Here is a 57671-nt window from a genome sequence, read left to right as displayed (position 1 = left end):
ACGCTGGCCGGGTCCAGATCGAGCATCTTGCATGCCAGTATCAGCGGCTCCGGGTCCGGCTTGCTGTTCTTGACGTGATCCGGGCAGATCAGCAGCGCCGAACGCTCGGCCAGCCCCAGTTGCTGCATGATCGGTTCGGCAAAACGCAGGGGTTTGTTGGTGACGACGCCCCAGATCAGGTTGGCGCTCTCGATGTCGGCCAGCAATTCGCCCATGCCGTCGAAGAGTGCGCTGTGGACTGCGCAGTCTTTGAGGTAGCGCTCCAGAAACTCCTGGCGCAGCTCTTCAAAACCTGGCGATTCCGGGTCCATGGAAAAGGTCACCGCGACCATCGCCTTGGCGCCGCCGGAAATTTCGTCGCGGATGTGCTTGTCGTTCATCGGCGGCAGCCCGCGATCGGCGCGCATCGCCTGGCAGATGGCAATGAAGTCCGGCGCGGTGTCGAGCAGGGTGCCGTCCATGTCGAAAAGGACTGCTCTGATACGCATGTGCTTATTTCTCGCGCAGGGTCTGGATCATGTAGTTGACGTCAACGTCGTTGCCCAGCTTGTAGTGCTTGGTCAGCGGGTTGTACGTCAAGCCGATGATGTCCTTGACGGTCAGGCCGGCCATGCGGCTCCAGGCACCCAGTTCGGAGGGGCGGATGAACTTCTTGAAGTCGTGGGTGCCGCGCGGCAGCAACTTCATGATGTACTCGGCGCCGATAATGGCGAACAGGTAGGCCTTGGGGTTGCGGTTGATGGTGGAGAGAAACACCTGGCCGCCGGGTTTGACCATGCGGAAGCAGGCGCGGATGACCGAGGACGGGTCCGGCACGTGTTCGAGCATTTCCAGGCAGGTGACCACGTCGAACTGCTCTGGCAGCTCTTCAGCCAGAGCTTCGGAGGTAATCTGGCGGTATTCCACGTTGACGCCGGATTCCAGCTGATGCAATTGGGCAACCGCGAGCGGCGCTTCGCCCATGTCGATGCCCATTACCGTTGCGCCGCGCTGGGCCATGGCTTCGCTGAGAATGCCGCCGCCACAACCGACGTCGAGCACCTTCTTGCCGGCCAGGTTGACGCGCTCGTCAATCCAGTTGACCCGCAGCGGGTTGATGTCGTGCAGCGGTTTGAACTCGCTTTCGCGGTCCCACCAGCGGTGGGCCAGGGCTTCGAATTTGGCGATTTCAGCGTGGTCGACGTTGCTCATGGGTCTGTCCTCTAAACTTGAAAAATCCTGATGCCTTGAGGCTTGCCCCAAGGTTGTATCTGTTCGCGGCGGCCTTACTCGGCATGACCGCTGATGCGCTGGCCCCACGCCTTGGCGGTGGCGCTCAGCTGTTGTTCATCCAGGCGCGTCAGGCGCCGGTCGTCGAGCAAGTGTTTGCCCGCGACCCAAAGGTGTTTCACGCAGTCCCGGCCTGTGGCGTAGATAAGCTGCGACACCGGGTCGTAGATCGGTTGCTGGGCCAGGCCCGACAGGTCGAAAGCCACCAGGTCAGCAGCCTTGCCGATTTCCAGTGAGCCGGTTTGTGCTTCCAGCCCCAGCGCGCGGGCACCGTTGAGCGTGGCCATGCGCAGGGCGCGATGCGCATCCAGCGCGGTGGCCGAGCCCGCGACGGCTTTGGCCAGCAGGGCGGCAGTGCGGGTTTCGCCGAGCAGGTCCAGGTCATTGTTACTGGCCGCACCGTCGGTGCCCACTGCCACATTGACTCCGGCCTGCCACAGGCGCTCTACCGGGCAGAAACCGCTGGCCAGTTTCAGGTTCGACTCGGGGCAATGAATCACATGGGTGTTGCTTTCTACCAGCAACGCAAGGTCTTCATCGCTGATCTGGGTCATGTGAACGGCCTGGAAGCGCGGCCCGAGCAAGCCCAGGCGCCCCAGTCGGGCCAGCGGGCGTTCGCCGCGCTGTTCTACCGACTGCTGCACTTCGAAGGCGGTTTCGTGGACGTGCATGTGAATGGCCGCGTCCAGTTCTTCGGCGATGATCCGGATTTTCTCCAGGTTTTCGTCGCTGACGGTGTACGGTGCATGGGGGCCGAAGGTGATTTTGATCCGCGGGTGGTGCTTGAGGTCGCTGAACAGTTCCACGCCCTGACGAATGGCTTCATCTGCATCACTGGCGCCGGGAATCGGAAAATCGAGGATCGGGATGGCGATTTGGGCGCGAATGCCACTGTTGTGGACACGCTCGCTGGCCACTTTCGGAAAGAAGTACATGTCCGAAAAGCAGGTGATGCCCCCTTTGATTTGCTCGGCGATGGCCAGGTCGGTGCCGTCACGCACAAAGGCTTCATCGACCCACTTGGCCTCGGCGGGCCAGATATGCTGTTCCAGCCAGGTCATCAGCGGCAAGTCATCGGCCAGGCCACGGAACAGCGTCATCGCCGCATGCCCGTGGGCGTTGATCAAACCGGGGCTGAGCAGCATGTCCGGCAGTTCGCGGACCTCGGTGGCGTTGAGTTTCAGGGCCTCGCTACGCGGACCGATGAAGACGATGCGACCGTCGCGAATGCCCAGGCCATGCTCTTTAAGGACCACGCCAGCGGGTTCGACAGGTACTAACCAGGTCGGCAGCAGGAGTAGGTCGAGCGCAGCGGCAGGGTTCGGCATCGAGGGTTCGGTCCAGTGCTTTTATAAAGGATGGCGAAGTATACCCGAGCGTCTTCGCGGGGGGATCGCTATAATCGGCGGCTTTTGTTCATGAGTGCGGGGTGAAGGATGCGCGATCGACTGTTGGCAGCGGAGAAGGTCAAGGCCATCGATTGGCGAGATGGCGCCCTGTACTTGCTGGACCAGCGTATTTTGCCGTTCGAAGAAACCTGGATCGCGTACACCAGCGCCGCCGGTGTGGCTGAGGCCATTCGTTCGATGGTGGTGCGTGGCGCTCCGGCAATCGGCATCAGTGCGGCGTATGGCATGGTGCTTTCAGCTCGCGCCCGAATTGCCGAGGGCGGTGACTGGCAGGCCGCGTGGGAAGAGGATTACGCGTTGCTGGCCGATTCCCGTCCAACGGCGGTGAATCTGTTCTGGGCCTTGAGTCGCATGCGTGACCGCCTGGATCGCCTTAAGGAAGATGCAGACCCTCTGGTGGCGCTGGAGGCGGAGGCCATCGCCATTCACGAAAGCGATCGCGAAGCCAACCTGACCATGGCTCAGTTGGGTGTCGATCTGATTCGCAAGCATCAGGGCAATGCCCAGGCCATTCTTACGCATTGCAACACGGGTGCACTGGCCACGGGCGGCTTCGGCACTGCGCTGGGGGTGATTCGTGCGGCGTTCCTTGAGGGTATGGTCGAGCGGGTTTATGCCGACGAAACCCGTCCCTGGCTGCAAGGTTCACGGCTCACGGCCTGGGAACTGGCAAACGAGGGCATCCCGGTGACGCTGAACGCTGACTCCGCGGCCGCGCACATCATGAAGACCAAGGGCGTGACCTGGGTGATCGTCGGCGCCGACCGCATTACCGCCAACGGCGACGTGGCGAACAAGATCGGCACCTATCAACTGGCGGTCAACGCCATGCACCACGGGGTGCGCTTCATGGTGGTGGCGCCGAGTTCGACCATCGACATGAACCTGGCCAGTGGCGAAGACATCCCGATTGAAGAGCGTGATGGCAGTGAGTTGCTGGAGGTGGGCGGCAAGCGCGTGGGGGCTGATGTCGAGGCGTTCAACCCGGTGTTCGACGTGACCCCAGCCGACCTGATCGACGCCATCGTCACCGAAAAAGGCATCGTCGAGCGCCCGGACGCCGCGAAAATGGCACAGTTGATGTGCCGCAAGCGCCTGCATTGATGATCGCTGGCGTCTGATAAATCGCCTTCGCGAGCAAGCCCGCTCCCACATTGGATCAATGTCGTTCGCAAAATCTGTGACCGACTCGGTCAATTGTGGGAGCGAGCTTGCTCGCGATGGGGCCCTCAAGGTCAACAAATCAGCCTGAGTTGGACCTGTGATTTGCCTCAGAGCCTCTCTCGTCGCCTTTGCGCCTGTCACCGGTCAACTAACTATGCTCCATGCGCATCTGGGGGATAGGTGCGTGGCGGCTCTTGTGATAACATCCGGCGTTTTCCGAGGCAGTCCCGCGGGGTTGTCTTTACTGCGCAGATCCATGGCTTAACTCGTTGATTTGTCGTAAGTCGCTGCATGGCACTCAGCCGGTAGCGGCGAGCTTCGTTCGTCCCAAATGGATGTGACGAAGTTTCACCAGAAAAAGGAATCAGGCTTCTCATGGGCGAACTGGCCAAAGAAATCCTCCCGGTCAATATCGAAGACGAGCTGAAACAGTCCTACCTCGACTACGCGATGAGCGTAATTGTCGGTCGGGCACTGCCTGATGCGCGCGATGGCTTGAAGCCCGTGCATCGGCGTGTGCTGTTCGCGATGAGCGAGCTGGGTAACGACTTCAACAAGCCGTACAAGAAATCTGCCCGTGTTGTCGGTGACGTGATCGGTAAGTATCACCCGCACGGTGATACCGCGGTGTACGACACCATCGTTCGTATGGCGCAGCCATTCTCGCTGCGCTACCTGCTGGTCGACGGCCAGGGCAACTTCGGTTCGGTCGACGGCGACAACGCTGCGGCAATGCGATACACCGAAGTGCGCATGACCAAGCTGGCGCACGAGCTGCTGGCTGACCTGCACAAAGAAACCGTGGACTGGGTGCCGAACTACGACGGCACCGAAATGATCCCGGCGGTCATGCCGACCCGTATTCCCAACCTGCTGGTCAACGGCTCCAGCGGTATCGCCGTGGGCATGGCGACCAACATCCCGCCGCACAACCTCGGTGAAGTCATCGACGGTTGCCTGGCACTCATCGACAACCCCGAGCTGACCGTCGATGAGCTGATGCAGTACATCCCGGGTCCGGACTTCCCGACCGCCGCGATCATCAACGGTCGTGCTGGCATCATCGAAGCCTACCGCACCGGCCGCGGGCGCATTTACATGCGCGCCCGTTCGATGATCGAAGACATCGACAAGGTCGGTGGCCGTCAGCAGATCGTCATCACCGAGCTCCCTTACCAGTTGAACAAGGCGCGTCTGATCGAGAAGATCGCCGAGCTGGTCAAAGAGAAGAAGCTGGAAGGCATCACCGAGCTGCGCGACGAGTCCGACAAGGACGGTATGCGCGTCGTGATCGAGCTGCGTCGTGGCGAAGTGCCTGAGGTAATCCTCAATAACCTCTACGCCCAGACTCAGTTGCAAGCGGTGTTTGGTATCAACATCGTTGCGCTGATCGACGGCCGTCCGCGAATCCTGAACCTCAAGGACCTGCTGGAAGCCTTCGTGCGTCACCGCCGCGAAGTCGTTACCCGTCGTACCGTATTCGAGCTGCGTAAAGCCCGCGAGCGTGGCCACATCCTCGAAGGTCAGGCCGTTGCCCTGTCGAACATCGACCCGGTCATCGCGCTGATCAAGGCTTCGCCAACCCCGTCGGAAGCCAAGGAAGCGCTGATCAGCACTGCGTGGGAATCCTCCGCGGTGGTCGCGATGGTCGAACGTGCCGGTGCCGACTCTTGCCGTCCAGAGACCCTGGACCCGCAATACGGTCTGCGCGAAGGCAAGTACTTCCTGTCGCCAGAACAGGCGCAAGCCATTCTGGAGCTGCGTCTGCACCGTCTGACCGGCCCTGGAGCACGAAAAACTGCTGGCCGAGTATCAAGAGATCCTCAACCAGATCGGCGAGCTGATCCGCATCCTCAACAGCGCTGTGCGCCTGATGGAAGTGATCCGCGAAGAGCTGGAAGTGATCCGCGCCGAGTATGGCGATGTGCGCCGCACTGAGATTCTTGATGCGCGTCTGGACCTGACCCTGGGTGACATGATCCCGGAAGAAGAGCGCGTCGTGACCATTTCCCACGGTGGCTATGCCAAGACCCAGCCATTGGCTGCGTACCAGGCCCAGCGTCGTGGTGGTAAAGGTAAATCGGCTACCGGCGTCAAGGATGAGGACTACATCGCTCACCTGCTGGTTGCCAACAGCCACACCACGCTGTTGCTGTTCTCCAGCAAGGGCAAGGTCTACTGGCTGAAAACCTACGAAATCCCTGAAGCGTCCCGCGCTGCCCGTGGTCGTCCGCTGGTTAACCTGCTGCCGCTGGACGATGGTGAATACATCACCACCATGCTGCCGGTCGAGGAATACACCGAAGGTCACTTCATCTTCATGGCCACCGCCAACGGCACCGTGAAGAAGACCCCGCTGGAATCCTTCAGTCGTCAGCGCAGCGTCGGCTTGATCGCGCTGGAGCTGGACGAAGGCGACGTACTGATCTCGGCTGCCATTACCGATGGCGAGCGTGAAGTCATGCTGTTCTCCGATGGCGGCAAGGTGACGCGCTTCAAAGAGTCCGACGTACGTGCCATGGGCCGTACCGCTCGCGGTGTCCGCGGCATGCGTCTGCCGGAAGGCCAGAAGCTGATTTCCATGCTGATCCCGGAAGAAGGCAGCCAGATCCTCACCGCTTCGGCGCGTGGTTTCGGCAAACGTACGGCTATCACCGAGTTCCCTGAGTACAAGCGTGGCGGTCAGGGCGTTATCGCCATGGTCAGCAACGAGCGTAACGGCCGTCTGGTCGGCGCAGTCCAGGTGCTCGACGGTGAGGAAATCATGCTGATTTCCGACCAGGGCACCCTGGTGCGTACTCGTGTTGATGAAGTGTCCAGCCTGGGTCGTAACACCCAGGGCGTGACGCTGATCAAGCTGGCCAGTGATGAAACGCTGGTCGGTCTGGAGCGGGTTCAGGAGCCGTCGGAAGTCGAAGGCGAAGAGCTGGAAGGTGAAGAGGGTGTTGAGCTTGAAGGCGAAGTCGTGATCGACGACGCTGTCGAAGATCAGCAACTCGACGCAACTGCCGACGAAGAGCCGAAGGAATAAGCGGACAAATAAGGGGGCGGATGAAGATTCGCCCCCTTGTTGTTTGTCCGAACGAAAAATTCGATATCGGCGGAGATCTCTTGTGGGAGCGAGCCTGCTCGCGATGCAGGCGCTGCGGTACCTCTGAAAAATCGTGGTGACGCATTCGCGAGCAGGCTCGCTCCCACAGGTTTTCTGCTTCGGCAGGGGATCTGTGTCGACTGATATCGTGATTTATTACGTGATACCACCAAATCAGAGCGAGATTGGATGTGAGCAAGAGAGCCTATAACTTCTGTGCCGGTCCCGCGGCGCTTCCCGAAGCTGTTCTGCAGCGCGCCCAGGGTGAACTTCTCGACTGGCACGGCAAAGGCCTGTCCGTCATGGAAATGAGCCATCGCAGCGATGAGTTCGTGTCCATTGCCACCAAGGCCGAGCAGGATCTGCGCGATCTGCTCAATATCCCCTCGAACTACAAAGTGCTGTTTCTGCAAGGCGGCGCGAGCCAGCAGTTTGCTCAGATCCCGCTGAACCTGTTGCCGGAAAACGCAACAGCCGACTATATCGACACCGGTATCTGGTCGCAGAAAGCCATTGAAGAAGCTTCGCGCTACGGTCACATCAACGTTGCCGCTACTGCCAAGCCTTACGACTATTTCGCCATTCCCGGTCAGAACGAGTGGGAATTGTCGCGAGATGCGGCCTACGTGCACTACGCGCCGAACGAAACCATCGGTGGCCTGGAGTTCAGCTGGATTCCGGAAACCGGTGATGTACCGCTGGTCGCCGACATGTCTTCGGACATTCTTTCGCGTCCGATGGATGTCTCGCGTTTCGGCATGATCTACGCCGGCGCGCAGAAAAACATCGGCCCGAGCGGCATCGTCGTCAACATCATCCGTGAAGACTTGCTGGGGCGCGCCCGTTCGTTCTGCCCGACCATGCTCGATTACAAGGTCGCAGCCGACAACGGCTCGATGTACAACACCCCGCCGACGCTGGCCTGGTACTTGTCCGGTCTTGTGTTCGAATGGCTGAAAGAGCAGGGTGGTGTTGAAGCCATTGGCAAGCTCAATGAAGTCAAGCAGCGCACGTTGTACGACTTCATCGACGCCAGCGGCTTGTACAGCAACCCGATCAACAAGGCTGACCGCTCGTGGATGAACGTGCCGTTCCGTCTGGCTGACGACCGTCTCGACAAGCCGTTCCTGGCGGGTGCTGACGCACGCGGCCTGCTGAACCTCAAGGGTCACCGTTCGGTAGGCGGCATGCGTGCCTCTATCTACAACGCCGTCGACATCCACGCCGTCAATGCGTTGGTGGCGTACATGGCAGAGTTCGAGAAGGAACACGGTTAATGTCTGAGCAAGAACTCAAGGCACTGCGCCTGCGCATTGATAGCCTGGACGAAAAAGTCCTGGAGCTGATCAGTGAGCGTGCGCGCTGCGCCCAGGAAGTCGCGCGAGTAAAGATGGCCTCGCTGGCCGAAGGCGAAGTGCCGGTGTTCTATCGCCCTGAGCGTGAAGCTCAGGTGCTCAAGCGTGTGATGGAACGTAACCAGGGGCCGCTGGGCAACGAAGAGATGGCGCGGTTGTTCCGCGAAATCATGTCCTCGTGCCTGGCACTCGAGCAGCCGCTGAAAGTGGCTTATCTCGGCCCCGAGGGGACCTTCACCCAAGCGGCGGCGATGAAGCACTTCGGTCACGCGGTGATCAGCAAGCCGATGGCGGCGATCGACGAAGTGTTCCGTGAAGTGGCGGCGGGTGCGGTGAACTTTGGCGTGGTCCCGGTGGAAAATTCCACTGAAGGCGCGGTCAACCACACCCTCGACAGCTTCCTTGAGCATGACATGGTCATTTGTGGCGAAGTCGAGTTGCGGATTCACCACCACTTGCTGGTCGGTGAAAACACCAAGACCGACAGCATCAGCCGCATCTACTCCCACGCGCAGTCCCTGGCTCAGTGCCGCAAGTGGCTGGATGCTCATTACCCGAACGTCGAGCGCGTGGCGGTGTCGAGCAATGCCGAGGCCGCGAAGCGGGTCAAGGGTGAGTGGAATTCGGCGGCGATTGCCGGCGACATGGCGGCAAGTTTGTACGGGTTGACCCGTCTGGCCGAAAAAATCGAGGACCGTCCGGATAACTCCACGCGGTTCCTGATGATTGGCAGCCAGGAAGTGCCGCCGACCGGCGACGACAAGACCTCGATCATCGTTTCTATGAGCAACAAGCCTGGCGCGCTCCATGAATTGCTGGTGCCGTTCCATGACAACGGTATCGATCTGACGCGGATTGAAACCCGTCCGTCGCGCAGCGGTAAATGGACCTACGTGTTCTTCATCGATTTCGTCGGCCATCATCGCGATCCGCTGGTCAAGGGCGTGCTGGAAAAGATCAGTCAGGAAGCAGTGGCACTTAAAGTGTTGGGTTCCTACCCCAAAGCAGTTCTGTAAGGGCGTTAACAATGAGTGGCGACTTCCTCGCTCTGGCGCAGCCAGGCGTGCAACAACTTTCGCCTTACGTTCCGGGCAAGCCCGTGGACGAACTGGCTCGCGAGCTGGATCTTGATCCGGCAAAAATCGTCAAGTTGGCGAGCAACGAAAATCCGCTGGGCGCCAGTCCCAAGGCGCTGGCGGCGATTCGCGAAGAGTTGGCCGAGCTGACCCGTTATCCGGACGGCAACGGTTTTGCATTGAAAACCCTGCTGGCAGAACAATGCCGGGTCGAGCTCAATCAAGTGACGCTGGGCAATGGTTCCAACGACATTCTTGAGCTGGTGGCGCGGGCCTATCTGGCGCCGGGCCTGAATGCGGTGTTCAGCGAGCACGCTTTCGCGGTGTATCCGATTGTCACTCAGGCGGTCGGCGCCGAGGCGCGAGTGATTCCAGCCAAAAACTGGGGTCATGACCTGCCGGCCATGCTGGAGGCTATCGACGGCAACACCCGCGTGGTCTTCATCGCCAACCCGAACAACCCGACCGGGACCTGGTTCAGCGCCGAAGCGCTGGATGAATTCCTGCAGGACGTGCCTGAGCGCGTGCTGGTGGTACTGGACGAGGCTTACATCGAGTACGCCGAAGGCAGTGATCTTCCGGATGGTCTGGATTTCCTCGCGGCCTATCCGAACCTGCTGGTTTCCCGGACCTTCTCCAAGGCCTATGGCCTGGCGGCGCTACGCGTTGGTTACGGCTTGTCCACGGCGGTGGTGGCCGATGTGCTGAACCGCGTGCGCCAGCCATTCAACGTCAACAGCCTGGCCCTTGCGGCGGCTTGCGCGGCGCTGAAGGATGAAGAGTACCTGGCGCAAAGTCGTCGGCTGAACGAGTCGGGCATGCAGCAGTTGGAAGCGGGTTTGCGTGAGTTGGGGCTGAGCTGGATCGAGTCCAAAGGCAACTTCATTTGCGTGGACCTGGGGCAAGTGGCTGCGCCGGTTTTCCAGGGCTTGCTCCGTGAGGGCGTGATCGTGCGTCCGGTGGCCAACTACGGCATGCCGAATCATCTGCGCGTCACTGTGGGCCTGCCGGCTGAAAACAGCCGCTTCCTTGAGGCGCTGACCAAGGTTCTGGCTCGTGGTTGATGTCATTGCCGTGCAACCTGTCGTGCCTATGATTGATCGCCTGGTGGTGGTGGGTCTGGGGCTGATCGGCGGTTCGTTTGCCAAGGGGCTGCGCGAGAGCGGGCTGTGCCGTGAGGTGGTGGGTGTCGATCTCGATCCTCAATCGCGCAAGCTCGCGGTAGAGCTGGGCGTTGTGGATCGCTGTGAAGACGACCTCGCCCGCGCGTGCCTTGGTGCGGATGTCATTCAGTTGGCCGTACCGATCCTGGCCATGGAAAAACTCCTGGCGCTGTTGGCGGGCATGGAGCTGGGTTCTGCGATTCTGACCGATGTCGGCAGCGCGAAAGGCAATGTTGTGCGCGCCGCGACCGACGCCTTTGGTGGTATGCCGGCGCGCTTTGTGCCGGGGCACCCGATCGCGGGTTCCGAGCAGAGTGGGGTAGAGGCTTCCAATGCCCAACTGTTCCGTCGGCACAAGGTGATCCTGACGCCACTTGAGCAAACCGATCCTGCCGCGCTGGCGGTGGTCGACCGGCTCTGGCGCGAGCTGGGTGCCGATGTCGAGCATATGCAGGTCGAGCGTCATGATGAAGTGCTGGCGGCCACCAGCCACTTGCCGCACTTGCTGGCGTTCGGTTTGGTTGATTCGTTGGCCAAACGCAATGAAAACCTTGATATCTTCCGTTACGCTGCGGGCGGTTTCCGCGATTTCACAAGAATCGCCGGTAGCGACCCGGTCATGTGGCACGACATCTTTCTCGCCAACCGCGACGCTGTCCTGCGCACACTCGATACATTTCGCAGCGACCTCGACGCCTTGCGCGACGCGGTCGATGCAGGGGATGGGCACCAACTGTTGGGCGTGTTCACTCGCGCCCGGGTTGCCCGCGAGCATTTCAGTAAAATCCTGGCCCGTCGGGCCTATGTGGACGCTATGAACTCCAACGATCTGATTTTCCTGGCAAATCCTGGTGGCCGCCTGAGTGGGCGGATTCGTGTACCGGGTGACAAGTCGATTTCCCACCGTTCGATCATGCTCGGTTCTCTCGCTGAAGGCGTCACCGAAGTCGAAGGCTTCCTGGAGGGCGAAGACGCCCTGGCGACCTTGCAGGCATTCCGCGACATGGGCGTGGTGATCGAAGGTCCGCACCATGGTCGCGTGACCATCCACGGTGTTGGCCTGCATGGCCTTAAACCTGCGCCTGGCCCGATCTATCTGGGCAACTCGGGTACGTCGATGCGTCTGCTGTCTGGCCTTCTGGCTGCGCAGAGCTTCGACAGCACACTGACCGGCGATGCATCGTTGTCCAAGCGTCCGATGAATCGTGTGGCCAACCCGCTGCGCGAAATGGGGGCGGTGATCGAGACCGCTGCTGAAGGTCGTCCGCCGATGACCATTCGTGGTGGCAACACACTCAAGGGTTTGACTTACACCATGCCAATGGCCAGTGCTCAGGTTAAGTCCTGCCTGCTGCTGGCGGGGCTGTACGCTGATGGCAAAACCACCGTCACCGAGCCGGCGCCGACCCGTGACCATACCGAGCGCATGCTGCGCGGTTTCGGTTACCCGGTAACCGTTGATGGCGCAACAGCATCGGTCGAGTCTGGCCACAAGCTCAGCGCCACCCACATCGAAGTGCCGGGCGATATTTCTTCGTCGGCGTTCTTCCTGGTGGCGGCATCGATTGCCGAGGGTTCGGAGTTGGTGCTTGAACATGTCGGTATCAACCCGACCCGTACCGGTGTCATCGATATTCTGCGTCTGATGGGCGCTGACATCACCCTGGAAAACCAGCGTGAAGTCGGCGGCGAGCCGGTGGCTGATTTGCGCGTGCGAGCGGCTAAGCTTAAAGGTATCGAGATCCCGGAAGCGCTGGTTCCGCTGGCAATCGACGAATTCCCGGTACTGTTCGTGGCGGCTGCCTGCGCTGAAGGGCGGACCATTCTGCGTGGCGCCGAAGAGTTGCGGGTCAAGGAGTCGGATCGTATCCAGGTGATGGCCGATGGTTTGCTGGCGTTGGGCGTCAAGTGTGAGCCGACCCCGGATGGCATCATCATCGACGGCGGCCAGATCGGCGGCGGTGAAGTCCATGGTCACGGTGATCACCGTATCGCGATGGCGTTCAGCGTTGCGTCACTGCGCGCCAGTGCGCCGATTCGCATTCATGACTGCGCCAACGTTGCGACGTCTTTCCCGAACTTTCTCGCGTTGTGCGCGCAAGTCGGTATCCGAGTTGCTCAAGAGGCTCAGTCGTGAACAACATTGCACCTGTCATCACCATCGATGGGCCCTAGCGGTTCAGGTAAGGGCACCATCGCCGGGATGCTTGCCAAGCGTCTGAACTGGAACCTGCTGGACTCCGGTGCGCTGTACCGTTTGCTGGCGTTTGCGGCGCGCAATCATGGTGTTGATCTGACCAATGAAGAATTGCTGAAGAAACTTGCCGCTCATCTGGATGTGCAATTCATTGCGGCGACGGACGGCCAGTTACAGCGAATCATTCTGGAGGGGGACGAGGTCAGCGATGACATCCGCACCGAAAGTGCCGGGGCCGGAGCTTCCCAGGTTGCTGCGCTGCCCGCTGTCCGAGAGGCGCTGCTTCAGCGCCAGCGGGCTTTTCAGGAAGCGCCGGGGCTGGTGGCCGATGGTCGCGACATGGGTACAGTGGTGTTTCCCGATGCACCGTTGAAGATTTTTCTGACCGCCAGTGCCGAGGAGCGGGCGCGCCGTCGTTATTTGCAGTTGAAGGGCAAAGTCGAGGGTGTTAGTCTGTCGAGTCTGCTAGATGAGATCCGTGTACGCGATGAGCGTGACACCCAGCGAGCGGTAGCCCCGCTCAAGCCTGCGGTTGACGCCATACAGCTGGATTCCACGGAGTTGTCCATCGATCAGGTGCTGGAACGCATCATGAGCGAGATCGCCATTCGCGATATCGCCGGGTGACCAAGAAATACTGCAGGGGACCAGTCATAGTCCTGCGGTCGTTCTTTTATATAAACGTAACCCACACCGTCTGGGGTGTGGCAGATGGGCGTTTTCTTCGCCCTTATCAACAGGAATTAAAATGAGCGAAAGCTTTGCGGAACTCTTTGAAGAAAGCCTAAAAACCCTGAACCTTCAGGCAGGCTCCATCATCACCGGTGTTATCGTTGATATCGATTACCAAGCTCGCTGGGTAACCGTTCACGCTGGCCTGAAGTCTGAAGCACTCATCCCGCTTGAGCAGTTCTACAACGACGCTGGCGAACTGAACATCAATGTCGGTGACGAAGTTCACGTGGCGCTGGATTCGGTTGAAGACGGCTTTGGTGAAACCAAGCTGTCCCGTGAAAAAGCCAAGCGCGCTGAATGCTGGATCGTTCTGGAAGCAGCCTTCGCAGCCGAAGAAGTGGTCAAGGGCGTTATCAACGGTAAGGTTAAAGGCGGCTTCACTGTCGACGTTAACGGCATCCGTGCGTTCCTGCCTGGTTCTCTGGTTGACGTTCGTCCTGTGCGCGACACCACGCACCTGGAAGGCAAAGAGCTGGAATTCAAGGTCATCAAACTCGACCAGAAACGCAACAACGTTGTCGTTTCCCGTCGTAGCGTCCTCGAAGCCGAGAACTCCGCTGAGCGTGAAGCTCTGCTGGAATCCCTGCAGGAAGGTCAACAAGTCAAAGGTATCGTCAAAAACCTCACCGATTACGGCGCATTCGTCGATCTGGGTGGCGTCGATGGCCTGCTGCACATTACCGACATGGCTTGGAAGCGTATCAAGCATCCTTCCGAAATCGTCAACGTTGGCGACGAGATCGATGTCAAGGTTCTGAAGTACGATCGCGAGCGCAATCGTGTTTCCCTGGGCCTCAAGCAACTGGGCGAAGATCCATGGGTTGCTATCAAAGCCCGTTACCCAGAAAGCACTCGCGTTACCGCACGTGTAACCAACCTGACCGACTACGGCTGCTTCGCTGAGCTGGAAGAAGGCGTTGAAGGTCTGGTACACGTTTCTGAAATGGACTGGACCAACAAGAACATCCACCCTTCGAAAGTCGTACAAGTCGGCGACGAAGTGGAAGTTATGGTTCTGGACATCGACGAAGAGCGTCGTCGTATCTCCCTGGGTATCAAGCAGTGCAAATCTAACCCATGGGAAGATTTCTCTGGCCAGTTCAACAAGGGCGATAAAATCTCCGGCACCATCAAGTCGATCACCGATTTCGGTATCTTCATTGGTCTGGACGGCGGCATCGACGGTCTGGTTCACCTGTCCGACATCTCCTGGAACGAAGTGGGCGAAGAAGCCGTACGTCGCTTCAAGAAGGGCGACGAGCTGGACACCGTTATCCTGTCGGTTGACCCAGAGCGCGAGCGCATCTCCCTGGGTATCAAGCAGCTGGAAAGCGATCCGTTCTCCGAGTACGTTCAAGAGAACGACAAAGGCGCAATCGTTAAAGGCACTGTGAAAGAAGTTGACGCCAAAGGCGCCATCATCGTTCTGGCCGACGATATCGAAGCGACTCTGAAAGCCTCCGAAATCAGCCGTGACCGCGTTGAAGACGCGCGCAACGTTCTGAAAGAAGGCCAGGAAGTAGAAGCCAAGATCATCAGCGTTGATCGCAAGAGCCGCGTAATCCAACTCTCCATCAAGTCGAAAGATGATGCTGAAGAGAAAGAAGCCATCCAGAGCCTGAAATCGGCTCCAGAAGGCGAAGCGGCAGCTGACACCACCATGGCGGCACTGCTGCGCCAGGCAATGGCCAAACAGAACTAAGTTCTGTCTGATCATGAAAAAGGGCGACTTCGGTCGCCCTTTTTTGTGCCTGCGATTTGGTGATGTTACTGGCCGCAGGGGCTGGCGCAGTGAAACCAATAGTCCTGATAGAGTGTCTGTCCTAAGGGGGGATAAATGGTCAATTCACGGCTAGGCTACGGCTACAGTGAGTTATTGGAAAAACAGGCATAAGGATGGTGATGAGCAAGCTTATCGTGGCATTGGCAGTACTGGTGTTGGCTGGTTGTACGACCAACAGCAAAACCCATGTGGTGCGCGGAGTGAGCGGCGTAGAGATTGACTGTTCGGGGCTTGGTTCAGGTTGGGAGAAATGCTATGAGCGTGCTGCACGTGAATGCAAGCCGCTAGGTTACAAGGTGGTGGTGAAATCCAGCGATGTAAAAGACGATGAGGGTGAGTATCCGTTTGGCTGGAATCCTGCTGGTTACCTGACACGAACCATGCTGGTCGTGTGTCGGTAGCGTTTTGGGTGCGCCGTTTTGGGGCGTCTTCCTGCGCAGCGTATAGCCTCTTTTATGACGCTAATGTGTCTGCAACAGTAAGTCATTGTGTGGGCTGTTCAAATTTCGTCAGGCATGCTAAAACCTTTGAAGCGCTTATCTAGCTGCTTGAAAAAGAAGGGAAAAATATGACGAAGTCGGAGTTGATCGAACGAATTGTCACCCATCAAGGGCTGCTCTCATCCAAGGATGTGGAGTTGGCCATCAAGACCATGCTTGAACAAATGTCCCAATGCCTGGCCACGGGGGATCGTATAGAGATCCGTGGTTTCGGCAGCTTCTCACTGCATTACCGTGCACCGCGCGTCGGCCGGAATCCAAAAACCGGCCAATCTGTCAGTCTCGATGGTAAATTTGTACCTCACTTCAAACCTGGTAAAGAGTTGAGGGATCGGGTGAATGAAGATGAGGAAGATGATGTTTGACTTGTGGAGTTGCGGGAGGTGCTGTGCATAGGTTTAAGCGGGTGCTGCTTGTATTGATAGCTTTATTAGTTGTCGGCGGAGTTGTGATTTTCATGCTTGAAAATCAGCAGCTTGTAGCTTTATCATTTTTAGGCTGGTCTACGCCGAGTATCTCCGTGTCTTTGTGTGTTGTTCTTGCATTTTTATTGGGTTTGATTGTTGCTCCACTAATTTTGAGTATTGTATTTCGTAGAGGTGTATCTAAAGTCAATCTGTTTTCTAGGCTTTAATATGTCTATTTTTAATGACTGTTGAGAGGCACTTTGATAGCACTACCCTTAACTGTTGCGTAGGGTGTTTGTTTTAGTGCTCCTGTCTTGGTTTTTTGCCCGTACACCTTTAAAGTGTGTTTTGTGTGTGGTAGTAGGGGCGTTTGGCGATTCAAGAACTGAAGGATTGTTACTGTATGCAGAATCAGCATGTGGCGGCTAAAGATTCAGATGATTTTGATTTACTCGAGATTTTTCGTGGCGTATGGCTGCATAAATGGTTGTTCCTGATAGCAACGGGAGCGGTCACCTTGCTCTCGGTGGCCTATGCATATTTGGCTGTCCCTCTCTATGAGGCGCGAGCCTACATCGTACCGCCCACTCAGAACGATATTACAAATTTTAACTATGGACGTACTAAAGAGTCCGAGCTCGCACCGTATTTGGTTAAAGACGTCTATGCAGTATTTGTACGGAACTTGCAGTCTGAGTCTTTGAGGCGAAGCTTCTTTAGAGATGTGTATTTGCCATCATTGGGTGAGTTGGAGAGCAAGAGTTCGCAAGATGTTCTCTACCGGAATTTTTCGGCTGCTCTTGTGGTGGGGATGCCGGGAAAAGATGTTCCTGATAGGTATTCGATTGTCGTGCAGGGTGTGAATCCTGTCTTGGCGGCGGATTGGGTGCGTTTGTATGTGGCTCGGGCTGGTGATTCTGCCAAGCAGGAGTTGATTAAAGATACTTCTTCAGAAGCCGAGGTTCATGCTCGAAGCGTTGAGCAGCAGATTTCTTCTCTTCGTGAGCGTGCGTTAAAAAATCGTGAGGATGCAATTTTTCAGCTTCAGGAAGCCTTGAATGTTGCTGGCCAAATTGGCCTGGAAAAACAACTGATTGTGTCTGGAGGCGTTCCGGCAGATGTGTCGGGTGCAGTGGATGGTCGTTTAATCTACTTGCGTGGCACGAAGGCTTTGGAGGCCGAAGTAGAAAGCCTGAAGGCTCGTGATTCAGATGATCCCTTTATCAGTGGGTTGCGTCTGTTGCAGAGTAAATACAGTTTCTATAACAGTCTGAAAGTAAAACCGGAGGGGGTTTCTGTCTACCGGTTGGATGGTGCGATAGAAACGCCGGACAGTCCGATAAAACCAAGAAAGGCTCTGATTATTTTTGGAGGGCTGATTTTTGGTATGGGCTTGGGGGTTCTACTTGCCCTTGGGCGCTATTTTTATCTTGCGAAGAGAAGCCAGGCTTCTATTAATTGATGGTTTGATGTGTGATTTTTAGCGGATGGCTCGGTGCCACCCTTGGTAAGAGGGTGGATAGAAAATTTTCATTCTTAAGCTAACGCTTCGGGCTTTGATTGAATGACCGGCAACATCGCGGGGCTTCGGAGCGGCTCCGCATTCTCTCTCTATGAGATCATGGAACGCTGCGTCGCCTCTCAGATGTGGCTGAAGTGGCCAAGTGTAAATCTAAGGCACCCTTGTGACGGGGTTCTACATGTAATCAGGGCTCCTTCTAATCAACGCCGCCCATTGAGGTGTTCATCTGGCCCCTGCGCAAACCAGTACCTCTTTAGTTCTGCCTCTCCTGACAGTTCTGCACTGTCGCTCTTCGAGTTCTGGGTTTCTGTCCGTTCTGCATCTCTTTTTGTCAAGAGTAGGTCTTATGGCGTGTGCTTATAATAAAGAGGCCACAGTTATAGTTGTGCCCTCAAATTGAGTCGGGCCTCAGATCGTGGTTAACTCTGTTCGCCGCATATCTTGACAGCTCTCCCGGATTTGTCTCCTCTGTGGGTGGGAATGCTCTGAGCGTTACGGGAGCGGTGCTTGTGGTTTCCGTATTATGTTGTATTCGCCGTATAATCAGCGATCTGATAGTTTGTGTTGTGCAAGCCACATCAGCATGCGGCAAGGATGTGATGTGTTCTTCCGACATGCGGCAGTGAGCGCGGCGTGCCCAGAGAGCACCAGGGTGTAGATTTACAGGCTGTCTGGTCCGCCAAAGGGGAGGCACTACGTGCAGGTAAATGCTGGTAAATCCCAGGTTGTGAGCGAACGGTCATGCACTGCTACGGCTGTGGAACCCTCATTGAAGTGGGTGATAGTGTTTGTGACGAGCTGTTTGGGGGTTGAGGCGATTTTTGTCCAGTCTGGTGAGGATGTGTCGTGTTGCTAGTGAATCTGCCCCATTGTATGCAGAAAGCCACACTGCCCCTACCTGTATTGGTTCGATTACAGGTCGTGCCAGGGAGGAGTGGGGATTTCTTGCTCCCTGCCTTCAGGGCGCTGATCATTGAGCGTGAGGTAGTATCGCTTTGAGTGAAGCCTTAAGCATGCATTTGCGTATCAATATCAGTAAGGCATTTATTCAGTGAGACTGGTTGAGCAGAGTAAGCGATCGATCTGGCATGCAGGTTTTTCGCGGTCGGGTTGCGAGCCTTGCCAACCCTCCCCGAGGGAGCGCTACTCCGAAGCGATTTAAATTATGGACGACCTTGTAGAAGGTTCATAGTTTGGGTTTTTTAAATGGCCCAATGAAATTATTCGATATTATTAGCATGTTTGGAAGAATGAAATGCCAATAGAGTTCCTGGATTTGAACGATAAAAAAATAGCCGTTATTGGCCTTGGTTATGTCGGGTTGCCTCTGGCTGTTGAGTTCGGTAGAAAACGTGCGGTTGTTGGATTTGATATTAATGCCAAACGAATTGTTGAACTTCAAGGTGGTCATGATGCGACGCTTGAAGTTGATGCAGATGAGTTGGCTGCAGCAGGAAACTTGACGTTCAGCAATCAAGTTGAAGATATCGCAGAGTGTGAAATTTATATTGTTACAGTTCCTACTCCAGTAGATGCTGCGAATCATCCGGATTTTACACCGCTAGTGATGGCGAGTCGAACGGTAAGTAAAATTCTTAAGTCTGGGGACGTCGTAATATACGAATCTACTGTCTACCCGGGTGCAACTGAAGAGATTTGTGTTCCGGTACTTGAACAAGGCTCAGGCCTGAAATTCAATGTTGATTTCTTTTGTGGTTATAGCCCGGAGCGAATCAATCCGGGTGATAAAGAGCACCGCCTTCCGAGTATTAAGAAGGTAACCAGCGGAAGTACGCCGAGCGTTGCGATAGCAGTTGATCAATTATATGCTCAGATAATAACCGCTGGCACCCATATGGCCAGTAGTATCAAGGTTGCAGAAGCGGCCAAGGTCATAGAAAACACGCAAAGAGACGTTAACATTGCTTTGATGAATGAACTTAGTCTGATCTTTAACAAGCTTGGTATTGATACGCTTGAAGTGCTTCAGGCGGCCGGGACTAAGTGGAATTTTCTTCCTTTCCGTCCAGGGTTAGTAGGTGGGCATTGCATTGGGGTCGATCCGTACTATTTGACGCATAAAGCGCAGCAGGTAGGTTACTACCCGGAAGTTATATTGGCAGGGCGTCGTATTAATGACAGCATGCCTGCTTATGTAGCGGATCAGCTTGTGAAGTTGATGCTGAGGAAAAATATATCCGTTCTGGGCAGTAATGTATTGGTCCTCGGTCTGACATTTAAAGAAAATTGCCCTGATATTCGTAATACCAAGGTCGTCGATATCATTATGGAGCTTCAGAGTTACAATACGAATGTTGATATTTATGATCCTTGGATAAATGTGGCTGAGGCCAAGTCCGAGTATGGTTTGGAGTGCTTGGATAGTCTTCCGGCTAAAGGGCACTATGACGCTATCGTGCTTGCGGTAGGGCATGCGCAGTTTGTAGCGCTCGGTGAAGAAGGGCTAAAGTCTTTCGGGCGATCTGGGGCGGTTGTTTATGATGTCAAAGGTATTTTGCCTCTTGGTGCAGCCGACGGCCGGCTATGAATGGAGTAGTTATGACTGCTTATCAAAAGCTGCAAAATGATCTGCTACAAAATTCGCGTACTTGGTTAGTAACCGGTGTCGCGGGTTTTATTGGAAGCAATCTGTTAGAAACACTGCTGAAGTTAAATCAGAAAGTGGTAGGGCTGGATAATTTTTCAACAGGCTTTCAGAGTAACCTGGATGAAGTCCGTGGCTTGGTTACCGCCGAGCAGTGGGGCTGCTTTGAATTTGTCGAGGGTGACATTCGGGTGCTTGCAGATTGCGAGCGCGCCTGTAAGGGCGTTGATTACGTATTGCATCAAGCCGCTCTAGGCAGTGTTCCGCGTAGCTTGCAGGACCCGATCACTACCAATGCCTCGAACATTGATGGTTTTCTTAACATGCTAGTTGCTGCTCGTGACGCGAATGTCAAAAGTTTTACGTATGCAGCAAGTAGCAGCACTTATGGAGATCATCCGGCGCTGCCAAAAGTTGAACATACGATTGGTAAGCCCTTAAGTCCGTATGCCGTTACGAAGTATGTCAACGAACTCTATGCCGATGTTTTTTCGCGCTGTTATGATTTCAACTCTATCGGATTGCGTTACTTCAACGTTTTTGGCCCGCGTCAAAATCCAGGAGGTGCCTATGCTGCGGTTATTCCAAAATGGGTATTGTCGTTGCTTGAGGGGGAGCCGGTTTATATAAATGGTGATGGTGAAACCAGCCGTGACTTCTGCTTTATAAAGAATACAGTGCAAGCCAATCTTCTAGCCGCGACCACTCAAAATACGACTGCTAAAAACCAGATTTATAATGTGGCTGTAAGCGGTAGAACGACACTGAATGCTCTGTTTGCATTGCTTCGTAAAAACTTGATCCAGTTTGGTGTGTTGGAAAGTTCGGAGCCCGTCTACAGGGAATTTCGTGCGGGTGATGTGCGTCATAGTCAAGCTGATATTAGTAAGGCGCAGAGTCTCTTGGGCTATGAGCCGACTCATGATTTGGCCAAGGGCGTGGAAGAAACGGTGCAATGGTATGCAGACTTGAAGCGGGTATGACCCTCTTTTCATGTGTTGGGTAATTACCCAATTCGGAGTCGCGTTTTGTGTGGCGCGCGACTCTGCTAGCCGTTGCTGATAGAGGTTTAATTTGTTTAATAACGTAAAGAAACTATTACTCGGCAACGGTTTGGCGCAGGCTATTCAGTTTGGGTCGATTGTATTTTTATCTCGAATCTACTACCCGGCTGACTTTGCATTACTGACGCAAGCTCAGTCAATCGCAACAATATTAGCGGTCATTGCTACTCTACAGATGCATTTGTCTATTCCGCTGACGAAGGGAGTGGATGAAGCGCGCAATACTGCTCGAATAGTTGAGTCGTTAAGTTTTTTTCTTTTCTTGGTGACGTTTCCCATCGCTATTTATTTTGGGAAGATATACATCTTTGCGTTTGTTCTGACGCTCGCGGTAGCAGTATCCAATACATGCAATAGCTACCTTGTGTTTAGCGGAGATTTCGGGCGTTTGTCTGGCTTCTACATCAAGAGAGCCCTATTGATTGTTGGGGTTCAATTCGGATGTGCTGCTCTATCGGTCCAGGATGGACTGCTATGGGGGGCGGTTATTGGTGAAGCGGCAACGGCACTTTATCTACGTAAGGCAACATTTGGATTTTCGAAAATTCATTTGGGCCTACGAGCCATTTGGGAAACTACGCTGCGGCTACGATCGTTTTCTTTTTATGGAACGACACAGGAGTTGACGTCTGTCGCTGCTTTTTATGCGCCCTTGATTTTATTTACGTCAACATTGGGTGCTGACATCGGTGGGCAGTACGCGATGGTGAATCGATTGGTTTGGGGGCCTACGATCCTTCTCACAAGCAGTATTGCCCAGGTTCTCTATCACCAGTTTGGTAAGGTTCCTCCACGTCGCGGCGATAGTCATTCCCTGAGTTATCTATTTTTAGATAGAAAGATATTTCTGGCTGCAATTCTGGGGTGCTTGATTGCCTTTCAGCTTGAGGATCTTTACTTGTTTGTTTTGGGCGGGCAGTGGGGCTTGGCCAGTAAAATGTTACCGTGGGGGATGACGTGGGGAGCTGTATTTCTGATGTCTATTCCTTTTCGAGTAGCGTGTCGAGTGCTTCACTTGCAAAAATACCAGTTGTTCGTAGATGGGGTGACGCTTTCATCTATATGGTTGATGTTCACATTTTCTGGTTTTACCCCTATTGGGATGATGCAAGGACTGGTTGGAATTGCATTTATGCAAAATGCCCTGTTGGCGCTTGCTGTGTGGCTGAGCATAAGATACAAGGCGCCAGACATGGCAGGGGCGTAGTCTGATATACGCATTGGAGTTGCTTTAGGGCTTGGCCTGGGTGCCAAGCCTTTGAACTCATTAGGTAGTGTTTCAATTTGGCGATGTCGGTTTATTTTATAGGTCTTTATATTTATGAAGCTTATGGTTAAGCGATCAAGGCTAGTTGGTATAATTGGATTTCCACTATTTTTAGCATTGTGCGTGGGGTATTTTTTAGTATTTTCGCAAAATTTGGAATCTTATGATGGTGTAACGAGCTTCTTTCAGTTGGCCTTGAATGCCCATGACCATTTTATTTATATTGATGCGTTGAGGTCTATTCACGATTCTGGCTTTCAGTTCGGTTTGAATAATGATTTCGGTATTGCAGCTATTTACACGGTCTTAGGCGATTTAATGCCATTTTTAGTGGCGCCTGACTATGTGTTGATATCTTTTATTTTTAATTGTCTTGTGCTGTTCTGGTGTTACTTGTTTTACGCATCTGTGTCTGATCGTTATGGTTTGGGGGTGCTGGGTAAGTTGTCTTTTTTTGCCAATACGTATTTTTTGTATTTTGCACAGCTTATAAACAAAGATATGTTGACGGTCTGTGTTTTGCTGCTTGCAGTCTACAGCGCTCTAAACAAGAGGCTTTTATTGCTCGTGCTGCTATTACCATTAATGGGGTTGATACGATTACAGTTGTTGGTATTTATCCCGATTTTTGTGTTTCTAATGCTTGTCAGGCGACCTTTTGCCTGGATGATATTGGCATATCTAGGGACTTCTTTACTCGCTGGTATACTGACGGTTATTGCACCTGTTATCGGGGAAGAGAGCCTTGGAGAGGGGTTCAGTGCATTTGTTGTGAACTTTAATCAGAACTACTATGTTGGCTATGTGCTGTTCAATCCGATTCGTTTGGTGCAGTTTGTCATGGATGCCTATAGTTCGTTTTCTTTTGTGACGGACTCTGGTGATATTGATGTTGCTAAGATTTTAAGGGTTCCGCAGTTGTTGGTGCTCTTGCTGTTGATTAAGCCTTTATTGTCGATGGGGTTTAATTATAGTTATTGGTTGCGCTCGCCAGCCAAGCCACTGGTCATTGCAGTGTTTGCATTTTTGTTGGCGTGGCTGATGAACCCAACGGTGAATGTACGGTATGTAATGCTGATTACTCCAGTGCTCGTATTGTTTGCATTGTACGCACGGAAAAATAATCCACGGATAACGCAATGAAAAAAGTTTTATATACCGGTGCTTTTCGGTTTCCCGAAGGTGATGCGGCGGCCTTTCGAGTGCAGTCAATCGCAGGGCTATTCGATAGTTTAGGGTATTCTGTTTCCTTTGCCGGTTGGGAAAGTTCTGCGGCGGGTGCAGAGTATAACTATCGTGGTTACAGATGCTATCCGCAGTCCGAGTTTCGAGAAAGAAAACTGGGCGCAGTCAACCGTCTGCTTGGTTTTCTCTTTCGAGGAGCCAACACGTTGCGATGGTTAAAATCCAATAGAGGGTTTGATGTTGTAGTTGCATACAATCCTCCAGCCCTCTTTGCGTTAATGCTTCAGTTTTTGGCGTGGAAGAGAAAGTTCACGCTTATATTGGACAGTACTGAATGGTACGAGAGTGCTCACTTGCCGGGAGGGCGCTACGGTATTGCGGCGGTGGAAAATTGGGTGCGTATGCGCCTTGTTTATCCTCGTTTCAAAAATATAATTTGTATTAGTGCTTTTCTAGAGAATTATTTTTCTACAAACAATGTTGTTCGAGTTCCGCCTTTGGTGTCCTGGCCTATCGAAGCGGTTTCAAGAGATCCTTTGAGGTCGTGCATTAAGTGCATTTATGCCGGTGAGGCGGGCAAAAAGGATCAGGTTCTGGACTTTGTACGCGCGCTGCCCAACATTTCTAAGAAGTTGAACTGCAGAGTTATATTCACGTTGCTGGGGCAGGATTGGGAGTCTCTGAGATCGCTTATTGAGGAGCAAGGCCTGGTGGCGCAGGAGTACGCACCATTTGTGCGCTGTTTGGGGCGTGTCAGTCGTGAAAGGGTAGCTGCCGAATACAAGGCCAGCCATTTTTCGATTTTGCTACGCGAGGACAGTCGATACGCCCATGCAGGCTTTCCGACCAAGGCGATGGAAAGTTGGTCGCACGGTTGCCCTATCATCTGCAACAACGTAGGCGATCTGGGTAGACTGGCCGTCGAGTTTGAGAATGCGATAGTCGTCGACAAAAAAACGATCGAGAGCCAACTCATCAAAGCGTTCCAGCATATAATTGGCGCGGATCTTTGGCCTGGCATGTCCGATCATAGTATCGGCAAGGCGCGGCAGTGCTTTGAGTCTTCAGTCTACCAGCCGTCGTTCGGAGCGTTTCTTGAGCGCGCTGATGACAAATTTCGTTAAAGTAACGGTAATTTTATGAATGTTGGCGTTTCAAGCGTGATCGTAAACACTTCAAGCACAGAGGTGCGTCGACCAGTCGTCGCCATTGACGCATCGCGCAATCGCTCAGGAGGAGCCAAGGCTCATCTCTTGGGTATTCTTGCAGCGGTGGATCCTCGAGATCATGGCATCGACTCAATTCACGTTTGGTCCTATAAGTCGCTTTTGGATGCGCTTCCTGACTATCCGTGGCTCGTCAAGCACAATCCCCCCGAGCTTGAGCAGTCGTTGCTACGCCAGCTGTGGTGGCAGTTTTTTCGTCTCCCAGAGGAAATCAAGGCCAGCGGTTGCGATGTGCTTCTGACCACGGATGCAGGTTCGATTTGCCCTTTTTCTCCTGCGATCTCAATGAGTCGTGACATGCTTTCATTTGAGCGCGGCGAGATGGAGAGGTATGGCTTTTCGCTGGCACGGTTGCGCTTGCTGCTTTTACGGTATGTGCAAGTTAGTTCCTTGCGGAGGGCTAGCGGTGCGTTGTTTTTGACCAAATACGCTTCCGACGTCATTCAGAGTTTTACCGGTGCACTTTCGAACGTTCGGATCATCCCCCATGGTCTGAGTGAAAAATTCAGGCATGCTCCCTTGACATCGGATGGTGTTGAAGACCGTGAGATTCGTTGCGTTTATATTTCCAATGCCGATTTGTATAAGCATCAATGGCACGTAGTCAAGGCCATCAAACAGTTGCGTGATGCGGGTCAATCACTCTCATTGCATTTGGTTGGCGGTGGTGCAGGGCGTGCGAAAGCACTGCTTGATAGTGCGATAGAAGAGACGGATCCGACGGGGCAGTTCGTCGAGGTGGTTGATGCTGTTGCGCATAGTGAAATTCCTGCCTACCTCGCCAAAGCCGATATTTTTATTTTTGCATCAAGTTGCGAAAATATGCCGAATACTCTAGTCGAAGCAATGGCTAGCGGATTACCAATTGCGTGCTCGAACAGAGGGCCGATGCCTGAAATTCTTCAAGACGCGGGTGTCTACTTTGATCCCGAAGACTCTGAATCAGTAGCCCGAGCGGTGCTTCAGTTGTTGCAGAGCGAAACATATCGTAAGCAATTGGCGAATAAGGCTTATACGCTTGCGGGCCAATATTCATGGACCCGTTGCGCTGAGGAGACTTGGTTGTATCTGACAGATACCTGGTCTAATCAGTTAGCAAGAAATACTAATTAATAATGAATTCAAGCTTTTTGATTTTCTATTGAGTCGATAAAGAATGAGCTATCAGATCTGTAAGAACTGCATCATGGATACAAGTGATAAGAATATCACTTTCGATGATCGAGGTTGGTGCGAGTACTGTAATAACTTTCATGATGTTATTGCACCAAGTTGGCATACTGATGGTGTGGGCGAAGCCGAACTCATGCGCTTGGCTAGCAAGATCAAGAAGGAAGGTCGTGGTAAGGATTTCGATTGCGTTATCGGCTTGAGTGGCGGGCTGGATAGCTCTTATCTCGCCTATGTTGCTAAAGAAAAGATGGGACTGCGTCCTCTGCTTTTTCATGTGGATGCAGGCTGGAACACCGACCAGGCCGTGGGCAACATCGAGAAATTGGTCGATGGCTTAGGGTTGGATCTTTATACTGAGGTTATCAACTGGGAGGAGATGAAAAACCTTCAGGTTGCTTTCCTCAAGGCTCAAGTTCCTGATCAGGATATACCTCAGGACACGGCGTTCTTTTCTGGTCTGTATACGTTCGCTAAAGCACATAAGATTAAATATGTTCTGACAGGGGCGAACTACTCTACGGAATGCTGTAAGGAACCGGAGCAGTGGGGTGCTTACCCTGGTATTGATAAAACCCTTATTGGGGATATCTATAAGAAATTTGGTTCTCGGCCATTAAAAAGTTTTCCGATTGTCGATATATTGTCGTATAAAATTTACTATCGATATGTTTTGGGTATGAAGGTTATTCGCCCGCTGAATCTGATTCCTTATATAAAGCACGAGGCTGAAGATACGCTGGCAAAACTGTTTGGTTGGAAAAAATTCCAGCATAAGCATCATGAATCCAGGTTTACTCGCTTTTATGAAGATTACTGGATGCCACGCAAATTCGGCTATGAGAAGCGTAGAGCACACTTTTCAAGCATGATCATGACAGGGCAGATGACGCGAGAGGCGGCCTTGGAACGTATCGCTAATCCAGAATTGGATGAGCAATTTCTGAAGTCCGAGTTTGAGTACGTTGCTCATAAGCTTGATTTGAGCGTTCCGGAACTTCAAACCATTTTTGAAGGCGAGAACCGAACCTGTCAAGACTATAAAAACAAACGATTTTTGATCGGTATAGGCTCTCGCGTTCTCAGCGCTCTCGGTATCGAGAAAAGGCTCTTTAAATGATCAAGATTGTTGATTATGGTCTTGGAAATATCCAGGCATTTGTCAATGTTTACAGACGCCTTCATATTCCGGTTGAAGTAGCCAAGTGCGCAGAAGATCTTGTGGGCGCCAGTAAAATTATCTTGCCGGGCGTCGGTGCATTTGACCATGCGATGGAGCGTCTGGAGGCGTCGGGCATGCGCCCTATGCTGGATGATCTTGTGCGCAGGCAAAAGGTCCCGGTGTTGGGTATTTGTGTTGGCATGCAGATTCTTGCTGATTCCAGCGAGGAGGGCGTTTTGCCCGGTCTGGGCTGGGTTTCGGGTACCGTCCGGTCGTTTGAGTCAGTTCCGGGGCTCGAAAATCTCGCATTGCCACATATGGGTTGGAATGATGTGCAGGCGACTACTGACTCGGCGTTGTTTGCAGGGCTCGAGGAGGAGTCGCGCTTCTATTTTCTGCATTCGTTTTTCTTTGAGTGCCTGGCAGCCAGCGATGCGGCAGCCACTTCCGTGTATGGTTTGAACTTTAGTTGCGCAGTCAGGAACGATAATGTTTTTGGTGTGCAATTTCACCCCGAAAAAAGTCATCATTTCGGCGTCAGACTTCTGAAAAATTTTGCGGAACTGTGAAATGCTGAGACCTAGAGTTATTCCGTGTTTATTGATTCAGGATGGTGGGCTTGTTAAAACCGTCAAGTTCAAAGAACCGAAATACGTCGGTGATCCCATCAATGCCGTCAAGATTTTCAACGAAAAGGAGGCTGATGAACTCATCGTTGTAGATATTGACGCCACTGTGCATGGTGTTGAACCGAATTATAAGCAAATCGCCAAGCTCGCAGCAGAGTGTCGAATGCCATTGTGTTATGGCGGCGGGGTTCGTACCGCAGAACAGGCGAAGCGAATAATTGCGCTGGGTGTAGAAAAGGTTGCTATCAGTTCAGCGGCTATCGCCAACCCGGGTTTGATTGCGGAAATTGCCGAGGAAATTGGTCGGCAGAGCGTGGTGGTCGTCCTGGACTACAAGCGCAGAATGCTGAGCAAGGTCTGCGACGTATGGACTCATAACGGTACTCGCAATACCAAACGTAATGTGCTTGAAGTCGCGCAGGAGCTCGAAAAACTGGGCGCCGGAGAAATCGTTCTTAACTCTATTGAGAATGACGGTCGTATGAAGGGATATGACGTGGCCCTCGCGATCGAACTGCGTAAGGCCGTACGCCTTCCCATCACGATTCTCGGCGGTGGTGGTTCGCTCGACGATATGCGAAGTGTCGTCGAAGCGTGCGGTGTTGTGGGGGTTGCGGCAGGAAGCTTTTTTGTATTCAAAGGTTCTTATAGAGCGGTGCTTATCAGTTACCCAACTGCTCAGCAGAAAGAAGAAATTATTTATTCAGCCTTACGATCCGACCACTAATGTGGCGTCACCATTAATTTAGGAATTATCTATGTTTGTTGGCAAAAAACTTCTTATCTCTGGTGGTACGGGATCGTTCGGAAACGCTGTTTTGAAACGGTTCCTGGATTCCGAGATCGCTGAAATCCGCATTTTCAGTCGAGATGAAAAAAAGCAAGACGACATGCGTAAGCGTTACGCCAGTGATAAGTTGAAGTTTTACATTGGCGATGTGCGAGATTATCAGAGCGTTTTAAATGCAACGCGTGGCGTGGATTATATTTTTCATGCGGCAGCACTCAAACAAGTGCCTTCCTGTGAATTTCACCCCATGGAAGCGGTAAAGACCAATGTCATTGGTACGGATAACATGCTGGAGGCGGCCATCCAGAATGAGGTCAAGCGTGTTGTTTGTTTGAGCACGGACAAGGCGGTTTACCCAATTAACGCAATGGGTATTTCCAAGGCCATGATGGAAAAGGTCATGGTTGCCAAGTCGCGGAATGTCGATGAAACCAAAACAGTTATTTGCGGAACGCGTTACGGCAACGTAATGGCTTCTCGTGGCTCGGTCATTCCCCTCTTTATTGAACAGATCAGAGCTGGAAAAGCACTGTCTATCACCGATCCCAATATGACGCGTTTCATGATGACGTTGTCGGATGCTGTAGACCTGGTGTTGTACGCTTTTGAACACGGTAACAATGGTGACCTGTTTGTCCAGAAAGCGCCGGCCGCCACAGTCGAAACGCTGGCGCGGGCACTCACTATGATGGTCGGTAAGCCTGAGCACCCTATTCAGGTTATCGGTACTCGTCATGGCGAGAAACTGTATGAGGCGCTGTTGAGTCGTGAAGAGATGGCTTGTGCCGAAGACATGGGAGAGTACTTCCGTGTTCCGCCTGATCTGCGTGATTTGAACTACAGTAAGTTTGTAGAGCAAGGGGAAGAGAGAATCTCCACAATGGAGGACTACAACTCTCACAATACTGAACGTTTGGACGTCGAAGGCATGCAGACGTTGCTGTTGAAACTGGATTTCATGCGCGCGATTCAGCGTGGCGAACATGCCACTCCTGAGGAGTAATGTATGAAGATTTTGATCACTGGCGCTAATGGATTCGTAGCGAAAAACCTTATTGCGCACTTACGTGAGCGTCAGGATATTGAGGTTTTACAGTTCTCTCGCAAAGATGAACTCGCGGATTTGAAGTCGTTGCTGGCCCAGGCTGATTTTGTTTTTCACCTGGCAGGTGTCAACCGTCCTCAAAACCCGGACGAATTCAAAGAAGGGAACGCTGATCTGACGCGGTTACTCTGCGAGGGCGTTGCTGCCAGTGGTCGAAAAACCCCGGTACTGTATACCTCTTCCATACAAGCCGAACTGACAAATGCCTATGGCACGAGTAAGCGTGAAGCTGAGGAGGCATTGTTGGAGTTGGCCTCTCGGCACGGTGTGCCTGTGCACCTGTTCCGGTTGCCGAACGTATTCGGCAAGTGGGCGCGACCAAACTATAATTCTGCCGTAGCGACGTTTTGCCATAACATTGCCCGTCAACAGCCTATTCAAATTAATGATCCTGCTGCGCCAATCTCATTGGTTTATATCGATGATGTTGTTGCTCACTTTATTTCTGTGATGGATGGAAAACTCTCGGGATCTCCTTTTGTAGAGGTTGAGCCCTGCTATGCGACTACGGTGGGTGAGCTATCTGATCAGTTGCACGCCTTTCGGGACAGCCGTAATAGTTTGATCACCGAGCCGGTGGGTACAGGGTTGACGCGAGCGCTCTATTCCACCTATCTCAGTTACGTCCCGCCTGAGCGTTTTACTTATGAAGTGCCTAAATACGGGGATCCTCGGGGCGTATTCGTTGAGATGCTCAAGACTAAGGATTCAGGTCAGTTTTCATATTTTACTGCTCATCCTGGCATTACTCGGGGTGGCCATTATCATCACTCGAAGACCGAAAAATTTCTGGTTATCAAGGGAACGGCATGCTTCCGTTTTCGACACATTGTTTCCGGCGAGTTTTATGAGCTGGTCACCCAGGGCGATAAACCCGAGATTGTAGAGACCGTGCCTGGTTGGACTCATGATATTACCAATGTGGGCGAAGACGAAATGATTGTAATGCTCTGGGCCAATGAGATCTTTGATCGTGAGCATCCGGATACTTATGCACTGCCTGTCGGCACTGAAGCGTAATTGCATTTTTAATTAGAGATTTTGAATGAAAAAGTTAAAAATTGTCACGGTAGTTGGTACTCGTCCAGAAATTATTCGTTTGTCCAGAGTGATCAGTGCGCTCGACGAATATTGTGACCATACGTTGGTTCACACGGGGCAGAACTATGACTACGAACTTAACGAGATTTTCTTTCAAGATCTGGGTATTCGTAAGCCGGATCACTTCCTCAATGCAGCCGGAGCAAGCGGTGCCGAGACGATTGGTAATGTAATCATCTCTGTTGATCGGGTTCTCTCCGAGGTTCAGCCCGAAGCCCTGTTAGTACTGGGTGATACGAATAGTTGTATGGCGGTCATTCCAGCCAAGCGGCGGAAAATCCCAACATTTCATATGGAAGCGGGTAACCGCTGTTTTGATATGCGGGTGCCAGAGGAAATTAATCGACGTATTGTCGACCACACGGCGGATATCAATCTTACTTATAGCACTATCGCTCGAGATTACCTGCTGCGCGAAGGTTTGCCTGCAGACATGGTCATCAAGACGGGCAGTCCGATGTTTGAGGTGTTGACTCACTATCGCGAAGGTATTGAGTCGTCAGATGTTCTTGAACGTCTTTCTCTTGAAACCGGCAAGTTTTTTGTCGTCAGCGCACACCGTGAAGAGAATATTGATTCGGACAAGAACTTCCTGAAGCTGGTAGAGACGCTCAATACGGTTGCCGAGCATTACGATTATCCAGTGATCGTATCTACCCACCCCCGTACCCAGAAGCGTGTTGATGCGATGGGCGTTACGTTTCACAAGAACGTTCAATTGCTCAAACCTTTGGGTTTCAAGGACTACAATAAACTCCAGTTGAGTGCTAAGGCGGTACTGTCGGACAGTGGCACAATCAATGAAGAGTCCTCGATTCTTAACTTCCCGGCACTGAATATTCGTGAAGCTCACGAGCGCCCTGAGGGCATGGAAGAGGCCGCGGTCATGATGGTGGGGCTTGAAGTCGAGCGTGTGATGCAGGGCCTGCTGGTTCTGGAGAACCAGAGTCGCGGAGAGTCTCGCTCTTTACGGTTAGTGGCTGATTACAGCATGCCTAACGTATCGGAGAAGATTGTTCGGATTGTTCACAGCTACACTGACTATGTAAATCGTATTGTTTGGAAGCGGTACTAATCAGAGTCAATTCGATGCCGGAGAATAAATTGAAAGTCTTGGTCGTCACGCAATATTTTTGGCCTGAAAATATGCGTATTAATGACTTGGTCAGCTATTTGACCGAAAAGGGACATGATGTCACCGTACTGACCGGATTGCCAAATTATCCCGAAGGCAGTGTCTATGATGCCTACCGTGCGGACCCCGTGCGGTTTTCGGAGTATGCCGGTGCAAAGCTGATCAGGGTTCCACTGATCCCTCGAGGTAAGCGCAGTATCACTCTGGCGTTGAATTACTTCTCTTTCTTTACCAGCGCATCGACCCTCGGAGCATGGAAGCTTCGTGGTAAAGAGTTCGATGCAGTGTTTGTCTATGGGGTTTCGCCGATCATGTCGGCGATTCCGGCCTTGATCATCGGTCGATTGAAGAAAGCCCCCGTTTCGATCTGGATTCTTGACTTGTGGCCGGAGTCGCTCAGAGCTGTAGGAGTTATCAGTAATCCGACGTTGCTGGGGATGGTTGGTCGAGTCGTGTCCTGGATTTACAACCGTGCGGATTATCTGCTTTTGCAATCTCACGGCTTCTTCGAGAACGTCCGCAAGTACTGCACCAAGGCGATTGATCCACAACGATTGGTCTACTTCCCTAGTTGGGCTGAAGACGATTTTTCCAGTTCGACACCGGTAATGTCGAAACTTCTCGAGCGTGATGATAGCCAATTCACAGTAGTGTTTGCAGGCAATCTGGGCGATGCACAAGGATTTCCCGCCATTCTCGACGCAGCTGAATTGTTGGTGGGTCAGGTGCCTATACGTTGGGTCATCGTTGGCGATGGGCGTATGAGTGAGTGGATTGGCGAGCAGGTGAAATCCAGAGCCCTGGATAACGTGATTTTGTTGGGGCGTCATCCGCTTGACGAGATGCCTGGTTTGTTCGCCTGTGCGGACGCCTTGCTTGTATCGCTGAAGGCTAATGACGTTTTCGATAAAACCATTCCAGGCAAAGTACAGGCTTACCTGGCGTCTGGAAAACCGGTTTTGGGCATGATCAATGGTGAGGCTGCGCGAGTAATCGATGAGTCAGGGGCGGGTTTCGCCTGTCCGTCAGGTAACGCGAGCGAACTTGCCCGGATTACCTTGAGGTTGGCAACTACTGAAGCGAGTCAACGTGAGGCAATGGGCTTGGCGGGGCGCGAGTATTACTTGAATAACTACTCTAAACCAACGCTTCTTTCGCGGTTGGAACAACTCTTGCGTGACGGAACCTTGAGAAGAACGGCCCCCAAGTAATACCGCGTTCGGTCCTTGGATTTGTAAGTGAAAGTGGCAGGTGTACGCTAGGGCCGGTTACACGTTTTCTGCCGCTACGGCTAAGCTGCGCAGCAGGAAGTAGCGTCGATTTCAGGCGGCTGCGCACTTTATTTGGATGTTGAGCTCCAAGGGTATTGGTCGCATCGATTGCCGTTGTCCAGGCCTCGACAGTTGCGGTGTTGAATTATAGGGAACATGAAAGACAATGATTTATTGGTGGTTGATACCTGGCGTTGCTGCTCTTTCATTGCTGCTGACTGCGGCCTTACGGCGTTACGCGCTGGCGCGCAGTATTATTGATATCCCAAATGCTCGCAGTTCCCATTCGGTTCCGACCCCGCGGGGTGGTGGTGTTGCGATTGTTTTGGCGTTCCTGCTTGCTTTGCCTTTTCTGGCGCTGACTGAGCTTGTTCCTGTACCGGTGCTCTTGGCGTTGGGGGGGGCGGGAGTACTGGTGGCTATCGTCGGTTTTATGGATGACCACGGTCACATTGCAGCCCGGTGGCGTTTGCTTGGACATTTTACGGCCGCCGGTTGGGCATTGTTCTGGTTGGGTGGTTTGCCGGCGTTCAATGTGTTCGGTATGACCGTTGATTTAAGTTGGGCAGGGCATGTACTCGCCGCTGTGTATCTCGTGTGGATGCTCAACCTTTACAACTTCATGGATGGTATTGATGGCATTGCCAGCATTGAGGCCATGTGTGCCTGCCTTGGGGCGTGCCTGCTTTACTGGCTGGCTGGCTATGAAGGGATGGTCTGGCTTCCGTTGCTTCTTGCCATGGCGGTTGCGGGTTTTCTGTTCTGGAACTTTCCACCTGCTCGGATCTTTATGGGCGATGCCGGAAGCGGTTTCCTCGGGGTGGTGTTGGGTGTGCTGTCGCTTCAGGCCGCGTGGGCGTCTTCTCAATTGCTATGGGCCCTGGCTGATCCTGCTGGGTGTATTTATCGTCGATGCAACGTTCACGTTGATTCGCCGTCTTGTGCGGGGCGACAAGGTATATGAGGCTCACCGCAGTCACGCTTATCAGTTTGCATCCCGTCAATTCGGCAGGCATTTGCCGGTGACGCTTGCTGTCGGTGTTATCAACCTGATTTGGCTATTGCCTGTTGCGCTGTGCGTCGTGTGTCTGGGATTAGATGGAGCCGTAGGTCTGATCGTCGCGTACCTGCCCTTGATAGCCTTGGCAGTAAAGTTTCATGCAGGCCAACTCGAAGTCACGAGTGCGTCCAACAGCACAGGTGCATGAAGATTTAAACGCCTAGGGTGTAACAAGCGACGTAGAATGCCTACGCGAGAACCAATACGGGAGCAGGTTAAGTGTTCGAAGGGGTGATGAATAAGTTACGGGAATTCCTGCTGGGGTTACCACGTCGGCGCAAACGACTGATACAGGTTTCTACTGATGTCGTCGTAGTCTGGGCTGCATTGTGGCTGGCTTTCGTCGTTCGTCTGGGTATCGACGAAATGACCAACCCGTTTATCGCTCACATGTGGTTGTTTATTGCTGCGCCTCTCGTCGCTATCCCTCTGTTCATACGCTTTGGCATGTACCGTGCTGTCATGCGTTACTTTGGCAATGATGCCCTGATAGCGATCGTCAAGGCCGTGAGCCTCTCATCGTTGATTCTAGGCGTTGTGGTCTATTGGTACAGCAATCATCAGAATGTTGTGCCGCGCTCGATCATTTTCAACTATTGGTGGTTGAGTTTGATCATGGTCGGCGGCCTGCGGCTGGCGATGCGCCAGTATTTTTTAGGCGACTGGTTCACGGCGGCTCAGCATGTTCCATTCACCAATCGTGATGACGGGCTGCCCAAAGTTGCCGTGTACGGTGCCGGGGCCGCAGGCAATCAGCTCGTGGCGGCTTTGCGTATGGGACGCGTCATGCGCCCTGTCGCTTTTATCGATGATGACAGCGGTATTTCCGACCGTGTCATTTCCGGACTGCAGGTTTATAAGCCCAAAAATATTCTGCGAATGATCGAGAACACGGGGGCACAGGAGATTCTCCTCGCCATACCGTCTTCCAATCGCGGCCGACGTCGTGAAATTTTAAGCTTCCTGGAAGGGTTTCCGTTACACGTTCGAAGTATCCCGGGGTTCATGGATCTGGCCAGTGGTCGAGTCAAGGTCGATGATATTCAGGAAGTCGACATTGCCGACCTTCTAGGGCGGGATTCGGTGCCTGCGCAAGGTGAACTGCTTGAGCACTGCATTCGAGAACAAAATGTACTGGTGACCGGTGCGGGGGGGTCTATCGGTTCAGAGCTGTGCCGGCAAATCCTGGCCTTGCGCCCCACGACTCTGCTGCTGTTCGAGCACAGCGAATTCAATCTTTACAGCATTCTGTCTGAACTTGAACAGCGTATTGCTCGCGAATCACTTTCAGTTCGCCTTTTGCCGATATTGGGTTCGGTGCGTCACCAGAGCAAACTGCTGGATGTGATGAAAACCTGGCAAGTGAATACCGTCTATCATGCCGCCGCTTACAAGCATGTGCCGATGGTGGAGCACAATATTGCCGAGGGCGTGCTGAACAATGTCATGGGAACGCTGAACACCGCGCAGGCAGCACTGCAGGCCGGTGTTGCGAACTTTGTTTTGATTTCAACAGACAAAGCCGTTCGACCAACCAATGTAATGGGCAGTACCAAGCGGCTTGCCGAGTTGACGCTGCAAGCGCTTAGCCGTGAAGTTGCACCGGTACTATTTGGTGATAGAGCGAATGTGTCCAGGGTTAATAAAACCCGGTTCACGATGGTGCGATTTGGCAATGTCCTGGGGTCATCGGGGTCGGTGATTCCGCTGTTTCACAAGCAGATCAAGTCCGGAGGGCCGCTGACGGTCACTCATCCGAAGATCACGCGTTACTTCATGACTATTCCTGAAGCGGCTCAACTGGTTATCCAGGCCGGTTCGATGGGGCAGGGGGGCGATGTGTTTGTGCTGGATATGGGAGAGCCAGTCAAAATTGTCGAGTTGGCCGAGAAGATGATCCACCTTTCCGGTTTGAGCGTGCGATCCGAAAAAAACCCTCATGGCGATATCGCTATCGAGTTCACAGGCCTTCGCCCAGGCGAGAAGCTCTATGAAGAGTTGCTGATCGGTGACAATGTTGCAGCGACTCAGCACCCTATGATCATGAGTGCCAATGAAGATCATCTGCCGTGGGAAACGCTTAAGACGAAACTGAATGAGCTGCTCAGTGCCGTGGAGCAAGACGATTACTCCCGAGTCCGACAATTGCTTCGCGATACGGTCAGTGGTTATACCCCGGACGGTGAAATCGTCGACTGGATCTATCAGCAGCGTCGTCTCGATCCCTGATTGTTACACATCCTGTAATGCAGCCATTTTTGACATGTCTGCACCATGACCTAGGTTTGAGAGGCAGCTTCGCAAAAGCTGCTTCTTCCTTATCGATGTCATGGAGCGTCACTTATGCGTACAGGCTATTTCTACTCTCTGGTTTTCGCCCTGTTGACCAGCGCCTCTATCGCGGTTGTCGCGGCGCCTGGGGCTAAGCCCGTAGACGTAACAGCACCCTTGGTGGTGCAAGCCGCACCCTCCGAAGAGTCCGCAAAAATCAATCTGAACGCAGCTGACGCACCCACTCTGCAGCGGGAGCTCTCTGGGGTGGGTGAAGCAAAAGCCAAGGCGATTGTTGCATACAGAGAAGGTAATGGACCGTTCGCTTCGGTAGATGAACTGTTGGAAGTGAAGGGGATCGGCAAGGCGATTCTGGAGAGGAATCGTGACAAGCTTGAAGTGAACTGATTCGAATAGGTAGTTGCCAGAGGCCGGTCATTGACCGGCCTTCCTGTTTTCAAGCGCCCATGCGGGGCTGCCTTGCATTCAACGCTGATCCCGAATACCGAGTGCAATGCTACGGGTGGGAAGCCTTCAGATAGTCACGGGCGACATCCAGGATTCTTTGAGCCAACTCAGTGTTTTCGACGCTGCGGGACAACAACAGCGCGCCGACCAGCGTTGACATGATGACGATGCTTTCGTCGTCGGCACGTTCGCCGCCCAAGGCTTCTTGCACTTGTTCGAGTCGCGAATTGAGCACTATGTCCGTGGTTGGGCTGGGTTGGCCGCGCAAGCCCAGTTCAGAGGACATTGTAGGTAGCGGACACCCTTGGTGTGGAGACGTCTGGTGCCACTCGGACAAGTAGCTGTCGATGAACGCCTCCAGCGGTTTTTCCTGGGCGAACAACATGGCGCAATGCTCGTCGAGTTCATCACTGGCGGCTTGCAGGGCTTTTTCCACCAGTTCGTCTTTGGAGCTGAAGTGCGAATAAAAGCCGCCATGGGTCAGGCCCAGCGCTTTCATCAAGGGTTGCAGACCCGTAGCGCCAATACCATCCCGGCGGAAACGCGCCGACGCTTCTTTGATGATGCGTTGATGAGTCTGGGCTTTATGGTCTTGCGAATAACGCATCAGGGGAATCTCCACAACAATGCGCCATCTTAACCAAGGTTAATTGGATGGTGATTGTACTTTTACTTCTATAAAGCAACCAGATCCTTCCTTGTTCGCTGCATGGAAGGGCTTTTTCCAGGAACTAGAGGCGTTGCTATGAGCTGTGACTGCCCGAGGCGATGAACCACTGCTTGAGGATTCGTACCCTGTTCAAAGGTTCTATCAAGTCAGCAAAGCCCCGTCATTCAATGTAAATGACGGGGCTTTTCAGTCAGCGATCCTGTGCATCCTTGGCGTCCATTTCCGCGTTGCGCTCAGCGACTCGCTTGCGTTGTTCGTCGGTCAGCTCGACCTTGTTGGCGGTGTCACGCAGCATCATCAAGCCGCCGACGATCGAGCCGATGGCAACCACCAGAATCAACCAGGCATACCAGGGCATAGGGCTCTCCTTAGGGCAGGCTCGCCGCGAAGGGGTTCGCGTGTGGCCGTGCACTTACCACTTTGAGTCAAAGGGTTTCTCAGGGGTTCCATTCTAGGCCTGTTCTGTGTGGATAGCCTCTTCGGGCTGATGACAGACCGTTGTGCATCGTGTCTGCGGGGGCCTGTAACCCCGGCGTAAAGCCACTCTTTACGCTTTCTTTATGCTGCGTCGCATCCCTCGCTCTCGTTCCTTTACAGCCTCCCTGCGGACAATGGCTCCACAAGCGGCAATACGCCGTAACACGGAGAAATTCCATGAGCGTTCTGGACGGGGTGTCCCTGCTGTTGGCGGTAGGGCTGTTCATTTATCTACTGGCTGCGCTGTTGCGCGCGGATCGGAACTAGGAGCGGCTATGCACAGTTATGACTATTGGCTGATCCTCGCCTTCTTCGCCGTGGTGCTGATTCCTGCGCCATTTCTGGGGCGGTTCTATTACAAGGTAATGGAAGGTCAGCGCACCTGGCTCACGCCAGTGTTGGGCCCGGTTGAGCGCGGCTGCTATCGCGTGGCCGGGGTCGACCCGCAGAGCGAACAGAGCTGGCAGAAATACACCCTGGCGTTGCTCGCGTTCAACCTCGCGGGCTTTTTGCTGTTGTTCACGATTCTGTTGTTCCAGGACTACTTGCCCCTCAATCCGCAGAACCTGCCGGGCCAGGAGTGGACGCAAGCGTTCAACACTGCCGTCAGCTTCATGACCAACACCAACTGGCAGTCCTACAGTGGTGAAGCGACCCTCAGCTACCTCAGCCAGATGGTCGGCCTCACCGTGCAGAACTTCGTCAGCGCCGCCACCGGCCTGGCCGTACTGGTCGCACTGTGCCGCGGCATCAGCCGTAAATCGGCGCAGACCCTGGGCAACTTCTGGGTCGACATGACCCGCGCCACCCTCTACGGCCTGTTGCCGTTGTGCCTGCTGCTGGCGCTGTTTCTGGTTTGGCAGGGCGTGCCGCAAACCTTCGCTCACTATGTGAATGCGCTGACGATGCAGGGCGTTGACCAGGTGATTCCGCTGGGCCCGGCCGCCAGCCAGATTGCGATCAAGCAACTGGGCACCAACGGTGGCGGCTTCTTCGGCGTCAACTCGGCGCACCCGTTCGAGAACCCGACCGCATGGTCGAACCTGTTCGAAGTGACCTCGATCATTCTGATCCCGGTGGCCCTGGTGTTTACCTTCGGCCACTACGTCAAGGACCTGCGTCAGAGCCGGGCGATCATCACCTGCATGCTGGCGTTGTTCCTGATCGGCGGTGCGGTGTCGCTGTGGGCTGAATACCAGCCGAACCCGACCCTGAACAACGTTGCGGTAGAACAGACCGCGCCGCTGGAAGGCAAGGAAGCGCGCTTCGGCACCACCGCTACGGTGTTGTGGTCGGTAACCACCACCTCTGCGTCCAACGGCTCGGTCAACGGCATGCACGACAGCCTTAACCCGCTGAGCGGCATGGTCGCACTGGTCAACATGATGGTCGGCGAAGTGATTTTCGGCGGCGTCGGTGCCGGTCTCTACGGCATGCTGCTGAACGTTCTGATTGCGGTGTTCCTTGCCGGTTTGATGATCGGTCGTACCCCGGAATACCTCGGCAAGAAACTGCAAGCCAAGGAAGTCCAGTTGCTGGTCGTGACCCTGTTGGTGATGCCGGTCGGCGTGCTGGTACTGGGTGCCATCGCGGCCAGCCTGCCTGGCCCCGCGTCGGCCATCAGCAACCCCGGCCCGCATGGTTTCAGTCAGTTGCTGTATGCCTACACCTCGGCCAGTGCCAACAACGGTTCGGCCTTCGCCGGCCTGGGCGCCAACACTGCGTTCCACAACCTGATGCTGGGCCTGGGCATGTTGATCGGGCGCTTCGGCTACATCCTTCCGGTACTGGCCCTGGCCGGCAGCCTGGCGATGAAGAAAACCGCGCCGATCGGTCAGAACAGCTTCCCGACCCATGGCCCGCTGTTTGTCACCTTGCTGACCGTGACCATTTTGCTGGTGGGTGGCCTGACGTTCCTGCCGACCCTGGCACTGGGCCCTATTGCCGACCACCTGAGCCTTGGCTTCTGAGGACTTGATGATGAATATGCCCGTACCTGCCTCAAAAAAAGCCGCTGTGAAAGTGGCAGGCGCTTCACGCGTCGAACCCAAACACTCGGCGGTGGAACAACCGAAAACCGCGATCTCGGCCCTGTGGCGGCCGGCGTTGGTGCAAGCCTTTGTCAAACTCGATCCGCGCCAGTTGAAACGCTCGCCGGTGATGTTGGTGGTCGAGCTGACAGCGATCTTCACCACCGTGTTGTGCTTCATTCCTGACGCGGCGGTGTCGACCCTCGTCGCCGCGCAAATTGCGCTGTGGCTGTGGTTCACCGTGCTGTTTGCGAACTTCGCCGAAGCGTTGGCGGAAGGTCGCGGCAAGGCCCGTGCCGACAGCCTCAAGGCCGGCAGCGAAGGCTTGAGCGCACGCCGCAAGAAAGCCGACGGGACCTTCCAGGTCGTACCGGCTACCAGCCTGCGCAAAGGCGATATGGTGCGCGTTGAAGCGGGAGAGATGATCCCCGGCGACGGTGAGGTGATCGAAGGTATTGCCGCGGTTAACGAAGCGGCGATTACCGGTGAGTCCGCGCCGGTGATTCGTGAATCCGGTGGCGACCGCTCGGCGGTCACCGGCAACACGCGGCTGGTGTCCGACTGGTTGTTGGTGCGTATCACCGCCAACCCCGGCGAGTCGACCCTGGACCGCATGATTGCCCTGGTCGAAGGTGCCAAACGCCAGAAGACCCCCAACGAAGTGGCGCTGGACATCCTGCTGATCGGCCTGACCCTGATCTTTCTGTTGGTGGTCGTGACCCTGCAACCATTCGCCCACTTCGCCAACGGCAACCTGCCGCTGGTGTTCCTGGTGGCGCTGTTGGTCACGCTGATTCCGACCACGATTGGCGGTTTGCTCTCGGCCATCGGCATTGCCGGCATGGACCGTCTGGTGCGCCTGAACGTAATCGCCAAGTCCGGCCGTGCAGTCGAAGCGGCGGGTGACGTGCATGTGCTGTTGCTGGACAAGACCGGCACCATCACGTTCGGTAATCGTCGTTGCACCGCGATCTACGCCGCTCCGGGTGTGAGCGCCAAGGAACTGGCCGAGGGCGCGTTGTTTGCGTCGCTGGGTGATGAAACCGCCGAAGGCAAGTCGATTGTCGAGTACCTGCGCGGGCTGTACCCACAGCCTGAGCCGTCCGTCGAGGTGATGACTGTCGTACCGTTCAGTGCCGAAACACGCCTGTCCGGCGTGGACTACCAAGGACGCGTCTACCGCAAAGGCGCGGTGGATTCGGTGTTGGCTTTCGTGGGGCAGAAACGCGCCGACATGCTGCCGCCGATGTCGCGGGAAATCGACAAGATCGCCCAAAGCGGCGGCACGCCGTTGCTGGTGTGTGCCGAGGGCAAGCTGCTCGGTGCGATTCACCTCAAGGACGTGGTCAAGCCGGGCATCCGCGAGCGTTTCGCCGAGCTGCGCAAACTGGGGATTCGCACGGTCATGGTGACTGGCGACAACCCGCTGACTGCTGCTGCGATTGCCGCTGAAGCCGGCGTCGATGACGTGCTGGCCGAAGCCACTCCGGAGAAAAAACTGGCGCGTATCCGTCACGAGCAGAACGACGGTCGTCTGGTGGCCATGTGTGGCGACGGCGCGAACGACGCACCGGCGCTGGCCCAGGCCGACGTTGGCATGGCGATGAACGACGGGACTCAGGCCGCTCGCGAGGCAGCCAACATGGTCGACCTCGACAGCGACCCGACCAAGCTGCTGGACGTGGTGCAAATCGGCAAGGAACTGCTGGTGACGCGCGGTGCGTTGACTACGTTTTCCATCGCCAACGATGTGGCCAAGTACTTCGCGATCCTGCCGGCGCTGTTCGCCTCGATTTATCCACAGTTGGGCGTGCTGAACATCATGCACTTGAGCAGCCCGCAGAGCGCGATTCTCTCGGCGATTGTCTTCAACGCCTTGATCATCGTGGTGCTGATTCCGTTGGCCCTGCGCGGTGTACGCGTCCAGGCCGCGAGCGCGGCGCACCTGTTGCGGCGCAACCTGCTGATCTATGGCGTGGGCGGCATCGTGGTGCCATTCGTGGGCATCAAGTTGATCGACATGCTGCTGACGGCATTGCATCTGGTTTGACGGTTGTCGTTGGGTTCAGGGGCTTTTCTGTGGCGAGGGAGCTTGCTCCCTCTGGGCTGCGAAGGAGCCCCAATCCCAGGCAACGCAATTTGTTCAGGTACACCACATTCGCCGAAGTGACGACTGCTTCGCGGCCGAGCGGGAGCAAGCTCCCTCGTCACAGGCAATGTGTGTCTGCGTAATGATGAATGTTTTCCGAATCGAGGTGTTTGAAATGTCCACTATGCTACGTCCGGCCCTGAGCCTGATTGTTCTGATGACCCTGATTACCGGCGTCGCCTACCCGCTGGTGGTGACCGGTGTTGCCCAGGTTGCTTTCCCGGATCAGGCCAATGGCAGCCTGGTGCGCGATGCCGATGGCAAGGTCCGTGGTTCGGCGCTGATCGCCCAGGATTTCGTCGGTGATGCCTGGTTTCATCCACGGCCGTCGGCTGGCGCGTTCGCGACGATTTCAAGCAGCGCGAGCAACCTGGCGCCGAGCAATCCGGCCCTTGCCACCCGCGTGATCGACGATGCCAACAAGTTGCTGGTACCCGGCCAGGGGCCGGTTCCATTGGCCCTGTTGACCACCTCCGGCAGCGGTCTCGATCCACACTTGCCTCCAGCGGCAATTGCCTATCAACTGGCGCGGGTTGCAGCTGCACGCAACCTGCCGATGTCGACGGTCGAGCAGTTGATGGAAGCGCACATCGAGCAGCCCCTGGTAGGGCCGCCGGTGGTTAACGTGCTGGCGCTGAACATCGCGTTGGAAAAACTGTAAATCGGTGGCGCCGCCATTCGCGAGCAGGCTCGCTCCCACAGGAAAATGCAGGCCAATGTGGGAGCGAGCCTGCTCGCGAAGGCGGCCGCACAATTACCACATCACTACCTGAAAGAAGAGAACTTCAAGCATGAGTGACTCCGGCCGTGCCGACGCGTTGTTAGCCGATTTACCCCGCGACGGTCGTGGCCGGCTCAAGGTCTTTCTCGGTGCCGCCCCCGGTGTCGGCAAGACCTACGCCATGCTGCAAGCCGCTCACACCCAACTGCGCCAAGGCGTGAAAGTCATCGCCGGCGTGGTAGAGACCCACGGCCGGGCGGAGACCGAAGCGTTGCTCGGCGGCTTGCCGCAGCAACCGCTGCTGCGCTCCGAATACCGGGGCGTGATGCTCGAGGAAATGGACCTCGACGGCTTGCTCAAGGCCAAACCGAAACTGGTGCTGGTCGATGAACTGGCCCACAGCAATGCCCCCGGCAGCCGTCATGCCAAGCGCTGGCAGGACATTCAGGAACTGCTGGCTGCCGGCATCGACGTGTTCACCACCGTCAACGTCCAGCACCTGGAAAGCCTCAACGATCAGGTGCGCGGCATCACCGGCGTGCAAGTGCGCGAAACCCTGCCTGACTGGGTGCTGCAAGAAGCCTACGAATTGCTGCTGATCGACCTGCCACCCCGCGAATTGCTTGAGCGACTGCGGGACGGCAAGGTCTATGTGCCGGAGCAGGCGCGGGCGGCGATTGACGCGTTCTTTACCCAAACCAACCTCACGGCATTGCGCGAACTGGCGATGCAAACCGCCGCGGCCCAGGTCGACGATGACCTGAGTCGCGGCTATCGCCAGTTGGGCCAGGCGGCGCCGGCCGTACGCGGTCGCTTGCTGGTGGGCGTCGACGGCGATACCCAGGCCGAGCGTCTGGTGCGCCACGCCAGTCGGGTCGCGCAGCGGCGACATTTGCCCTGGAGCCTTGTGCATGTGGACAACGGCAGCGTGCGCGACGAGCAGTCGCGTTTACGCCTGCAAAGTGCCCAGCAACTGGCCGAGCGGTTGGGCGGCGAAGTGGTGCTGTTGCGTGCGGGCGAGGTGGCGAAAACCCTGATTCAGCATGCCGCTGAGCGACGCGCCAGCCTGGTGCTGGTCGGCCAGTCCCGCCCGAGGTTGCGGCGCAGGCTGTTCGGCGGCGGGCTGGCCTCGCGGTTGCTGCGCGATGCCCATGGTCTGGAAATCAACGTTCTGGACAGCGACGAAAAACAACCTCAACCGCGTCAGCGTTCGAGCCATTCACTGGTCTGGTTCGACTACGCCCTGGCGCTGCTGGCGACCGTGTTGGCCAGTGCGCTGGCGTGGGCGGTGTCCAGCGTTTTGCCGTTACCGAACATCTCACTGGTGTTCCTCGCCGCGGTGTTGCTGGTGGCGGTGCGCAGCAGCCTCGGCCCGGCGCTGGCCTGCGCGGCGTTGTCCTTTCTGACCTATGACTTTCTGTTCATTCCACCGAACTTCTCCTTTGCCATTCAGCGTGAAGAAGACGTTCTGACGTTGCTGTTCTTCCTGCTGATGGCCGCCCTGACCGGCAACCTTGCCGCCCGCCAGCGTCGGCAGTTGCAGGCCCTGCGTGACACGCAGGAAGAAACCAGCGAACTGCTCGATCTGTCGCGCAAACTGACCGCCGCCACCGACCGCCAGGCTGTGGTCAGCGCCGCTGCGCAGCATCTGGTCGGTTGGAACGATTTGCAATTGTGCCTGGTGAACCGTGACGGGCAGGGCGGCTGGAAAGTCGAAACCGGTGGCCCGTTGCAGTTCTCCGAAGCCGAGCGTGCCGCCGCCGACTGGGCCTGGCAGCATGATCAACCGGCGGGCATGGGCACCGGCACGCTGCCGTTCGGGCGTTGGTGGTGGTGGCCGCTGTCGGTTGAAGACGGGCCGTTGGGCTTGCTCGGTGTGTGTGCCAAAGAAGGCCGGCAACTCAGTGGCCAGCGACGTCGCTTGTTGACCGCGTTGAGTCAGCCGCTGGCCCAGGCCCTGGCCCGTGCACAGTTGGCCGAGGACCTTGAGGCGGCGCGTTTGCACGGCGAAACCGAACAGTTGCGCAGCGCGTTGCTGGCTTCGGTGTCCCATGATTTACGCACGCCGCTGACCTCGATGCGCGGCAGCATCGACAGTTTGCTGGCGCTGGGCGAGGCGATTCCTCTGGCGGATCGTCGTGAGTTGCTTGAAGGCACTCGCGATGAAGCCGAGCGCCTCGATCGCTACATTCAGAACCTGTTGGACATGACCCGCCTGGGCCACGGCGCCTTGAAGCTGGCGCGTGACTGGGTGTCGCCGGCGGATATCGTCGGCAGTTCACTCAACCGCCTGCGCGCGGTGCTGGCGCCGCTTGCGGTCAGCACCGACGTGCCGGGCGAGTTGCCGCTGCTTTACGTGCATGCCGCGCTGATCGAGCAGGCGCTGGTCAATGTACTGGAAAACGCCGCACGGTTTTCACCGCCGCACGGGCGCTTGCAGCTGCGGGCCGGAGTCCGAGAGAACGAGCTGTTTTTCTCGGTGAGTGACGAGGGACCCGGGATTCCCGAAGAAGACCGGCCGAAGATTTTCGACATGTTCTACACCGCCGCTCGCGGTGATCGGGGCGGGCAGGGTACAGGGCTGGGGTTGGCGATCTGCCAGGGTATGGTCGGCGCCCACGGTGGACGGATCAGCGTGGAAAACGGCATCGAAGGGCGTGGCACCTGCATCACTCTTCACCTGCCATTGCAGGAGCAACCGGGGTTTGAAAGTGAAGCCTGACGCTGCCTGCGCTACTCTCTTGCCCATTCTTTTTGTTGATTGGAACTCATGAGCCAGACCGCGACCATTTTGGTCATTGATGACGAACCGCAGATCCGCAAGTTCCTGCGTATCAGCCTCGCTTCCCAAGGCTACAAAGTACTGGAAGCCGGCACGGGCACCGAAGGCCTGGCCCACGCGGCGCTGAACAAACCCGACCTGCTGGTGCTCGACCTCGGCTTGCCGGACATGGACGGCCAGCAAGTGCTGCGTGAATTTCGCGAGTGGTCGACGGTGCCGGTGCTGGTGTTGTCGGTGCGGGCCAGCGAAGGGCAGAAAGTCGAAGCCCTGGACGGCGGCGCGAACGACTACGTGACCAAGCCGTTCGGTATTCAGGAGTTTCTGGCCAGGGTGCGTGCCTTGCTACGTCAGGCGCCAGTGGGGGAAGCCCAGGAAGCGGCGCTGAAATTCGGCCCGCTGACCGTCGACCTGGCCTACCGTCGGGTGCTGCTGGACGGCCTCGAAGTGGCGCTGACCCGCAAGGAGTACGCGGTGCTGGCGCAACTCGCGCGGCACGCCGGGCGGGTGATCACCCAGCAGCAACTGCTCAAGGACATCTGGGGGCCGACCCACGTTGAAGACAGCCACTACCTGCGAATCGTGGTCGGGCACCTGCGTCAGAAACTGGCCGACGACCCGACCCGCCCCCGGTTCATTCTCACCGAGGCGGGCGTGGGGTATCGACTCCTGAGTGAGGGGAGCCAGTAGGTGCGAGCGGTATGGCGATCCGACTTGCCCGCGATGACGGTGGCCCATTCACCGAGCGTCCAGAACCTTCAATAATCGCGCTCGTTTTCATACCGATCCAGCGTATCTCTGGCGATCTCCCGTCCCAGCGCGATCAGTTCCGGCGCTTTGTAGAACTCGAAGAACCGGCACACCCTTTTGGGCACGTTGATCAGGATGTCTGGCGGATATCCCGCAATCTTGTACTGCGCCAGTGACGTCTGCATCACCTCGAAACTCTGGTTGATCAAATCCAGCAGCGAGGCCGGCCCTACGTTGTCGATGATGAACGAGCCGGTTGCCGACCTGGGGGCGCCATCGGATTCGGGGGCGGCGGCCGGTTGCTGGGCTTCGGGTTCGGCGGACTCGATCCACGGGTTGATCTCGGCGGCGTCGGCCTTCAGGGCTTCCTGTTCCAGCAGCAACAATTGCTCGGCCTGTTTGCGGCGAAACGGCAAGTGCGAGCCCAGGGAGTTGATCAGGCTGTCGAAGCGGCTCTTGAATGCAGGCGGGCGCTGAATCACCGGCAGTTGATAGTGGCGCTGATTGGTGGAGTTGAGGTTGACAGCAATGATCAGGTCGCAATGGCTGGAGACCACCGGAACGATGGGCAGCGGGTTGAGCAGGCCGCCATCGACCAGCATGCGATTGCCTTGCATCACCGGGGTGAACAGGCTCGGGATGGCCGCCGAGGCACGCATGGCCTGGTGCAGGCAGCCTTCCTGAAACCAGATTTCCTGCTGGTTGGTCAGGTCAGTGGCCACCGCCGTATAGGGAATGCGCAGGTCTTCGATATTGATCTCGCCGACGATCTTGCGGATCTGCCCGAAGACTTTTTCCCCGCGAATCGCCCCAAGGCGAAAACTCACGTCCACCAGGCGCAATACATCCAGATAGTCCAGGCTTTCGATCCAGTCGCGGTAGTCGTTGAGCTTGCCGGCGGCATAAATCCCGCCGACCACCGCGCCCATGGAACAACCGGCGATACAGGCGATGTCATAGCCGCGCCTCTCGATTTCCTCGATGACCCCGATGTGGGCGTAGCCCCTTGCACCACCTGAGCCCAGCACCAATGCGACACGCTTTTTCATCACTCGATCCTTCGTCAAACCAGGGTCAACAATGCACCCAACACCGGTCGGGCTTCAATCGTCGTGGTGAATGGCGCACAAAGTGCGTCGTTTTTTCGACAATCAATGACGGCACACGGGTATTCTCGCGGCCGCTCGCTATAGTTTCTCAGGAGGGCACAAGGCACTTTTCGCGCCCTTGACCGTCATACCCTGCACGACTGTTTTCCTACCTTGAGGTGTCATTAATGAAAGCCTGGATTTGTCTGCCGTTGATTGCGTTGGCATTGGCTGGATGTGCTGGAAAGACCGCGTACCGCGACAGCTGTGGTACTCAGCTGGATGCTGCCTGGCATGAGCTGGACCTGGCCAAGGCAGAAGGTTTTGCGGGTACTGTCAGTTACTCCAAGGCGTTGTCGTTGCTGACCGGGGCCAAGACCCAGCAGCAGTTCGAAGCGTTTGAAGGGTGCACCAACAAGGCCCAGAAGGCGCGTTTCTACATTCGTGAGTCGCGTGCCGGGCGTTAAGCCTATGCTGATGCAGCGCAATGCATGCAGGCCGGTTTGCCCGCAGCATGGCTGCAAACGTGAGGGTCATGGCAACGCGGTATTCAATGGCGAGGGACAGAATGTCGGCCTTGGTTGATCGGTTGGTGGCTCAGGTGCTGGGCCTGGAAGTTCGTGTGTTGGCCTGTCAGGCACGCCTGATTGCGCACACCGACCCTGAAGCGTTGCATGACCTGCGTACCACGGTCCGGCGCTTGCGCAGCCTGCTGCGACCGTTGCGCGGGTTGCCCGGGGTCGAGCAACTGGAGGCGGCCGCCGCTGCGGTCGGGCAACTGACCACGCCGATGCGTGACCGTGAAGTGCTGGCCGCGTACCTGCTCCAGCATGGTCAGCCAGAGGCGGCGGCGCGTCGCCTCGCACAAATGGCCGAAGCCTATCCTGCGGTGGCGCAGAGCCCGCAACTGGCGCAGTTGCTGCTGATTCTCGATGCATTCCCACGGTTCCTGCGCGCCTCCGAACGTCAGCGGTTGCTCAAGGGATTGCGTGCGCGCATCGAAAAGCGCCTGGCCAAGCAGTGGAAGGCGCTGGATCAAGCCTTGCACGACCCGGCCCATGATCGTCATCGCTTGCGTCTGCTGATCAAGCGCGTGCGTTACGCCATCGAGTCCTATCCGGAACTCGACCGCTTGCCCGAAGCGGCCATGCCTCGGTTGAAGGCTGCGCAAGGTGCCCTGGGCGATTGGCACGATTGCTGGCAATGGCTGGCCAGGGCCGAGCACGAGCCGGATTTGCTGCCTTGTGTGGCGGTGTGGCACACGACCATGGCCAAGGCCGAAGGGCGCGCCGACCGGATTCTCGACAAGCTCAGCGCCGCTTGCTTCAAATCCTGATGCGTCTGCGGCGGCCTATCTGTCAGCTTCTTTGGCCGGAATAAGCGCTGTACAGAGCCCTTGGGCTGGTTAAGATCACTCGATCTTTTTCCAGCCTTGAGGTTGCCATGCGCTTTTCCGATTTGCTCGACGCCGTGCGCCGTTCGCCGCATGAGCTGGCCATTCCGGCGGAGTGGGCACAGGGCCGCGCCAGTTTTGGTGGCCTGGTCGCCGCTTTGCAGTACGAAGCAATGCGCGCCCAAGTGCCGGCAGACCGTCCGGTGCGTTCGCTGGCCATCACCTTTGTCGGCCCGGTCGAACCCGATGTGCCGATCAGTTTTGAAGTCGACGTGCTGCGCGAAGGCAAAGCCGTCAGCCAGGTGTTGGGGCGGGCGATGCAAAAGGGTCAGGTCGTGACGCTGGTTCAGGGCAGCTTCGGTGCATCCCGGCGCTCGGAAGTCGTGGTGACGGCGACGTCGGCCCCCGACATGAAACACTGGGACGACTGTCAGGAGCTGCCTTATATCAAAGGCATCACCCCCGAATTCATGCGCCACCTGGCGATGCGCTGGAGCATTGGCGGGTTGCCGTTCACCGGTAATAAATCACGGGAAATGGGCGGCTGGGTCCGTCTGCGGGGGGACGTCAAGGACGAGCCGCTGAGTGAAGCGCACCTCCTGGCATTGGTGGACGCCTGGCCGCCGGCCCTGTTGCCGCATTTGAGCAAACCGGCGGCCGGGAGCACCCTGACCTGGACCATCGAATTCGTTCAGCCGTTACTGAACGTCAGCACCCTGGACTGGTGCAAGTACCGCGTGGAAATCGAACATGCCCGCGATGGCTATGGTCACGCGGCCGCCGCGCTGTGGAATGCCGACGGCCAGTTGATGGCCCTGAGCCGGCAAACCGTGACGATCTTCGCCTGAGGCCCTCAGCGGTGGTGACGCTGGCGCCAGGCGCGCCACCAGCCGCCGCTGAGGACAAAGCGCGGAAAGGTCAGGAACTGCTCGACCAGCAAGCGTGACACCGCATCTTTACGATCACTGAACGGCTCGGCGGCTTGGGCCTCCAGTGTGTGACCGTGACGTTGCAAGGCCAGGGCTGCCAGCAGGCCGACGATGCCAATCGCGACGCTGGCAATGCTCAGGCTGAACACACCCGAAACGATCAACAAGAACGCGATGATGAACAGCGGCACGGCGATCAGGTGCAACACCAGATTGGTCGGGTTGTTGTGGTTCTGTGGGTACGCCCGCCATTGCCAGGCAGGAAGGTTAGGGTGACGTTTGCCCATGTTGGTAATCCTCGATCCGTATGAAACACATAACCGAAGAATAGGTCGGGCAGTGCGCGGCAGCGAATCAAGGCTGGCTATCGATGTGATAGGGAGGATGTCGCGGGCAAACCTCCAGGGCTTGCCCGCGATGGCGGCATCAGAGTTTGAGCTGCCCGATGGCCTTGCTCAGTTCCCCGGCCAGCGTGGCCAGTTCATTGCTGGTGGTGGCCGAGTCGACCGTTTGTTGCACGGTGTTTTCGGTGACGTCACGGATGCTCACCACGGCGCGGTTCATTTCTTCCGCCACCTGGCTCTGTTGCTCGGCTGCCACGGCAATCTGGGTGTTGCTTTCACGCATCTGCGCCACGGCGCCGGTGATCTCCGCCAGCGCGACACCGGCTTCCTGGGCCTGCTGCACGCAATCGTCCGCCTTGAACGAGCTTTCCTGCATGAAGTCCACCGCGTCCCGGGTGCCGGCCTGCAACGCCGAAACCATGGTGGTGATTTCATCGGTGGAGGCCTGCACGCGTTTGGCCAAGTTGCGGACTTCGTCGGCGACCACGGCAAACCCGCGCCCCATTTCCCCGGCCCGTGCGGCCTCGATCGCGGCATTGAGCGCCAGCAGATTGGTTTGCTCGGCAATGCTGTGAATCACGCTGACCACACCGTTGATCTTCTGACTGTCTTCGGCCAGCCGCTGGATCATCTCGGCCGTTTGCTGGACGCCCGTGGATAACCCGGCAATCGATTTCTGCACCCGGCTGACCACTTCCTGGCCGCTGCCGGCGAGGGTGTCGGCGGTCTGCGACAGGTCTCGGGTAGCGCCCGCATGCTGGGCGATGTGATAGACAGTGGCGGTCATTTCGTTAATGGCCGTGGCGGCCTGATCGGTTTCGCTTTGCTGGCCGAGCATGCCGTGGCGCACGTCGTTCATGCTGGAAGCCAGGCGTGCTGCGCCGACATCGAGCTGGCGCGCGGTGTTGGCCACGGTGTTGACCACCCGCTGGTAACCGGCCTGCATGGCGTTGAACGCGGTGGCCATCTGACCGACTTCATCAGTGCAGGACAGAGGCACGCGGGCCGAGAGGTCGCCGGTTTTCTCGACGTGAAGCATCACGTCCTTGAGCGTGTTGAGTTGGCTGAGCAGGAAGCGGATCAGCAGCTGTGAAGCGCACAGCATCGCCAGCATCAGGATAAACACCGCCACCGCGTAGTTAGCAAAACGCTCACTGAACACCTGGGTGAGGCTCGGGCCATATGCGAGTACGGCCAACTGTTGGCCGTCGGCACGGGAGACGACCTCGGCCCCCATCAACGGGTTGGTGCCGAACAGCGGCATGTAGTCGAACGGAACCCAACCGGTCGCGTCACTCAATGCTGGCAACGGTCGGTCGTTCAGCGTTGGTGTCTGGCCATGGCCGAAGCTCAGCAGGTTATCGGCGTGGGGCAGCGCTTGGCCGGTCGGCCAGGCGGCGAGCAATCGTCCCTGGGCCTGGGCCGACTCCTGGGACGCGTGGCTGCGGGCCTGCTGTTCGAGTTGCACGGCGTACAACACCAACAGCAGGGTCGTGACAAAGGCGACAGCATTGACCGCCCAGAACTTGTATTTCAGCGAGATATTGCTAAGCCAGGCACCCATGGAGGTCTTCTCTGATAGCGGAAACATTTTCGGCAAGGTGCCAGCATTGTGCCGCTACTCAGAAGGATGAATCTTGATGTGGGTCAAGCAATCGTGGGCAGGCTGTAAAACGCCCGTGCGCACGCGGTGCTGTGGGCTGCGAGGTCTTCGAGGCTTTCCTCGCGATGCAGGGCCACTTCACGCAACACTTCGCTCAGATACGCTGGTTCGTTGCGGCCGTTTTTCGGTTTGGGCCGCAGGGTGCGAGGCAGCAGGTACGGCGCATCGCTTTCCAGCATCAAGCGGCCACGGGGAATATCGCGCACTAGCGGGTGCAGGTGAGTGCCCCGGCGTTCGTCGCAGATCCAGCCCGTGATGCCGATGTGCAGGTCCAGGTCCAGGTAACTGAACAGGGCGCGTTGCTCACCCGTGAAGCAATGCACCACTGCGGCGGGCAAGTGGTCGCGGTAGTCACGCAGGATCTCCAGCAAGCGCTGATTGGCATCGCGTTCGTGGAGAAAAACCGGCATTTTCAGCTCGGCGGCCATCGCCAAGTGCTCTTCGAGGACTTTTTCCTGCTGGGGGCGTGGCGAGAAATCCCGGTTGAAATCCAGCCCGCATTCACCGACGGCGCAGACGTTCGGTTCGTTGAGCAATGCACGTAAACGCCGGGCGCTGTCGGCATTCCAGTCGCTGGCCGAGTGTGGGTGAATACCGGCGGTGGAGAACAGCCGCTGGCCACTTTCGTCCAGTTGCCGGCACAGTTCCAGCGCCTGTTCGCTGCCCTCGACGCTGGTGCCGGTCAGCACCAACTGACAAACGCCGGCGGCATAGGCACGGTCGAGAACCGCCTGATGTTTGTCGGCAAAACTGGGGTTTGTCAGGTTGACGCCGATATCGATGAGTTGCATGGTGCTACCTCAGGCCAAGGCCGGAAAGCATATCAGAGCTGTAGATTTATAAGAAAAACCAAGAACTACAATGAGTTAACGCTGTCTTTTGATGCCGCGAGAAAGGTTCGGTTGGCAGACGTCATGCCACTGTGCCAGTCTTTCGCACTTTTTCAGCGCTCCAGGCGCTCTGTTTCTGTCGATCAGCTTCGCGAAATGACTCGAGAAGCCCAACAGTATTCTTTCCGGAGAACGGATGACCCGACCCCAGGTTTTGCTCCTCCTGTGTTTGGCGTGGCTGCTGCCAACGTCGGCCGTTGCACGTTTGCCCGGCCCGGTCGAAGCGGTGCAGTCGGGCAAGGTCCGCGACCTGGCGGAAATCCGCAGCAGTCAGGTCTTGCGGGTGTTGGTCAACCAGAGTCGCAACAGCTCCGGTGAAGTCCAGGGCCAGGCCATTGGCGTCGAGTACCACCGCTTGCGGGCCTTTGAGCAATACCTCAACGGCCAGGCCCGTGACGGTAAGGCCATCACCCTGAAGATCATTCCCAGGGCCAAGGATCAACTGCTCGGTGCGCTGGCGCGCGGCGAAGGCGACCTGGTGGCGCCGGGGGAACTGCTTGATCAGCAGTCCGCCCATGCCATCAGCACCAGTGACCCGATTGCCAGCAACGTACCGCTGCTGCTGGTGGGCATTAAAGGCGAGCGGCGTTACACCCGCGTCGAACAACTGGCCGGCAAAACCCTGGCGCTCGCCACGGGCAGCGCGGCGGGGGAGGCGGTCAATCAGATCAATCAAAAGCTCGCGCTGCACAAACTGGCGCCGGTCAAGGTCGAGTGGGTCGATCCGAGCCTGGCCGTCGAAGATGTGCTGGAGATGGTCCAGGGCGGGATTTTTCACCTGACCATCGTCGAGCAACCGATTGCCGAGCGCTGGGCCAAGATCCTGCCCAAGTTGCGTTTCGACCGACAGCTGAACATCAGCGAGCCGGGCGAAGAGTATTGGTTTGTTCGCCGCGACGCCTCGATGTTGCGAACGAGCATCGACCGCTTCCTGAAAACCTACAAGACGCCGTCTGACCAGGACGTCGCATTCCAGCGCATCTACCGGCGCCTCTATCAAGTCCACTATCCCTTGGCCCGCGCCGACCGCCAGCGTCTGGAACAACTGCGCCCGGTCCTGCAAAAGCATGCGCGTGAGCAGGGCATGGACTGGCTGAACCTGGCGGCGCTGGCGTTCAAGGAGTCGGCGCTGCAACCCACCGCCAGAAGCGGCACCGGCCCCAGTGGCTTGATGCAGATCACGCCGTCGGCGGCGCAACGGGTCGGTGTCAACAACATCCAGTCGCTGGACAGCAATGTGCAGGCCGGGGCCAAGTACCTGGCGCTGATCCGCCGCAAGTTTTTCGCCAGCCCCAAGCTCAACGAGCGCGAGCGCATGGCATTTGTCCTGGCCGCGTACAACATGGGGCCCGAACGGGTGCAGGGGATGCGCACCGAGGCCAGGAGACGTGGCTTGAACCCCAATCAATGGTTCTTCCAGGTCGAGCGAATTGCCATGGAGCAGGTCGGGATGGGGGCCGTCAGCTATGTTAATAGTGTGAACAAATACTATTTGGCATTCGACCGGGAACGGGAGTCGTTGGAGCCATCGACGCCGAAGGTTGTCTCACGTAAATGATCGATTAAGTTGATTGTTATGGCGGGTTTTTTGCGCTTTAAACATGATATTTATTGATTAATATAGCGACCAATCCTCACACACATTCAACGGACGACACGGCATGAACACACTGATCAACAAAGTACTTTTCACTCGCGCAGGTTACGGTCTGACGGTTCTGCGGATTTTTGTCGGCCTGATCTTCGCGGCCCATGGTTCGCAGAAACTCTTCGGTCTGTTCGGTGGTTACGGGTTGGCCGGCACCGGTCAATACATGGAAAGTATCGGTCTGGCACCGGGTTATCTGATGGCAGCCCTGGCGGGCGGCACCGAGTTCTTTGGTGGCCTGGCCCTGATCATCGGCCTGCTGGTGCGCCCTGCAGCGCTGGGTTTGGCCTTCCTTTCCCTGGTCGCGATCTTCTCGGTGCACATCGGCAACGGTCTGTTCATGGCCAACAACGGTTATGAATTCGCCCTGGCGTTGCTCGGCGGTACGGTGGCTGTGTTGATCGAAGGTGCCGGCAAACTGTCGGCGGATCGTGCCATCGCTGGATAAGCGCTCTGGATCAAGCAAAAGGCCCGCATGTGCGGGCCTTTTTCGTTGCGCGAGATTCTTGACACTGCCCTGCCGGCTTCTCTAGGATGCTGCTCATGCGCCGATTTAAACAGCTACTTGCGGGGCGCCAGGTGACTCATTGAGTTGCCGATAGAAGCTTGAAACAGGCTTCGAAATACCGCTAAAGCGCTGGTTCGGTGTTGCCTCTCACCTGCCATGCAGACTTTTGAGGCAGAGACACGACACAATGAATGCACTACGCCCCCCAGTACGCCCGGCGCCGATCACGGCCCACCTCACCCAGCGCAACCCAAAAATCCTGCTTGGCGGTAAACATCAGCCGACGCTTTTGCGTTACCTCGATGGCTGGCCACGCCGCACCGGCGGCCCCGCAGCGTTTCTGATTCAGTTTGTCGAAGACGGCGAGTCACTGGCGCGTTTTGCCAGCGACAGTTTCGATCTGGCGGTCATTCAGGCGCCCAGCGCCGAGGACGCGGTCGAGGTCATCCGACAACTGACGCGCGTGGCTCGCCAAGGCTTGATTACCCGCCGCTGAAGTACGGCGAGATTCAGGGATAGTCGATCGCGACGATGTACACGAACTGTTCGCCGGTGGGCGTCTGGACCCGAACTTCGGCGTCCAGCGTCTTGCCGATCAGGGCGCGGGCGAGCGGTGAGTCGATGCTGATCAGGCCCAGCTTGAGGTCCAGTTCATCCGGGCCGACGATGCGATAGCGTGACTCTTTGCCATCCTCGTCTTCAATCGTCACCCAGGCGCCGAAGTAGACCTTGTTCGGGTCGCTGGGCTTTTCGCTGACGACCTTCAAGGCTTCCAGCCGTTTGGTCAGGAACCGCACGCGGCTGTCGATCTCGCGCAGCATCTTTTTGCCATAGGTGTACTCGGCGTTTTCCGAGCGGTCGCCCTGCGCCGCAGCTTCGCTGACCGACTGTGTGACTTGCGGGCGGCGCACGTGCCAGAGTTCATGGAACTCGGCACGCATCCGCGCTTCGCCTTCAGGCGTGATGAGGGCGGTGCCAGCGGTGCGGGGAGGGCGATAGCGGCTCATTGCTGCTTCTTCTGGTTGAGAGAGCGCGAGTCTATCAACCCTCGCGCAACACTGTCAGTGGGCTGGCATTCAGCGCCCGGCGAGTGCCGAACACACCGGCGCCACCGATCAGCAACGCACCGATGAGCGGCAACACCAATAACCATGGGTGCGGGTGCCAGGTCAGGTCGAATGCGTAGCGGTAAAGCACCAGGCTGATCAGCTCCGTTCCCAGGGCCGCGAGCAGGCCGCTGACGGCGCCCAGCAAACCGAATTCGATCCTTCGTGCTTTCACCAGCAATCGCCGTTCCGCGCCCAGGGCCCGCAGCAGCGCACCCTGACGAATCCGCTCGTCCAGGGTGGCCTGCAAGCCGGAAAACAACACCGCCATGCCGGCCGCCAAAACAAACAACAACACGTACTCCACGGCCAGGGTGACTTGGGCGAGGATGCTGCGCAGTTGTTCCAGCAAGGCGTCGATCTGCAGGATGGTCACCGCCGGGAATGCCCGGGACAACTCGACAATCTGTTGGTCATGACCGGCCGCCAGATAGAAGCTGGTCAGGTACGTCGCCGGCAGGTCCTTCAGGGTGCCAGGCTGGAAAATCATGAAGAAGTTCGGCTGGAAGTTGTCCCAGTTGATGTCCCGCAGGCTGGTGACTTGTGCTTCACGGTTGGCACCGCCGACGGTGAAGACCAGATGATCGCCGAGCTTGAGTTTCAGGCTTTGCGCAACCTTGGCTTCAACCGAAACCCCCGGAATGTCGCCGTTTGGCTGTTGCGTCCACCATGAGCCCGCCGTGAGTGTATTGCCGGACGGCAAGTCGGCGGCCCAGGTCAGGCTCAAGTCGCGCTGGACCGCGCGATCACCGCTGGAATCCTTGCTGACGATACCTTGCACCGGTTCGCCATTGACGCTCACCAGCCGTCCCGGTACGACCGGGTACAACGGCGCCGATTGGGCGGAGAGGCTGATCAGGTGATCGGTGAAGGCTTGTTTGTCGGCCGGCAGGATGTTGAGCGCGAAATAATTGGGAGCATCCTTCGGTAACTGGTTTTTCCAGGTGTCGAGCAGCTCGCCGCGCAGCAAGGCAATCAGGGCCATCGACAACAGAATCAAACCGAACGCCAACGATTGACCGGCTGCCGCCAATGGATGGCGCAGCAGTTGGCCCAGGCCCAGGCGCCACGGCAACGAGGCACGGGCCAGCAATCGGCGCAGGCTTTGCAGCGCCAGCAGCAACAGGCCGCCAAGCACCACTGCGGCAATCACGCCACCGCCGAGCAGGGCGAAGGTCAGCACCAGGTCCAGGCTCAAACGCCACATGATCAGCCCGAGTGCGGCCAATGCGGCGCCATAGATCATCCAACTGCTGGACGGGATGGGCAGCATGTCACGGCGCAAAACCCGCAGTGGCGGAACTCGCCCCAGAGCGGCCAGCGGCGGCAGGGCGAAACCTGCCAGT

Annotated in this window: 47 protein-coding genes and 3 pseudogenes (2 of these 50 only partly in view); 39 read left to right on the top strand and 11 right to left on the bottom strand. The window is 56.1% G+C overall.

Features of this window, described 5'->3' with window-relative positions; genetic code table 11:
• The 3 genes from mupP to AABM54_RS18020 form a co-directional block, all read right to left on the bottom strand.
• Nucleotides 1-488 carry the 5' portion of an N-acetylmuramic acid 6-phosphate phosphatase MupP gene (mupP, locus tag AABM54_RS18030; RefSeq protein ID WP_347901374.1) on the bottom strand. Its footprint begins 184 nt before the window's first position, so 488 of the gene's 672 nt are visible here — the first part of the coding sequence; its start codon is at nucleotides 486-488; its stop codon lies beyond the left edge, outside the window.
• 4 nt (nucleotides 489-492) lie between these two features.
• Nucleotides 493-1191 carry a bifunctional 2-polyprenyl-6-hydroxyphenol methylase/3-demethylubiquinol 3-O-methyltransferase UbiG gene (gene ubiG, locus AABM54_RS18025; RefSeq protein WP_347901373.1) on the bottom strand — a complete coding sequence of 233 codons (699 nt, stop codon included), beginning with the start codon at nucleotides 1189-1191 and terminating at the stop codon, nucleotides 493-495.
• Between the two features lie 74 nt (nucleotides 1192-1265).
• Nucleotides 1266-2597 carry a TRZ/ATZ family hydrolase gene (locus AABM54_RS18020; RefSeq protein WP_347901372.1) on the bottom strand — a complete coding sequence of 444 codons (1332 nt, stop codon included), beginning with the start codon at nucleotides 2595-2597 and terminating at the stop codon, nucleotides 1266-1268.
• Between the two features lie 108 nt (nucleotides 2598-2705).
• On the opposite strand from AABM54_RS18020, the gene mtnA reads away from it, so the two are divergent.
• The 27 genes and pseudogenes from mtnA (at nucleotide 2706) to AABM54_RS17885 (ending at nucleotide 37120) form a co-directional block, all read left to right on the top strand.
• Entirely contained in the window at nucleotides 2706-3782 is a 1077-nt protein-coding gene (mtnA, locus tag AABM54_RS18015; RefSeq protein ID WP_347901371.1) for an S-methyl-5-thioribose-1-phosphate isomerase, read from the top strand.
• Nucleotides 3783-4217: 435 nt separating this feature from the next.
• Nucleotides 4218-6873, top strand: a pseudogene (gene gyrA, locus AABM54_RS18010) (DNA gyrase subunit A).
• Between the two features lie 251 nt (nucleotides 6874-7124).
• On the top strand, nucleotides 7125-8210 hold the full coding sequence (gene serC, locus AABM54_RS18005) for a 3-phosphoserine/phosphohydroxythreonine transaminase (RefSeq protein ID WP_347901370.1): 1086 nt from the start codon (nucleotides 7125-7127) through the stop codon (nucleotides 8208-8210).
• A complete protein-coding gene (gene pheA / locus AABM54_RS18000; RefSeq protein ID WP_347901369.1) occupies nucleotides 8210-9304 on the top strand; it encodes a prephenate dehydratase in 1095 nt (364 codons plus the stop codon). Before serC ends, pheA begins: the two co-directional genes overlap by 1 nt.
• 11 nt (nucleotides 9305-9315) lie before the next feature.
• Nucleotides 9316-10428, top strand: a complete 1113-nt coding sequence (gene hisC, locus AABM54_RS17995) for a histidinol-phosphate transaminase (protein ID WP_347901368.1) — start codon at nucleotides 9316-9318, stop codon at nucleotides 10426-10428.
• A gap of 28 nt (nucleotides 10429-10456) precedes the next feature.
• The gene (locus AABM54_RS17990; protein ID WP_347906246.1) at nucleotides 10457-12664 is read left to right on the top strand and encodes a bifunctional prephenate dehydrogenase/3-phosphoshikimate 1-carboxyvinyltransferase; all 2208 of its coding nucleotides are present in this window, start codon (nucleotides 10457-10459) and stop codon (nucleotides 12662-12664) included.
• Nucleotides 12661-13351, top strand: a pseudogene (gene cmk, locus AABM54_RS17985) ((d)CMP kinase). The gene AABM54_RS17990 and the pseudogene cmk overlap by 4 nt, the downstream one beginning before the upstream one ends.
• 121 nt (nucleotides 13352-13472) lie before the next feature.
• Nucleotides 13473-15161 (top strand): 30S ribosomal protein S1, encoded by a 1689-nt coding sequence (gene rpsA / locus AABM54_RS17980; protein WP_347901367.1) that lies wholly within the window; start codon nucleotides 13473-13475, stop codon nucleotides 15159-15161.
• 200 nt (nucleotides 15162-15361) lie between these two features.
• On the top strand, nucleotides 15362-15643 hold the full coding sequence (locus tag AABM54_RS17975) for a hypothetical protein (protein WP_347901365.1): 282 nt from the start codon (nucleotides 15362-15364) through the stop codon (nucleotides 15641-15643).
• A 167-nt stretch (nucleotides 15644-15810) separates the two neighbouring features.
• Nucleotides 15811-16107 carry an integration host factor subunit beta gene (gene ihfB, locus AABM54_RS17970; RefSeq protein WP_048731065.1) on the top strand — a complete coding sequence of 99 codons (297 nt, stop codon included), beginning with the start codon at nucleotides 15811-15813 and terminating at the stop codon, nucleotides 16105-16107.
• A gap of 445 nt (nucleotides 16108-16552) precedes the next feature.
• Nucleotides 16553-17611 carry a Wzz/FepE/Etk N-terminal domain-containing protein gene (locus AABM54_RS17965; RefSeq protein ID WP_347901364.1) on the top strand — a complete coding sequence of 353 codons (1059 nt, stop codon included), beginning with the start codon at nucleotides 16553-16555 and terminating at the stop codon, nucleotides 17609-17611.
• A 1315-nt stretch (nucleotides 17612-18926) separates the two neighbouring features.
• Complete coding sequence (gene tviB, locus AABM54_RS17960; RefSeq protein WP_347901362.1) at nucleotides 18927-20219, top strand: Vi polysaccharide biosynthesis UDP-N-acetylglucosamine C-6 dehydrogenase TviB; 1293 nt, start codon at nucleotides 18927-18929, stop codon at nucleotides 20217-20219.
• Between the two features lie 11 nt (nucleotides 20220-20230).
• A complete protein-coding gene (locus tag AABM54_RS17955) occupies nucleotides 20231-21259 on the top strand; it encodes an NAD-dependent epimerase/dehydratase family protein (RefSeq protein WP_347901361.1) in 1029 nt (342 codons plus the stop codon).
• A 91-nt stretch (nucleotides 21260-21350) separates the two neighbouring features.
• Nucleotides 21351-22547: a hypothetical protein gene (locus AABM54_RS17950; RefSeq protein WP_347901359.1), complete on the top strand. Its 1197-nt coding sequence runs from the start codon at nucleotides 21351-21353 to the stop codon at nucleotides 22545-22547.
• Nucleotides 22548-22661: 114 nt separating this feature from the next.
• Complete coding sequence (locus tag AABM54_RS17945) at nucleotides 22662-23750, top strand: hypothetical protein (RefSeq protein ID WP_347901358.1); 1089 nt, start codon at nucleotides 22662-22664, stop codon at nucleotides 23748-23750.
• Entirely contained in the window at nucleotides 23747-24916 is a 1170-nt protein-coding gene (locus AABM54_RS17940; RefSeq protein ID WP_347901356.1) for a glycosyltransferase, read from the top strand. The genes AABM54_RS17945 and AABM54_RS17940 overlap by 4 nt, the downstream gene beginning before the upstream one ends.
• Before the next feature lie 15 nt (nucleotides 24917-24931).
• Nucleotides 24932-26131 (top strand): glycosyltransferase family 1 protein, encoded by a 1200-nt coding sequence (locus tag AABM54_RS17935; protein WP_347901354.1) that lies wholly within the window; start codon nucleotides 24932-24934, stop codon nucleotides 26129-26131.
• A 43-nt stretch (nucleotides 26132-26174) separates the two neighbouring features.
• The gene (locus AABM54_RS17930) at nucleotides 26175-27308 is read left to right on the top strand and encodes an N-acetyl sugar amidotransferase (protein WP_347901353.1); all 1134 of its coding nucleotides are present in this window, start codon (nucleotides 26175-26177) and stop codon (nucleotides 27306-27308) included.
• Nucleotides 27305-27919, top strand: coding sequence for an imidazole glycerol phosphate synthase subunit HisH (hisH, locus tag AABM54_RS17925; RefSeq protein WP_347901352.1), 615 nt, complete (start codon nucleotides 27305-27307; stop codon nucleotides 27917-27919). The genes AABM54_RS17930 and hisH overlap by 4 nt, the downstream gene beginning before the upstream one ends.
• A gap of 1 nt (nucleotide 27920) precedes the next feature.
• Nucleotides 27921-28706, top strand: coding sequence for an AglZ/HisF2 family acetamidino modification protein (locus tag AABM54_RS17920; RefSeq protein WP_347901350.1), 786 nt, complete (start codon nucleotides 27921-27923; stop codon nucleotides 28704-28706).
• A 31-nt stretch (nucleotides 28707-28737) separates the two neighbouring features.
• Nucleotides 28738-29772, top strand: coding sequence for a polysaccharide biosynthesis protein (locus AABM54_RS17915; protein ID WP_347901348.1), 1035 nt, complete (start codon nucleotides 28738-28740; stop codon nucleotides 29770-29772).
• Between the two features lie 3 nt (nucleotides 29773-29775).
• Nucleotides 29776-30894: an NAD-dependent epimerase/dehydratase family protein gene (locus tag AABM54_RS17910; protein ID WP_347901347.1), complete on the top strand. Its 1119-nt coding sequence runs from the start codon at nucleotides 29776-29778 to the stop codon at nucleotides 30892-30894.
• Nucleotides 30895-30919: 25 nt separating this feature from the next.
• Complete coding sequence (gene wecB / locus AABM54_RS17905) at nucleotides 30920-32050, top strand: non-hydrolyzing UDP-N-acetylglucosamine 2-epimerase (protein ID WP_347901345.1); 1131 nt, start codon at nucleotides 30920-30922, stop codon at nucleotides 32048-32050.
• A gap of 14 nt (nucleotides 32051-32064) precedes the next feature.
• Nucleotides 32065-33321, top strand: coding sequence for a glycosyltransferase family 4 protein (locus AABM54_RS17900; RefSeq protein WP_347901343.1), 1257 nt, complete (start codon nucleotides 32065-32067; stop codon nucleotides 33319-33321).
• 226 nt (nucleotides 33322-33547) lie between these two features.
• Nucleotides 33548-34589 (top strand): annotated as a pseudogene (locus AABM54_RS17895) (glycosyltransferase family 4 protein).
• A gap of 83 nt (nucleotides 34590-34672) precedes the next feature.
• Complete coding sequence (locus AABM54_RS17890; RefSeq protein ID WP_347906244.1) at nucleotides 34673-36670, top strand: nucleoside-diphosphate sugar epimerase/dehydratase; 1998 nt, start codon at nucleotides 34673-34675, stop codon at nucleotides 36668-36670.
• Nucleotides 36671-36784: 114 nt separating this feature from the next.
• A complete protein-coding gene (locus AABM54_RS17885) occupies nucleotides 36785-37120 on the top strand; it encodes a helix-hairpin-helix domain-containing protein (RefSeq protein WP_347901341.1) in 336 nt (111 codons plus the stop codon).
• A 109-nt stretch (nucleotides 37121-37229) separates the two neighbouring features.
• Here the strand turns inward: AABM54_RS17885 and AABM54_RS17880 are convergent, their stop codons facing one another.
• Nucleotides 37230-37787 (bottom strand): TetR/AcrR family transcriptional regulator, encoded by a 558-nt coding sequence (locus AABM54_RS17880; RefSeq protein ID WP_347901340.1) that lies wholly within the window; start codon nucleotides 37785-37787, stop codon nucleotides 37230-37232.
• Nucleotides 37788-38040: 253 nt separating this feature from the next.
• Nucleotides 38041-38208: a DUF2897 family protein gene (locus tag AABM54_RS17875; RefSeq protein ID WP_071554261.1), complete on the bottom strand. Its 168-nt coding sequence runs from the start codon at nucleotides 38206-38208 to the stop codon at nucleotides 38041-38043.
• Between the two features lie 296 nt (nucleotides 38209-38504).
• On the opposite strand from AABM54_RS17875, the gene kdpF reads away from it, so the two are divergent.
• The 6 genes from kdpF (at nucleotide 38505) to AABM54_RS17845 (ending at nucleotide 46696) form a co-directional block, all read left to right on the top strand.
• Nucleotides 38505-38594 carry a K(+)-transporting ATPase subunit F gene (gene kdpF / locus AABM54_RS17870; protein WP_347901339.1) on the top strand — a complete coding sequence of 30 codons (90 nt, stop codon included), beginning with the start codon at nucleotides 38505-38507 and terminating at the stop codon, nucleotides 38592-38594.
• An 8-nt stretch (nucleotides 38595-38602) separates the two neighbouring features.
• The gene (kdpA, locus tag AABM54_RS17865; protein WP_347901338.1) at nucleotides 38603-40297 is read left to right on the top strand and encodes a potassium-transporting ATPase subunit KdpA; all 1695 of its coding nucleotides are present in this window, start codon (nucleotides 38603-38605) and stop codon (nucleotides 40295-40297) included.
• Nucleotides 40298-40313: 16 nt separating this feature from the next.
• Complete coding sequence (gene kdpB, locus AABM54_RS17860; RefSeq protein WP_347906242.1) at nucleotides 40314-42407, top strand: potassium-transporting ATPase subunit KdpB; 2094 nt, start codon at nucleotides 40314-40316, stop codon at nucleotides 42405-42407.
• Nucleotides 42408-42621: 214 nt separating this feature from the next.
• Nucleotides 42622-43167 carry a potassium-transporting ATPase subunit KdpC gene (gene kdpC, locus AABM54_RS17855; RefSeq protein WP_347901337.1) on the top strand — a complete coding sequence of 182 codons (546 nt, stop codon included), beginning with the start codon at nucleotides 42622-42624 and terminating at the stop codon, nucleotides 43165-43167.
• 130 nt (nucleotides 43168-43297) lie between these two features.
• Nucleotides 43298-45949, top strand: a complete 2652-nt coding sequence (locus tag AABM54_RS17850; RefSeq protein ID WP_347901336.1) for a sensor histidine kinase KdpD — start codon at nucleotides 43298-43300, stop codon at nucleotides 45947-45949.
• Between the two features lie 48 nt (nucleotides 45950-45997).
• On the top strand, nucleotides 45998-46696 hold the full coding sequence (locus AABM54_RS17845) for a response regulator (protein WP_347901335.1): 699 nt from the start codon (nucleotides 45998-46000) through the stop codon (nucleotides 46694-46696).
• 68 nt (nucleotides 46697-46764) lie between these two features.
• On the opposite strand, the gene AABM54_RS17840 is transcribed toward AABM54_RS17845, so the two are convergent.
• Nucleotides 46765-47805, bottom strand: a complete 1041-nt coding sequence (locus AABM54_RS17840; RefSeq protein ID WP_347901334.1) for a patatin-like phospholipase family protein — start codon at nucleotides 47803-47805, stop codon at nucleotides 46765-46767.
• A 227-nt stretch (nucleotides 47806-48032) separates the two neighbouring features.
• Between AABM54_RS17840 and AABM54_RS17835 the strand changes: the two genes are divergently transcribed.
• The 3 genes from AABM54_RS17835 to AABM54_RS17825 all read left to right on the top strand — a co-directional run bounded on the left by AABM54_RS17835 (nucleotide 48033) and on the right by AABM54_RS17825 (nucleotide 50085).
• Entirely contained in the window at nucleotides 48033-48311 is a 279-nt protein-coding gene (locus AABM54_RS17835; protein ID WP_347901333.1) for a hypothetical protein, read from the top strand.
• Nucleotides 48312-48412: 101 nt separating this feature from the next.
• Complete coding sequence (locus tag AABM54_RS17830; protein WP_347901331.1) at nucleotides 48413-49180, top strand: CHAD domain-containing protein; 768 nt, start codon at nucleotides 48413-48415, stop codon at nucleotides 49178-49180.
• A gap of 107 nt (nucleotides 49181-49287) precedes the next feature.
• Nucleotides 49288-50085, top strand: a complete 798-nt coding sequence (locus AABM54_RS17825; RefSeq protein ID WP_347901329.1) for a thioesterase family protein — start codon at nucleotides 49288-49290, stop codon at nucleotides 50083-50085.
• A gap of 5 nt (nucleotides 50086-50090) precedes the next feature.
• Here the strand turns inward: AABM54_RS17825 and AABM54_RS17820 are convergent, their stop codons facing one another.
• The 3 genes from AABM54_RS17820 to AABM54_RS17810 all read right to left on the bottom strand — a co-directional run bounded on the left by AABM54_RS17820 (nucleotide 50091) and on the right by AABM54_RS17810 (nucleotide 52964).
• On the bottom strand, nucleotides 50091-50453 hold the full coding sequence (locus tag AABM54_RS17820; protein WP_347901327.1) for an Mpo1-like protein: 363 nt from the start codon (nucleotides 50451-50453) through the stop codon (nucleotides 50091-50093).
• A 139-nt stretch (nucleotides 50454-50592) separates the two neighbouring features.
• On the bottom strand, nucleotides 50593-52074 hold the full coding sequence (locus AABM54_RS17815; RefSeq protein WP_347901325.1) for a methyl-accepting chemotaxis protein: 1482 nt from the start codon (nucleotides 52072-52074) through the stop codon (nucleotides 50593-50595).
• A gap of 83 nt (nucleotides 52075-52157) precedes the next feature.
• On the bottom strand, nucleotides 52158-52964 hold the full coding sequence (locus tag AABM54_RS17810; RefSeq protein WP_347901324.1) for a TatD family hydrolase: 807 nt from the start codon (nucleotides 52962-52964) through the stop codon (nucleotides 52158-52160).
• 235 nt (nucleotides 52965-53199) lie between these two features.
• On the opposite strand from AABM54_RS17810, the gene AABM54_RS17805 reads away from it, so the two are divergent.
• The 3 genes from AABM54_RS17805 to AABM54_RS17795 all read left to right on the top strand — a co-directional run bounded on the left by AABM54_RS17805 (nucleotide 53200) and on the right by AABM54_RS17795 (nucleotide 55715).
• The gene (locus AABM54_RS17805) at nucleotides 53200-54621 is read left to right on the top strand and encodes a transglycosylase SLT domain-containing protein (protein WP_347901322.1); all 1422 of its coding nucleotides are present in this window, start codon (nucleotides 53200-53202) and stop codon (nucleotides 54619-54621) included.
• 103 nt (nucleotides 54622-54724) lie between these two features.
• A complete protein-coding gene (locus AABM54_RS17800; RefSeq protein ID WP_347901320.1) occupies nucleotides 54725-55159 on the top strand; it encodes a DoxX family protein in 435 nt (144 codons plus the stop codon).
• Nucleotides 55160-55406: 247 nt separating this feature from the next.
• Nucleotides 55407-55715: a class I SAM-dependent methyltransferase gene (locus AABM54_RS17795; protein WP_347901319.1), complete on the top strand. Its 309-nt coding sequence runs from the start codon at nucleotides 55407-55409 to the stop codon at nucleotides 55713-55715.
• A gap of 13 nt (nucleotides 55716-55728) precedes the next feature.
• Here the strand turns inward: AABM54_RS17795 and greB are convergent, their stop codons facing one another.
• Both greB and AABM54_RS17785 read right to left on the bottom strand, forming a co-directional pair.
• The gene (greB, locus tag AABM54_RS17790) at nucleotides 55729-56226 is read right to left on the bottom strand and encodes a transcription elongation factor GreB (RefSeq protein WP_347901317.1); all 498 of its coding nucleotides are present in this window, start codon (nucleotides 56224-56226) and stop codon (nucleotides 55729-55731) included.
• Between the two features lie 34 nt (nucleotides 56227-56260).
• Nucleotides 56261-57671: the 3' portion of an ABC transporter permease gene (locus AABM54_RS17785; protein WP_347901316.1), read on the bottom strand. 1094 nt of this gene lie beyond the right edge of the window; the window shows 1411 of its 2505 coding nt (coding positions 1095-2505); its start codon lies beyond the right edge, outside the window; it ends in the stop codon at nucleotides 56261-56263.

The sequence above is a fragment of the Pseudomonas purpurea genome, from assembly GCF_039908635.1.
In the GTDB taxonomy this organism is placed as follows: Bacteria; Pseudomonadota; Gammaproteobacteria; order Pseudomonadales; family Pseudomonadaceae; genus Aquipseudomonas; species Aquipseudomonas purpurea.
The sequence above is the reverse complement of the archived record's forward strand: the minus strand, read 5'-3'. Positions and strand labels throughout refer to the sequence as shown.

What these genes read in the sequence shown, in the direction of transcription:
- ubiG (WP_347901373.1), bottom strand. Translation starts at nt 1,191, where the DNA reads ATGAGCAACGTCGACCACGCTGAAATCGCCAAATTCGAAGCCCTGGCC.
- AABM54_RS18020 (WP_347901372.1), bottom strand. Translation starts at nt 2,597, where the DNA reads ATGCCGAACCCTGCCGCTGCGCTCGACCTACTCCTGCTGCCGACCTGG.
- mtnA (WP_347901371.1), top strand. Translation starts at nt 2,706, where the DNA reads ATGCGCGATCGACTGTTGGCAGCGGAGAAGGTCAAGGCCATCGATTGG.
- pheA (WP_347901369.1), top strand. Translation starts at nt 8,210, where the DNA reads ATGTCTGAGCAAGAACTCAAGGCACTGCGCCTGCGCATTGATAGCCTG.
- hisC (WP_347901368.1), top strand. Translation starts at nt 9,316, where the DNA reads ATGAGTGGCGACTTCCTCGCTCTGGCGCAGCCAGGCGTGCAACAACTT.
- AABM54_RS17990 (WP_347906246.1), top strand. Translation starts at nt 10,457, where the DNA reads ATGATTGATCGCCTGGTGGTGGTGGGTCTGGGGCTGATCGGCGGTTCG.
- rpsA (WP_347901367.1), top strand. Translation starts at nt 13,473, where the DNA reads ATGAGCGAAAGCTTTGCGGAACTCTTTGAAGAAAGCCTAAAAACCCTG.
- AABM54_RS17975 (WP_347901365.1), top strand. Translation starts at nt 15,362, where the DNA reads ATGAGCAAGCTTATCGTGGCATTGGCAGTACTGGTGTTGGCTGGTTGT.
- ihfB (WP_048731065.1), top strand. Translation starts at nt 15,811, where the DNA reads ATGACGAAGTCGGAGTTGATCGAACGAATTGTCACCCATCAAGGGCTG.
- AABM54_RS17965 (WP_347901364.1), top strand. Translation starts at nt 16,553, where the DNA reads ATGCAGAATCAGCATGTGGCGGCTAAAGATTCAGATGATTTTGATTTA.
- tviB (WP_347901362.1), top strand. Translation starts at nt 18,927, where the DNA reads ATGCCAATAGAGTTCCTGGATTTGAACGATAAAAAAATAGCCGTTATT.
- AABM54_RS17955 (WP_347901361.1), top strand. Translation starts at nt 20,231, where the DNA reads ATGACTGCTTATCAAAAGCTGCAAAATGATCTGCTACAAAATTCGCGT.
- AABM54_RS17945 (WP_347901358.1), top strand. Translation starts at nt 22,662, where the DNA reads ATGAAGCTTATGGTTAAGCGATCAAGGCTAGTTGGTATAATTGGATTT.
- AABM54_RS17940 (WP_347901356.1), top strand. Translation starts at nt 23,747, where the DNA reads ATGAAAAAAGTTTTATATACCGGTGCTTTTCGGTTTCCCGAAGGTGAT.
- AABM54_RS17935 (WP_347901354.1), top strand. Translation starts at nt 24,932, where the DNA reads ATGAATGTTGGCGTTTCAAGCGTGATCGTAAACACTTCAAGCACAGAG.
- AABM54_RS17930 (WP_347901353.1), top strand. Translation starts at nt 26,175, where the DNA reads ATGAGCTATCAGATCTGTAAGAACTGCATCATGGATACAAGTGATAAG.
- hisH (WP_347901352.1), top strand. Translation starts at nt 27,305, where the DNA reads ATGATCAAGATTGTTGATTATGGTCTTGGAAATATCCAGGCATTTGTC.
- AABM54_RS17920 (WP_347901350.1), top strand. Translation starts at nt 27,921, where the DNA reads ATGCTGAGACCTAGAGTTATTCCGTGTTTATTGATTCAGGATGGTGGG.
- AABM54_RS17915 (WP_347901348.1), top strand. Translation starts at nt 28,738, where the DNA reads ATGTTTGTTGGCAAAAAACTTCTTATCTCTGGTGGTACGGGATCGTTC.
- AABM54_RS17910 (WP_347901347.1), top strand. Translation starts at nt 29,776, where the DNA reads ATGAAGATTTTGATCACTGGCGCTAATGGATTCGTAGCGAAAAACCTT.
- wecB (WP_347901345.1), top strand. Translation starts at nt 30,920, where the DNA reads ATGAAAAAGTTAAAAATTGTCACGGTAGTTGGTACTCGTCCAGAAATT.
- AABM54_RS17900 (WP_347901343.1), top strand. Translation starts at nt 32,065, where the DNA reads ATGCCGGAGAATAAATTGAAAGTCTTGGTCGTCACGCAATATTTTTGG.
- AABM54_RS17885 (WP_347901341.1), top strand. Translation starts at nt 36,785, where the DNA reads ATGCGTACAGGCTATTTCTACTCTCTGGTTTTCGCCCTGTTGACCAGC.
- AABM54_RS17880 (WP_347901340.1), bottom strand. Translation starts at nt 37,787, where the DNA reads ATGCGTTATTCGCAAGACCATAAAGCCCAGACTCATCAACGCATCATC.
- AABM54_RS17875 (WP_071554261.1), bottom strand. Translation starts at nt 38,208, where the DNA reads ATGCCCTGGTATGCCTGGTTGATTCTGGTGGTTGCCATCGGCTCGATC.
- kdpF (WP_347901339.1), top strand. Translation starts at nt 38,505, where the DNA reads ATGAGCGTTCTGGACGGGGTGTCCCTGCTGTTGGCGGTAGGGCTGTTC.
- kdpA (WP_347901338.1), top strand. Translation starts at nt 38,603, where the DNA reads ATGCACAGTTATGACTATTGGCTGATCCTCGCCTTCTTCGCCGTGGTG.
- kdpB (WP_347906242.1), top strand. Translation starts at nt 40,314, where the DNA reads ATGCCCGTACCTGCCTCAAAAAAAGCCGCTGTGAAAGTGGCAGGCGCT.
- kdpC (WP_347901337.1), top strand. Translation starts at nt 42,622, where the DNA reads ATGTCCACTATGCTACGTCCGGCCCTGAGCCTGATTGTTCTGATGACC.
- AABM54_RS17850 (WP_347901336.1), top strand. Translation starts at nt 43,298, where the DNA reads ATGAGTGACTCCGGCCGTGCCGACGCGTTGTTAGCCGATTTACCCCGC.
- AABM54_RS17845 (WP_347901335.1), top strand. Translation starts at nt 45,998, where the DNA reads ATGAGCCAGACCGCGACCATTTTGGTCATTGATGACGAACCGCAGATC.
- AABM54_RS17840 (WP_347901334.1), bottom strand. Translation starts at nt 47,805, where the DNA reads ATGAAAAAGCGTGTCGCATTGGTGCTGGGCTCAGGTGGTGCAAGGGGC.
- AABM54_RS17835 (WP_347901333.1), top strand. Translation starts at nt 48,033, where the DNA reads ATGAAAGCCTGGATTTGTCTGCCGTTGATTGCGTTGGCATTGGCTGGA.
- AABM54_RS17830 (WP_347901331.1), top strand. Translation starts at nt 48,413, where the DNA reads ATGTCGGCCTTGGTTGATCGGTTGGTGGCTCAGGTGCTGGGCCTGGAA.
- AABM54_RS17825 (WP_347901329.1), top strand. Translation starts at nt 49,288, where the DNA reads ATGCGCTTTTCCGATTTGCTCGACGCCGTGCGCCGTTCGCCGCATGAG.
- AABM54_RS17820 (WP_347901327.1), bottom strand. Translation starts at nt 50,453, where the DNA reads ATGGGCAAACGTCACCCTAACCTTCCTGCCTGGCAATGGCGGGCGTAC.
- AABM54_RS17815 (WP_347901325.1), bottom strand. Translation starts at nt 52,074, where the DNA reads ATGGGTGCCTGGCTTAGCAATATCTCGCTGAAATACAAGTTCTGGGCG.
- AABM54_RS17810 (WP_347901324.1), bottom strand. Translation starts at nt 52,964, where the DNA reads ATGCAACTCATCGATATCGGCGTCAACCTGACAAACCCCAGTTTTGCC.
- AABM54_RS17805 (WP_347901322.1), top strand. Translation starts at nt 53,200, where the DNA reads ATGACCCGACCCCAGGTTTTGCTCCTCCTGTGTTTGGCGTGGCTGCTG.
- AABM54_RS17800 (WP_347901320.1), top strand. Translation starts at nt 54,725, where the DNA reads ATGAACACACTGATCAACAAAGTACTTTTCACTCGCGCAGGTTACGGT.
- AABM54_RS17795 (WP_347901319.1), top strand. Translation starts at nt 55,407, where the DNA reads ATGAATGCACTACGCCCCCCAGTACGCCCGGCGCCGATCACGGCCCAC.
- greB (WP_347901317.1), bottom strand. Translation starts at nt 56,226, where the DNA reads ATGAGCCGCTATCGCCCTCCCCGCACCGCTGGCACCGCCCTCATCACG.